This is a genomic window from Streptomyces sp. 130 (assembly GCF_007096885.1).
Lineage (GTDB): Bacteria > Actinomycetota > Actinomycetes > Streptomycetales > Streptomycetaceae > Streptomyces.
Genome location: NZ_VJNO01000002.1, coordinates 343,152 through 388,344, shown reverse-complemented (window position 1 = coordinate 388,344; position 45,193 = coordinate 343,152). Strand labels below are relative to the sequence as shown.

At 71.8% G+C, this 45,193-nt stretch carries 29 protein-coding genes, 1 rRNA gene and 1 pseudogene (1 of these 31 running past the window's edge); 19 read left to right on the top strand and 12 right to left on the bottom strand.

Annotated features, from left to right (window positions below; genetic code table 11):
* The first annotated feature begins 133 nt into the window (after positions 1–133).
* Positions 134–250, top strand: a 5S ribosomal RNA gene (rrf, locus tag FKN01_RS03925).
* Positions 251–442: 192 nt separating this feature from the next.
* Here rrf and FKN01_RS32420 read toward each other — a convergent pair.
* A pseudogene (locus FKN01_RS32420) lies at positions 443–577 on the bottom strand (AAA family ATPase); the annotation flags it as partial.
* A gap of 130 nt (positions 578–707) precedes the next feature.
* Positions 708–2,042, bottom strand: a complete 1,335-nt coding sequence (locus FKN01_RS03920) for a glycerophosphoryl diester phosphodiesterase membrane domain-containing protein (RefSeq protein WP_143616326.1) — start codon at positions 2,040–2,042, stop codon at positions 708–710.
* Between the two features lie 140 nt (positions 2,043–2,182).
* Between FKN01_RS03920 and mtnA the strand changes: the two genes are divergently transcribed.
* The 7 genes from mtnA (at position 2,183) to FKN01_RS03885 (ending at position 10,683) form a co-directional block, all read left to right on the top strand.
* A complete protein-coding gene (gene mtnA / locus FKN01_RS03915) occupies positions 2,183–3,328 on the top strand; it encodes an S-methyl-5-thioribose-1-phosphate isomerase (protein WP_143616324.1) in 1,146 nt (381 codons plus the stop codon).
* Between the two features lie 4 nt (positions 3,329–3,332).
* Complete coding sequence (mtrA, locus tag FKN01_RS03910) at positions 3,333–4,022, top strand: two-component system response regulator MtrA (RefSeq protein ID WP_005316841.1); 690 nt, start codon at positions 3,333–3,335, stop codon at positions 4,020–4,022.
* Between the two features lies 1 nt (position 4,023).
* The gene (mtrB, locus tag FKN01_RS03905) at positions 4,024–6,060 is read left to right on the top strand and encodes an MtrAB system histidine kinase MtrB (RefSeq protein WP_185992724.1); all 2,037 of its coding nucleotides are present in this window, start codon (positions 4,024–4,026) and stop codon (positions 6,058–6,060) included.
* 85 nt (positions 6,061–6,145) lie between these two features.
* The gene (locus tag FKN01_RS03900; RefSeq protein ID WP_260696757.1) at positions 6,146–7,915 is read left to right on the top strand and encodes an LpqB family beta-propeller domain-containing protein; all 1,770 of its coding nucleotides are present in this window, start codon (positions 6,146–6,148) and stop codon (positions 7,913–7,915) included.
* Between the two features lie 67 nt (positions 7,916–7,982).
* Positions 7,983–8,729, top strand: coding sequence for a ComF family protein (locus FKN01_RS03895; protein WP_143616322.1), 747 nt, complete (start codon positions 7,983–7,985; stop codon positions 8,727–8,729).
* Between the two features lie 322 nt (positions 8,730–9,051).
* Positions 9,052–9,741 carry a ribosome hibernation-promoting factor, HPF/YfiA family gene (gene hpf / locus FKN01_RS03890; protein ID WP_143616320.1) on the top strand — a complete coding sequence of 230 codons (690 nt, stop codon included), beginning with the start codon at positions 9,052–9,054 and terminating at the stop codon, positions 9,739–9,741.
* A gap of 186 nt (positions 9,742–9,927) precedes the next feature.
* Positions 9,928–10,683 carry a response regulator transcription factor gene (locus FKN01_RS03885; protein WP_143616318.1) on the top strand — a complete coding sequence of 252 codons (756 nt, stop codon included), beginning with the start codon at positions 9,928–9,930 and terminating at the stop codon, positions 10,681–10,683.
* 31 nt (positions 10,684–10,714) lie between these two features.
* Here FKN01_RS03885 and FKN01_RS03880 read toward each other — a convergent pair whose 3' ends face one another.
* Together FKN01_RS03880 and FKN01_RS03875 are read right to left on the bottom strand one after the other, a co-directional pair.
* Positions 10,715–11,890 (bottom strand): winged helix-turn-helix domain-containing protein, encoded by a 1,176-nt coding sequence (locus tag FKN01_RS03880; protein ID WP_143616316.1) that lies wholly within the window; start codon positions 11,888–11,890, stop codon positions 10,715–10,717.
* A gap of 10 nt (positions 11,891–11,900) precedes the next feature.
* The gene (locus tag FKN01_RS03875) at positions 11,901–12,500 is read right to left on the bottom strand and encodes a GNAT family N-acetyltransferase (RefSeq protein WP_143616314.1); all 600 of its coding nucleotides are present in this window, start codon (positions 12,498–12,500) and stop codon (positions 11,901–11,903) included.
* A 242-nt stretch (positions 12,501–12,742) separates the two neighbouring features.
* On the opposite strand from FKN01_RS03875, the gene secA reads away from it, so the two are divergent.
* Entirely contained in the window at positions 12,743–15,553 is a 2,811-nt protein-coding gene (secA, locus tag FKN01_RS03870; RefSeq protein WP_143616312.1) for a preprotein translocase subunit SecA, read from the top strand.
* Between the two features lie 111 nt (positions 15,554–15,664).
* Entirely contained in the window at positions 15,665–16,666 is a 1,002-nt protein-coding gene (locus FKN01_RS03865; protein ID WP_143616310.1) for a BtrH N-terminal domain-containing protein, read from the top strand.
* Between the two features lie 123 nt (positions 16,667–16,789).
* On the opposite strand, the gene FKN01_RS03860 is transcribed toward FKN01_RS03865, so the two are convergent.
* Entirely contained in the window at positions 16,790–17,209 is a 420-nt protein-coding gene (locus FKN01_RS03860; RefSeq protein WP_143616308.1) for an Rv3235 family protein, read from the bottom strand.
* Between the two features lie 284 nt (positions 17,210–17,493).
* On the opposite strand from FKN01_RS03860, the gene FKN01_RS03855 reads away from it, so the two are divergent.
* From FKN01_RS03855 to FKN01_RS03845, 3 genes are all read left to right on the top strand, one after another.
* Positions 17,494–18,000, top strand: a complete 507-nt coding sequence (locus tag FKN01_RS03855; RefSeq protein WP_143616306.1) for a DUF6912 family protein — start codon at positions 17,494–17,496, stop codon at positions 17,998–18,000.
* Positions 18,001–18,039: 39 nt separating this feature from the next.
* On the top strand, positions 18,040–18,714 hold the full coding sequence (locus FKN01_RS03850) for an HAD family hydrolase (protein WP_143616304.1): 675 nt from the start codon (positions 18,040–18,042) through the stop codon (positions 18,712–18,714).
* Between the two features lie 357 nt (positions 18,715–19,071).
* Positions 19,072–24,075 carry an NAD-glutamate dehydrogenase gene (locus tag FKN01_RS03845; RefSeq protein WP_143616302.1) on the top strand — a complete coding sequence of 1,668 codons (5,004 nt, stop codon included), beginning with the start codon at positions 19,072–19,074 and terminating at the stop codon, positions 24,073–24,075.
* A 176-nt stretch (positions 24,076–24,251) separates the two neighbouring features.
* On the opposite strand, the gene FKN01_RS03840 is transcribed toward FKN01_RS03845, so the two are convergent.
* Together FKN01_RS03840 and FKN01_RS03835 are read right to left on the bottom strand one after the other, a co-directional pair.
* Positions 24,252–25,022, bottom strand: coding sequence for an ABC transporter ATP-binding protein (locus FKN01_RS03840; protein ID WP_143616300.1), 771 nt, complete (start codon positions 25,020–25,022; stop codon positions 24,252–24,254).
* Positions 25,015–25,953: an ABC transporter permease gene (locus FKN01_RS03835; RefSeq protein ID WP_143616298.1), complete on the bottom strand. Its 939-nt coding sequence runs from the start codon at positions 25,951–25,953 to the stop codon at positions 25,015–25,017. The genes FKN01_RS03840 and FKN01_RS03835 overlap by 8 nt, the downstream gene beginning before the upstream one ends.
* Positions 25,954–26,112: 159 nt before the next feature.
* Here FKN01_RS03835 and FKN01_RS03830 point away from each other — a divergent pair, with 159 nt between their 5' ends.
* The 5 genes from FKN01_RS03830 (at position 26,113) to FKN01_RS03810 (ending at position 33,836) form a co-directional block, all read left to right on the top strand.
* Positions 26,113–26,736: a TetR/AcrR family transcriptional regulator gene (locus FKN01_RS03830; RefSeq protein WP_143616296.1), complete on the top strand. Its 624-nt coding sequence runs from the start codon at positions 26,113–26,115 to the stop codon at positions 26,734–26,736.
* 206 nt (positions 26,737–26,942) lie between these two features.
* Positions 26,943–30,476, top strand: a complete 3,534-nt coding sequence (locus FKN01_RS03825; RefSeq protein ID WP_143616294.1) for a bifunctional glycosyltransferase/CDP-glycerol:glycerophosphate glycerophosphotransferase — start codon at positions 26,943–26,945, stop codon at positions 30,474–30,476.
* 141 nt (positions 30,477–30,617) lie between these two features.
* Positions 30,618–31,835, top strand: a complete 1,218-nt coding sequence (locus tag FKN01_RS03820) for a glycosyltransferase family 39 protein (protein WP_143616384.1) — start codon at positions 30,618–30,620, stop codon at positions 31,833–31,835.
* 41 nt (positions 31,836–31,876) lie between these two features.
* Positions 31,877–33,391, top strand: a complete 1,515-nt coding sequence (locus tag FKN01_RS03815) for a bifunctional glycosyltransferase/class I SAM-dependent methyltransferase (protein WP_143616292.1) — start codon at positions 31,877–31,879, stop codon at positions 33,389–33,391.
* Positions 33,392–33,461: 70 nt separating this feature from the next.
* Positions 33,462–33,836, top strand: a complete 375-nt coding sequence (locus FKN01_RS03810) for an EamA family transporter (protein ID WP_242441999.1) — start codon at positions 33,462–33,464, stop codon at positions 33,834–33,836.
* 63 nt (positions 33,837–33,899) lie between these two features.
* Here the strand turns inward: FKN01_RS03810 and FKN01_RS03805 are convergent, their stop codons facing one another.
* The 5 genes from FKN01_RS03805 to FKN01_RS03785 all read right to left on the bottom strand — a co-directional run bounded on the left by FKN01_RS03805 (position 33,900) and on the right by FKN01_RS03785 (position 43,923).
* Positions 33,900–36,056 (bottom strand): bifunctional glycosyltransferase family 2 protein/CDP-glycerol:glycerophosphate glycerophosphotransferase, encoded by a 2,157-nt coding sequence (locus FKN01_RS03805; RefSeq protein WP_143616290.1) that lies wholly within the window; start codon positions 36,054–36,056, stop codon positions 33,900–33,902.
* 310 nt (positions 36,057–36,366) lie between these two features.
* Positions 36,367–37,266, bottom strand: a complete 900-nt coding sequence (locus FKN01_RS03800; protein WP_143616289.1) for a carbohydrate ABC transporter permease — start codon at positions 37,264–37,266, stop codon at positions 36,367–36,369.
* Complete coding sequence (locus FKN01_RS03795) at positions 37,263–38,684, bottom strand: carbohydrate ABC transporter permease (protein ID WP_143616288.1); 1,422 nt, start codon at positions 38,682–38,684, stop codon at positions 37,263–37,265. Before FKN01_RS03795 ends, FKN01_RS03800 begins: the two co-directional genes overlap by 4 nt.
* A gap of 4 nt (positions 38,685–38,688) precedes the next feature.
* Positions 38,689–40,059 carry an ABC transporter substrate-binding protein gene (locus FKN01_RS03790; RefSeq protein ID WP_185992723.1) on the bottom strand — a complete coding sequence of 457 codons (1,371 nt, stop codon included), beginning with the start codon at positions 40,057–40,059 and terminating at the stop codon, positions 38,689–38,691.
* A 285-nt stretch (positions 40,060–40,344) separates the two neighbouring features.
* Complete coding sequence (locus FKN01_RS03785; RefSeq protein ID WP_143616287.1) at positions 40,345–43,923, bottom strand: FHA domain-containing protein; 3,579 nt, start codon at positions 43,921–43,923, stop codon at positions 40,345–40,347.
* Between the two features lie 469 nt (positions 43,924–44,392).
* Here FKN01_RS03785 and FKN01_RS03780 point away from each other — a divergent pair, with 469 nt between their 5' ends.
* Positions 44,393–45,193, top strand: partial view of a serine/threonine-protein kinase gene (locus FKN01_RS03780; RefSeq protein WP_143616286.1) — the 5' portion only. Its footprint extends 849 nt past the window's final position; only the first 801 of its 1,650 coding nucleotides appear in the window; the start codon lies at positions 44,393–44,395; the stop codon falls past the right edge of the window.

Here is a 45,193-nt window from a genome sequence, read left to right as displayed (position 1 = left end):
GAAGCCCGGTAACGGGTGGAGCTGACTGGTACTAATAGGCCGAGGGCTTGTCCTCAGTTGCTCGCGTCCACTGTGTTAGTTCTGAAATAACGAACGGCTGTGTTGTTGTCCGGTGTTCGTAATTTCATAGTGTTTCGGTGGTCATTGCGTTAGGGAAACGCCCGGTTACATTCCGAACCCGGAAGCTAAGCCTTTCAGCGCCGATGGTACTGCAGGGGGGACCCTGTGGGAGAGTAGGACGCCGCCGAACTCCTTTTAGGAAGAGCCCCGTGCCCTTGTGGCACGGGGCTCTTTCGCGTTTTGGGCCAGAGCGGAACGGGGTATCGGCCGTGAGCCTTCCCGTGCAGCTCGGGGCCACGATGCGTACTGAGGGGCCCGTCCGGTGAGGGCTGCGGTGCATCGCCTCACCGGGCTACGGGGACTTGGGCGGGCACAGCGGCGGTTCGGGGCGCGGTTGGACGCGTGTTGGAGCGGTGGGAGAGCCTGGGTCTTCACACTGTCCCGGGGCCACGTAGTCGCGGCCGGTGAGCCAAGCCCAGGCGTGGGCTGTGGTTAGCGGGGCGGTGGCTCCACGGGGTCGTGGTCTGCGCTCCTGGACAGTGCACGTCTGGCCGCCTCCCGGGTGGGAGGCGGCCAGTGTCCACGGGGGCGCCGCCGGTCGCTCGGACCAGCAGCCGTGCTGCCGTGCCGGCCGCCCCCCGGCAGTGTCAGTTCCTGTTGTCGAAGCCGGGCAGACCCGCTGCTCTGGCCAGGTCGAGGTCGAGCGCTTCGCGGCGGATGCGCTGGTCCACGTAGAGGAGGGCCATGACTCCGGCGGAGAGCGGGTATGTGATGGTGGCGGCGACCACGTCACCGATGGCGGACACGATCAGGAACGGCCAGCCGAATTCGGTGGTTTCCCCGGAGAGGAACGAGCTCAGGCTGCCGTCGTCCACGCCTACCGCGACGGCACCGAAGGGGATGCCGATCACCAGCCCCACGATGAGCGTCAGCAGCCACGTCAGGGCGAGAATGCCGAACGTTCGCCACCAGGCGCCACGGACCAGCTTCGCGGAGCGCCGCATGGCGGTGGCCACCGGCTGCCGCTCCAGCATCAGAGCGGGGGCGGCCAGACTGAATCGGACCGACAGCCAGAGGAAGACGACTGTCGCGGCGAGCAGCCCGAGGAACGCGAGGCCGGCTCCCGCAGCGTCGCCGATCAGGAACGCGGGGAGGAAACCGGCGGTCATGATCGCTCCGCCCATGACGGCGAGCAGGAGAGTCAGGCCCAGCAGGGGAAACAATCTGGGGCGGGCCTCGGCCCAGGCTTCGGACAGGGTGACCTGGCGGCCCAGCACCGAGCGGCTGATCACCACGGTCATCACCGACGTGGTGAAGATCGTGGCCAGCATCGAGATGAGCAGGGGCGGGGCCAGCTCGAGGAGGCTGTAGCGGAGCGATTCGGTGGCCTGGCGCAGCGCCTCGGAGCCGGTGGCGTCGCTGTCGACCGCAGGAGGGTCGGGCAGCAGATAGTGCTGGATGAGAACGATCGCGGCCTGGGCGATCACGGAGACCGCGAGCGTGATGCCGAGGACCGTGCGCCAGTGGGCGCGCATGGTGGAGACGGCGCCGTCAAGGATTTCGCCGATGCCGAGCGGCCGGAGCGGGATGACGCCGGGCTTCGCCGCCGGAGGCGGGCCGCCCCAGCCGGATCCTTGCGGCGCGGTGTTCCAGCCGGGGCCGTGTGCCGGGGCGCCCCAGCCCGGGTGGGGCTGCGGGGCGGCGGGGCCGGTTCCGGTGGGGCTGGGAGGGGACCACTGGCCGGCGGGCGGTTGTCGGGCGGCCCAGGTGCCCGAGTGGGTGGCGTCGTCGGCCGGTTCGGAGGGGCGGGGGATGCCTGTGTCCAGGCGGTCCGTCGCCAGGTCGGCCGTCTCCTGCCCGTCGGTCTGCCGGCCGTCGGTCTGCTGGCTGTCCGGCTCCCGGGGGGCCGTTTCGCGGCCGTTCGATTGCTGGTCGTCGGAGGGGGCGGATCCGGGCGAGGCCCAGCCCGGAGTGTCGTTCATTGTCGCTCCTTCGCGGTCCTGCCCGCGCGTCGCGGCGTCAGGCTGGCAGCCATCGTGCCACGCGTCGGCGTTGGCCGGGCCCGGCCCTGTGACCGGCTCTCGCCTTCAAGTCGGGGCGGGGCACCGGGCAGACTGGGCGGATGGCTGATCAGGACGCGCAATCGCCGGTGGGTTACGAGCCCACCGGGCTGCCCTCAATTCGCTGGGACGAACCTCCGGAAGGCCCCATGCTGGTGCTCCTCGACCAGAGGCGGCTGCCCGCGGAGGAGACGGAGCTGGTGTGCACCGATGTGCCGGCTCTGGTGGACGCGATCAGGACGCTCGCGGTACGGGGCGCGCCCCTGCTGGGGATCGCCGGTGCCTACGGTGTGGCCCTGGCCGCGGCGCGGGGCTATGACGTGGCGGAGGCCACCGGGCTCCTGGAGCGGGCGCGGCCCACCGCCGTGAACCTGGGGTACGGCGTACGCCGGGCCGCTGCGGCGTACTGGACGGCGCTCGACAAGGGGGCCGGTCAGGAGCGGGCGGCGGCGGCCGCGCTGGCGGAGGCCAAGGCGCTGCACCGGGAGGACGCCGAGGCCAGCGTGCGGATGGCCGGGCACGGGCTCGCCCTGCTGGACGAGCTGGTTCCGGGCGGGGGCCACCGGCTGCTGACCCATTGCAACACGGGGGCGCTCGTCTCCGGGGGTGAGGGCACCGCCTTCGCGGTGGCGCTCGGGGCCCACCGGAAGGGCCGGCTGAGGCGGCTGTGGGTGGACGAGACCCGCCCGCTGTTGCAGGGTGCCCGGCTGACCGCGTACGAGGCGGCGCGCAACGGGATGCCGTACAGCCTGCTCACGGACAACGCGGCGGGGTCGCTGTTCGCCGCGGGGGAGGTGGACGCCGTGCTGATCGGGGCGGACCGCATCGCCGCGGACGGGTCGGTGGCCAACAAGGTGGGGAGTTACCCGCTGGCGGTGCTGGCCAAGTACCACCACGTACCGTTCATCGTCGTGGCGCCGACGACGACCGTGGACCTGCTCACCGCGGACGGGGCGTCGATCACCGTGGAGCAGCGTTCCGGTCGGGAAGTGACAGAGCTCACAGTCGGGCCGCGCGGAGTGGGGGACGAGGAGGCGGGCGGGGTGCTCGTCGCCCCGGTGGGGACTCAGTCCTACAACCCCGCCTTCGATGTCACGCCGCCGGAGCTGGTCACGGCGATCGTCACGGAAGAGGGCGTAATCTCGCCGGTCACGGGGGCCGGGCTGGCAGAGCTGTGTGCCAGATCATCGCAGGTAACGATTAGCTAATGGGATGATGTCGTTTATGAAGGGACGCGTCCTTGTCGTCGACGACGACACCGCACTGGCCGAGATGCTCGGGATTGTGCTGCGTGGTGAGGGTTTCGAGCCGTCGTTCGTAGCGGACGGCGACAAGGCACTTGCTGCATTTCGAGAGGCGAAGCCGGACCTGGTCCTGCTCGACCTCATGCTGCCCGGCAGGGACGGCATCGAGGTCTGCAGGCTGATCCGGGCCGAGTCGGGTGTGCCGATCGTCATGCTCACTGCCAAGAGCGACACGGTTGACGTGGTGGTGGGCCTGGAGTCCGGGGCCGACGACTACATCGTCAAGCCGTTCAAACCGAAGGAGTTGGTGGCCCGGATCAGGGCACGTCTGCGCAGGTCCGAAGAGCCGGCCCCGGAGCAGCTGACCATCGGGGACCTGGTCATAGACGTCGCCGGTCACTCGGTGAAGCGGGACGGGCAGTCCATCGCCCTGACGCCGCTGGAGTTCGACCTGCTGGTCGCGCTCGCGCGCAAGCCGTGGCAGGTCTTCACCCGGGAGGTGCTCCTGGAGCAGGTCTGGGGTTACCGGCACGCGGCGGACACCCGCCTGGTCAACGTGCATGTACAGCGGCTCCGCTCCAAGGTCGAGAAGGACCCGGAGCGTCCGGAGATCGTGGTGACCGTCCGGGGCGTCGGGTACAAGGCCGGACCGAGCTGACATGTCCCTGGGTAGCACTGCTCCGAAGCCCGGGGAGCCGGGAGTCCGTGCGGAGCGGGCTGCCGGTACGGGGCACTCCTCGTCCCCCGTCGGGCGCTTCCTGGAGGGCGGCCGGTTGTTCCAGGACCGGGCGCCCGGCGGGCCGGTGCCGCGCCTGCTGATGCGCTGGGTGCGGCGCCCGCTGCTGCCCGCCGTGCGGCTGTGGCGGCGCAATCTGCAGCTGCGGGTCGTCGCGGGCACGCTGCTGATGTCGCTCGGAGTGGTGCTGCTGCTCGGCCTCGTCGTGATCGGGCAGGTGCGCAACGGCCTGCTCGACGCGAAGGGCAAGGCGGCCCAGACACAGGCGGCGGGCGGGTTCGCCGCCGCCCAGGAGAAGGCCAACGCGCCGCTCACCCCCGTCGCCGGCCAGGGCGACGACGTGGCGGACGGCACGATCGAGAACAACTCCTGGCGCACCGAGCTCGTCGACCAGCTCGCCAGCGGCGGCAAGAACGCCTTCAACGTGATGGCGCTCAGTGCCGACGATGGGGCCCGTGCGCCCCGTGGTTCGGGGCACGTCAAGGCGGCGAGCATTCCGCAGAGCCTGCGGGACGCGGTGAACAAGGGGCCCGGCGCCTTCCAGACGTACTCGCTGATCCAGTACGAGAACGGGCAGGAGTCCCAGCCCGGTCTCATCGTCGGCAAGCGCCTCTACGACATCGACCGCGACCCGTACCAGCTGTACTACGTCTTCCCGCTCACGCAGGAGGAGAAGTCCCTGAACCTGGTCAAGGGCACGCTGGCGACCGCCGGCCTGTTCGTGGTGGTGCTGCTGGGCGCCATCGCCTGGTTCGTGGTGCGTCAGGTCGTCACCCCCGTACGCATGGCCGCGGGCATCGCCGAACGGCTCTCGGCCGGGCGGCTCCAGGAACGGATGAAGGTCACCGGCGAGGACGACATCGCCCGGCTCGGCGAGGCGTTCAACAAGATGGCGCAGAACCTCCAGCTGAAGATCCAGCAACTGGAGGAGCTGTCCCGGATGCAGCGGCGGTTCGTCTCGGACGTCTCGCACGAGCTGCGTACGCCCCTGACGACGGTACGGATGGCCGCCGACGTCATCCATGAGGCGCGGGCCGACTTCGACCCCATAACGGCCCGGTCCGCGGAGCTGCTGGGCGACCAGCTCGACCGCTTCGAGTCGCTGCTCTCCGACCTGCTGGAGATCAGCCGCTTCGACGCGGGCGCCGCCGCGCTGGAGGCGGAGCCGATAGACCTGCGGCAGGTGGTGCGCCGGGTGATCGGCGGCGCCGAGCCGCTCGCCGAACGCAAGGGCACCCGCATCCGGGTCGTCGGCGACGAGCAGCCGGTGATCGCCGAGGCCGACGCGCGGCGCGTCGAGCGGGTCCTGCGCAACCTCGTGGTCAACGCCGTGGAGCACGGCGAAGGGCGCGATGTGGTCGTGCGCATGGGCGCGGCCGGCGGAGCGGTCGCCGTCGCCGTCCGGGACTACGGCGTGGGGCTGAAGCCCGGCGAGGCGACCCGGGTCTTCAACCGTTTCTGGCGGGCCGACCCGGCCCGGGCCCGCACCACCGGCGGCACCGGCCTGGGCCTCTCCATCGCGGTGGAGGACGCCCGGCTGCACGGCGGCTGGCTCCAGGCGTGGGGCGAGCCCGGTGGCGGCTCCCAGTTCCGGCTGACGCTGCCGCGTACGGCGGACGAGCCGCTGCGGGGCTCGCCGATACCGCTGGAGCCGGAGGACTCGCGGCGCAACCGGGAGAGCCGGGAGCGGGCCGAGGGCGCCTCCGCCACGGACACCTCCGCCACGGGGCACCGGCTGCTGGCCGTGCCCTCGCAGCACGCCGGTACGGGCCGCGCCCCGCTGCCGGTCCCCGGCCGGTCCGCGGTGCCGGCCAGGACCGCACCCGCATCGGTGCATCCAGCGGCCCTGCCGGGCAACGGGGCGCGGGTGGTGCCGCGTCCTTCGGAGGAGCGGCAGGCCGGCCACAACGACTCTCCGGGGCGTGCACCGGGGCGGGAGGACACGATCCGTGAGGACTGACCGTCGTCAGGGCGTCCGTGGGCGGGTGGCGGGAGCCACCGTGCTGGCCGGGTGCGGCGCGCTCGTGCTGTCGGCGTGCGGCTCGATGCCCGTGTCCGGGGACATCAAGGCCGTCGACGCCTCGCAGCCCGGCGACTCCCAGGTGCAGGTGTACGCGGTCGCTCCACGGGACGGCGCCACCCCCAACGAGGTGGTGGACGGCTTCCTGGAGTCGATGACCAGCGATGACTCCGACTTCCGGATGACGCGCAAGTACCTCACCAAGGAGGCGTCGCGGCGGTGGAAGCCGAGTGCGGAGACCATCGTGCTGGCCAAGGCGCCCAACCGGAGCGACCGCCCGGTCCGCGACCACGACCGCAGCACGACGGAGGTCACCTTCACCCTGACCGGAGAGCAGGTCGCGACGGTCGACGCGCAGAACGCGTACCAGCCGCTCGTCCCGACGGACTACTCCGGCAGGGTCCACCTGGTGCGGGAGAAGACGCCGGAGGGCAAGGAATGGCGCATCGACTCCGTCTCGGACGGCCTGGTGCTCGGCCAGTCCGACTTCAAGCGGCTGTACCGCTCGGTCAATAAGTACTACTTCGCGACCGGGCGGTCCGACGCGGACGCCACCCTCGTCGCCGACCCCGTCTACCTCCGCAACCGGACCGACCCCGCGACGGGGATGGACACGGTGACGCAGGCGGTCCGCAGCCTTCTGCGGGGCCCGACCGACTGGCTGCGGCCGGTCGTCGCCTCGCGCTTCCCCAAGGGGACGGACCTCAGGAAGGGGGTCGCCTCGCTGACGCCGGACGACCGCAACGTCCTGAAGGTCCCGCTCAACAAGAACGCGGACGGGACCGGGCAGCGGGTCTGCCGGATGATGGCCTCGCAGGTCCTCTTCACCCTGAGGGACCTGACGTCCGCGCGGGTCGAGCAGGTGGAGTTGCAGCGCTCCGACGGTTCGCCGCTGTGCGTGCTCGACGCGGACCAGGCCGAGGAGTACGCCCCCGACGGCTCCTCGGGCGGACCGGACAGCCAGTACTTCGTCGATGCCAAGGGCCGGGTGGAGCGCATCCCGGGCAGCACCAGGGGCAGCGGCGAGCCCGAGGCGGTGGCCGGCCCCTTCGGCGACGGCTCGCTGAAGGTGAGCGCGGTCGGTGTGGCCCGGGACGAGCAGTCGGCGGCGGCGCTCTCCCAGCACAACGGGTCGCTCTACGTGGCGTCCATCGCCGTGGACGGGGAGCTCCCGGTACCGGCCGTGACGAGCAAGGCGGCCGACCCCGAGGACCGGCTGACGGCGCCCAGCTGGGACGGCCGGGGTGATCTCTGGGTCGCCGACCGGGACCCGGACGACCCCCGGCTGCTGAGGCTGCCGCACGGCACGGACAAGCCGCAGGAAGTGGCCGTACCCAGCCTGGGCGGCAGCCGTATCGCCGGGCTGCGGCTCTCCTCGGACGGGGTGCGCATAGCGCTGCTGCTGACGAAGGACGGCCACACGACGCTCAAGATCGGCCGGATCGAACGGCTCGGTCCGCAGGACGACGCCCGGGTGTCCGTGGTCGACCTGCGCCAGGCCGCCCCGCAGTTCGCGGATGTGACGGCGGTGTCCTGGTCCGGGCGCAGCCGCCTCGTGGTCGTCGGCAAGGAGCAGGGCGGCGTGCAGCAGGTCCGCTATGTGCAGGCGGACGGCTCGACCCCCTCCTCGGGCGTCCTGCCCGGGGTGAACCAGGTGCTGGCCATCGCCGCCGCCGACGACGAACAGCTGCCGCTCATGGCGGACACCTTCGGCGACGGGATAGTGAAGCTGCTTCCCGGGGACAACTGGCAGACCGTCCTCAAGGAGGGCTCGGCGCTGGTCTACCCGGGCTGACACCACCCGCCCGGCCGGGTTTTCCACAGGGGTGGCCCGCCGGCCCCGCGAGGGGCACAGTTGAGGTGTGCGGGGGTGGTGGCGGGAGATCAGCGGGCTCGTTCTTCCGGTGTCCTGCGGTGGCTGCGGCAGGGCGCGGACGGAGCTGTGCGAGGCGTGCGGAACGCAGCTGCACGGCGGGGCGCCGCGCCGGGTGCGGCCGTCGCCGGAGCCGCCCGGGCTGCCCGTGGTGCATGCCGCCGCAGGGTACGAGGGCGCGGCGCGGGCGGTGCTGCTGGCCCACAAGGAGCGCGGCGTGCTGGCGATGGCGCGCCCCCTCGGCCGGGCCCTGGCGGGTGCGGTACGGGCCGGAGCGGGGCGGGAAGCGGACGGGCGGCCGCTGCTGCTCGTACCGGTGCCTTCCGCGCGCCGGGCCGTCGCGGCGCGCGGGCATGATCCGGCGCTCCGGATCGCGCTGGCGGCGGCCGGCTGGCTGCGGCGGACGGGCGTCCCGGCGACCGTCGCCGCGGTGCTGCGCCAGCGGCGGGCGGTGGCCGACCAGTCGGGGCTGACCGCGGCGGAGCGGCGGGCCAACCTGGCCGGTGCGCTGGTGGTGGCGGCCGGGGGCGGGCGGCTGCTCACCGCCGGTCGGGTGGTGCTGGTGGACGACCTGCTCACCACGGGGGCCACGCTGGCGGAGGCGGCCCGGGCGCTCGACGCCGCGCGCGGGCCCGGGCAGCCCGGCGTGCGCGACGCGGCCGTGGTCGCGGCGTCCCCGCCGGCCTTCGACGCAGCATGTCCCGTTGGCCGGAAAATAAACCGGAACTGGAAATGAACTTGCATCGTTGCAGGTAGTGAGTGGGTAAAGAGACCTGAACGGAGGTACGTGCGAGTAGCGGGTGCCGACATCCGTCCGGGCAGGCTATGTTCGGTTGTGAGGAATGGTGAATGCCGGCCCTCGACGAATGCACCATCAGGTTTCGGGCAGGCGACCCGCCAGTGGTTCGGAAACCGGGAATCCGGTGGGGTGGAAACCTTGCCGGCTGGGGAGGAGGAGGTGGAAGTCACCGAGTCCGCGGTCCCGGCCATCACCGGGGCCTGGTGCAAAAGGGAGATGCTCCGCCGCCGAGCGGAGCGATCCGGGAACGGAGTTCTGCGTGGACATCGTCGTCAAGGGCCGCAAGACCGAGGTGCCCGAGCGGTTCCGCAAGCACGTGGCCGAGAAGCTGAAGCTGGACAAGATCCAGAAGTTCGACGGCAAAGTGATCAGCCTCGACGTGGAGGTGTCCAAGGAGCCGAACCCTCGTCAGGCAGACCGCTCCGACCGGGTGGAGATCACCCTCCGCTCGCGTGGACCGGTCATCAGGGCAGAAGCGGCCGCAGGCGACCCGTACGCAGCGCTGGACCTGGCCACCGGCAAGCTGGAGGCCCGGCTGCGCAAGCAGCACGACAAGCGCTACAGCCGCCGGGGCACGGGGCGCATCCCCGCTGCCGAGGTCGGCGAAATGGTGCCGGACGCGGCATCCTTCAACGGTGACGGCGAGCTGATCCCCGACGAGACGGCACAGTCCGTCCCCACCACCAGGGTCGGTTCGCTGGAGGTGCAGGGCGAAGGACCGCTGGTGATGCGCGAGAAGACGCACGTCGCGGCGCCCATGTCGCTCGACCAGGCCCTCTACGAGATGGAACTGGTCGGACACGACTTCTATCTGTTCGTGGACAACGAGACGAAGGAACCCAGTGTCGTCTACCGGCGGCACGCCTACGACTACGGTGTCATTCATCTGAGGACCGACCCGCTGGCCGCCGACGAGGCGGGCGGCGCGGGCGGCGCGCTCGGCGGCTGACGCCGTCCTCGAGTGGTGCCCCTGGGGCGTCCGCGCGCCCCCAGGGGCACCCGTCTGTCACCAAGTCATCACCGCACTGACGTCCCGGCATGGAATCATGGCGGCGCAAGCCAATCGGTGCTCTGTGAACTGCCGTTGGCGGACCGTTCGTGAATCTCAGGCCGTGGCCTTCAGGGGGAGGAAACGATGGCGGACACCTTCGGGCCCGTGCGCGACGCGAGTGATGCCGACGACGCCGTACGCGGCCTCGGCGGTGCGGACCGGGACGGTGGCTACCGCAAGGAGCCCATCCGGGTCCTGGTGGTCGACGACCACGCGCTCTTCCGCAGAGGTCTGGAGATCGTCCTCGCGCACGAGGAGGACATCGAGGTCGTGGGCGAGGCCGGGGACGGCGCCGAAGCGGTCGACAAGGCGGCCGACCTGCTCCCCGACATCGTGCTGATGGATGTCCGGATGCCCCGGCGCGGCGGGATCGAGGCCTGCACGTCCATCAAGGAAGTGGCCCCCAGCGCGAAGATCATCATGCTGACGATCAGCGACGAGGAGGCCGATCTCTACGAAGCGATCAAGGCCGGGGCGACGGGATATCTCCTCAAGGAGATCTCCACGGACGAGGTGTCCACCGCGATTCGCGCGGTCGCCGACGGGCAGTCCCAGATCAGCCCGTCCATGGCGTCGAAACTGCTCACCGAGTTCAAGTCGATGATCCAGCGCACCGACGAACGCCGGCTGGTACCGGCACCCCGGCTCACCGAACGGGAACTGGAAGTCCTCAAACTGGTCGCGACCGGCATGAACAATCGCGATATCGCGAAGGAACTGTTCATTTCCGAGAACACCGTGAAGAACCACGTGCGCAACATTCTGGAGAAGCTGCAGCTCCACTCCCGGATGGAAGCGGTCGTCTACGCCATGCGCGAGAAGATCCTGGAGATCCGCTGACCCGGCGCGACGCCGGACGCACCGGGCGGGGTCAGGCGAGGAGGCGGCCGATTTCCGCCGCGAGCGGACCGCGCAGTTCCGGCGCGTCCACCCGTTCCAGCCGGACATCGGTGCAGCCGACCCAGGAGGCCGCCTCCACCAGTGCCTGGGCCATCGGTGCCACGGTCTTGGCGCCCGCCAGGGACACCTGCCGGGCGATCAGTGTCGTCCCCTCGCGCGCGGGGTCGACCCGGCCCTGAAGCCGCCCGCCGGCCAGCAGCGGCATCGCGAAGTAGCCGTGGACCCGCTTCTGCTTGGGCACGTACGCCTCGAGGCGGTGGGCGAAACCGAAGATCCGCTCGGTCCGCGCCCGTTCCCAGACCAGCGAGTCGAACGGCGAGAGCAGCGTCGTCCGGTGCCGGCCGCGGGGCTCGGAGGCGAGCGCCGCCGGGTCCGCCCAGGCCGGCTTCGACCAGCCCTCCACGGCCACCGGCACCAGCCCGGAATCCGCCACCACGGCGTCGAACTGCTCGCCCTTGAGACGGTGGTAGTCGGCGATGTCCGCCCTGGTGCCGACGCCCAGCGACTGCCCGGCGAGCGCCACGAGCCGGCGCAGGCACTCCGCGTCGTCCAGGTCGTCGTGCAGCACGGTGTCGGGCAGGGCGCGCTCCGCGAGGTCGTAGACCCGCTTCCAGCCGCGCCGCTCGGTGCACACCACCTCGCCGTACATCAGGGCCCGTTCGACGGCGACCTTGGAGGCGGACCAGTCCCACCACTCGCCGCCGTTCTTCGCGCCGCCCAGCTCCGTCGCCGTCAGCGGGCCCTCGGCGGTCAACTGCTTGATGACGGTGTCGTACGCGCCTGCCGGCAGGTCGTGGGACCACTGCGGCCGGGACCGGTAGGCCCGCCGCCGGAACGCGAAGTGCGGCCACTCCTCGACGGGCAGGATGCACGCCGCGTGCGACCAGTACTCGAAGGCGCGTCCGCCCGACCAGTACGCCTCTTCGACCGTGCGCCGCCCGACCGCGCCCAGGCGCGCGTACGGGATCAGCTCGTGCGAGCGGGCCAGCACCGAGATCGTGTCCAGCTGGACGGCCCCGAGGTGGCGCAGCACCCCGGGCACCCCCGACCGGCGGTCCGGGGCGCCCAGGAAGCCCTGGGCACGCAGGGCGATCCTGCGGGCCTGGTCGGCGGAGAGTTCGACTGCGGGGGGCTGCACAGACGTCATGCTCCGCACTCTAGGGGGCGGCACTGACACCGTTCGCCGGAACGTAGGCGGCGGTGCCCGGCAGGCCGAGGTCCGCGGGGAGCAGCGCGCCCACCCATGCATCGCGGCGCACGCCCTTGTTGACCAGCCCCGAGCGCTGCTCGCCCTCCATGCGGAAGCCCGCACGCAGGGCGACGGCCCGCGACGGGACGTTGCCCGTCTCGGCCTTCCACTCCAGCCGGTCGCAGCCGAGCGCGGTGAAGGACCAGTGGGCGGCGCACCGGACGGCCTCGGTCATGAAGCCGCGGCCGCGCTGCTCCTTGGCGGTCCAGAAGCCGACCTCGTACAGGCCCGGGTCGGTCCGGCGGCTGATGCCGAGCGCGCCTATCAGGGGTGCGCCCTCGCGGGGCACCACGGCGAAGTTGTACATCGAGCCGTCCCGCCAGCCGTCGGGCGAGAGGCGTGCGGTGAAGAACTCCGCGTCGGAGCGCGCGTACGGCGAGGGGACGACCGTCCAGCGCTGGATGTCGGGGTCCTGGCACGCCTCGTACACCGCGTCGGTGTCGTCGGGGGTGAAGGGACGCAGCAGCAGGCGGTCGGTGGTGAGGGTGATCGGTGTGTGCGGTTCCATGAAGGGATTCTGGTGAGGCGCGGGTGAGGACGCGAGTACTTTTCGTGGTTCCCCGGCACCTTCGGTGCCCTTCGTCCGTTGACTCTGAAGGGCACCGCGGGGACAACGCGGTGGCAGCCCTCCCGGCGCGGCGGGGTCCTCGCTTACGATGACCGTTGCGGTGGGGCCCACCTGCCGTGCCCGTGCCAGAGTCCATCACACGACCCAGTGCCCAGGCCCGACCGGCAAGGAGACCAGCCTCAGTGTCCGTCTTCAACAAGCTCATGCGTGCAGGCGAAGGCAAGATCCTGCGCAAACTGCACCGCATCGCGGACCAGGTCAGCTCCATCGAAGAGGACTTCGTCAACCTCTCCGACGCCGAGCTGCGGGCGCTCACCGACGAGTACAAGGAACGGTACGCGGACGGCGAGAGCCTGGACGACCTGCTCCCCGAGGCGTTCGCCACCGTCCGTGAGGCGGCCAAGCGCGTTCTCGGCCAGCGCCACTACGACGTCCAGATCATGGGCGGCGCCGCGCTGCACCTCGGCTATGTGGCCGAGATGAAGACCGGTGAGGGCAAGACGCTCGTCGGCACGCTGCCCGCGTATCTGAACGCCCTGTCCGGCGACGGCGTCCACCTGATCACGGTGAACGACTACCTGGCCTCGCGCGACTCCGAGATGATGGGCCGGGTCCACAAGTTCCTCGGTCTCACCGTCGGCTGCATCATCGCGAACATGACGCCGGCGCAGCGCCGCGAGCAGTACGCCTGCGACATCACGTACGGCACGAACAACGAGTTCGGCTTCGACTACCTCCGCGACAACATGGCGTGGTCGAAGGACGAGCTGGTCCAGCGCGGCCACAACTTCGCGATCGTGGACGAGGTCGACTCGATCCTGGTGGACGAGGCCCGTACGCCGCTGATCATCTCCGGCCCCGCCGACCAGGCCACCAAGTGGTACGGCGACTTCGCCAAGCTGGTCACGCGCCTCACCAAGGGCGAGGCGGGCAACCCGCTCAAGGGCATCGAGGAGACCGGCGACTACGAGGTCGACGAGAAGAAGCGGACCGTGGCGATCCACGAGTCCGGCGTCTCCAAGGTGGAGGACTGGCTCGGGATCGACAATCTGTACGAGTCGGTGAACACCCCCCTCGTCGGGTACCTCAACAACGCCATCAAGGCCAAGGAACTCTTCAAGAAGGACAAGGACTACGTCGTCATCGACGGCGAAGTCATGATCGTCGACGAGCACACCGGCCGTATCCTCGCCGGCCGCCGCTACAACGAGGGCATGCACCAGGCGATCGAGGCGAAGGAAGGGGTGGACATCAAGGACGAGAACCAGACGCTCGCCACGATCACCCTGCAGAACTTCTTCCGCCTGTACAACAAGCTCTCCGGCATGACCGGTACGGCGATGACCGAGGCCGCCGAGTTCCACCAGATCTACAAGCTGGGCGTCGTGCCGATCCCGACGAACCGGCCGATGCAGCGCGTCGACCAGTCGGACCTGATCTACCGCACCGAGGTCGCGAAGTTCGCCGCCGTCGTCGACGACATCGCCGAGAAGCACGAGAAGGGGCAGCCGATCCTCGTCGGCACCACCTCGGTCGAGAAGTCGGAGTACCTCTCGCAGCAGCTCTCCAAGCGCGGTGTCCAGCACGAGGTGCTCAACGCCAAGCAGCACGACCGGGAGGCGACGATCGTCGCCCAGGCCGGCCGCAAGGGCGCGGTGACCGTCGCGACGAACATGGCCGGACGAGGCACCGACATCAAGCTCGGCGGCAATCCGGACGACCTCGCCGAGGCGGAGCTCCGCCAGCGCGGTCTCGACCCCGTCGAGCACGTCGAGGAGTGGGCCGCCGCCCTTCCCGCCGCGCTGGAGAAGGCCGAGGAGTCCGTGCGGGCGGAGTTCGAGGAGGTCAAGGAGCTCGGCGGGCTGTACGTCCTGGGCACCGAGCGCCACGAGTCACGGCGCATCGACAACCAGCTGCGCGGTCGTTCCGGCCGTCAGGGCGACCCGGGCGAGTCCCGCTTCTACCTGTCGCTCGGCGACGACCTGATGCGGCTGTTCAAGGCGCAGATGGTCGAGCGCGTCATGTCGATGGCCAACGTGCCGGACGACGTGCCGATCGAGAACAAGATGGTCACGCGGGCCATCGCGTCCGCGCAGTCGCAGGTCGAGCAGCAGAACTTCGAGACGCGTAAGAACGTCCTGAAGTATGACGAGGTGCTCAACCGGCAGCGTGAGGTCATCTACGGCGAGCGGCGCCGGGTCCTGGAGGGCGAGGACCTCCAGGAGCAGATCCGCCACTTCATGGACGACACGATCGACGACTACATCCGCCAGGAGACGGCGGAGGGCTTCGCCGAGGAATGGGACCTCGACCGGCTGTGGGGCGCGTTCAAGCAGCTCTACCCGGTGAAGGTCACCGTCGCCGAGCTGGAGGAGACCGCGGGGGACCTGGCCGGGGTCACCGCCGAGTTCATCGCCGAGTCGGTCAAGGAAGACATCCACGAGCAGTACGACGAGCGTGAGAAGACGCTCGGCTCCGAGATCATGCGTGAGCTGGAGCGACGTGTGGTGCTGTCCGTCCTGGACCGCAAGTGGCGTGAACACCTCTACGAGATGGACTACCTCCAGGAGGGCATCGGCCTGCGGGCCATGGCGCAGAAGGACCCGCTGGTCGAGTACCAGCGCGAGGGCTTCGACATGTTCAACGCCATGATGGAGGGCATCAAGGAGGAGTCCGTCGGCTACCTGTTCAACCTGGAGGTCCAGGTCGAGCAGCAGGTCGAGGAGGTGCCGGTGGAGGACGCGGCGACCTCGCTATCCAAGGAGGACGCGGTGCCGGCCTCGCGGCCGGAGATCCGGGCCAAGGGGCTGGACGCTCCGCAGCGGCCGGACCGGCTGCACTTCTCCGCCCCCACGGTCGACGGGGAGGGCGGGGTCGTCGAGGGCGACTTCGCGAATGTGGACAGTGGGGCCGGGGGTGCGTCCGACGGGCTCACTCGGGCGGAGCGGCGCAAGGCGCAGAAGTCTTCCGGCGGGCGGCGGCGTAAGAAGTAGCGTGCGCTGACGTTGTGGGTTGTGGCTGGGCCGGGCACCGGGTGGTGTCCGGCCCGGTTGTGTTGAAGAACTGATGACCCGGCTGATCACCCCCGTCCAGGAGGGCACGGCATGACTACGGTGACAGACATCGACGCCCGCGGCACCCAGCACTGCGAGACGACGGCCCTGGGGGTGCTGCTGCGGCACCAAGGACTTGATCTGTCCGAGCCCATGCTGTTCGGCCTCGGCTCCGGCCTGTCGTTCATCTACTGGGACGGCAAGAACATGGACTTCCCCTTCCTCGGGGGACGGGTCAAGCCTTTCGCCCTCACCGGCAGCCTGGCCACCACACTCGGGCTGGAACTCCTGACCCGGGAGACCACCTCACCGCGCAAAGCATGGGACAACGTGGCGGCCTCCATCGATGCCGGCCACCCCGTCGGACTCCAGCTCGACAGCTACTACCTGGACTACTTCGGCTCGAAGATCCACTTCGGTGGCCACGTCGTTGCCATGTACGGCTACGACGACGACAACGCCTACCTGGTGGACACCGACCAGCAAGGCGGAGCCGTCTCCACCAGCCTTACCAGCCTCGCCCAGGCCAGGGCCGCGCGCGGCCCGATGACCGCCAAGCACCGGTCGTTCACCCTCACCGCTCCGGGAGACCTGCCCGCCCCACACGGACGCATCGTCCCCGCCATCACCGCCTGCGCCGACGCCTTCCTCAACCCACCCATCGCCAACCTCGGCCACCGCGGTATCGAGAAGGCCGGCAAGTTGGTACGCACCTGGCTCCAGCGCACCGACAACCCGCAGCGAGACCTGCCACAGACCGCCCTGTTGATGGAGAAGGCCGGCACCGGTGGCGCCCTGTTCCGCAACTTCTACCGCGACTTCCTCGCCGAATGCACCGATCTGCTCGACAGCAGCCACCTACGCACCGGCCACACGCTGTACGCCGAAGCCGCCACCCTGTGGCCGGAGGTGGCAGCACTGATCAGGGAGGCTGGTGAATCGGGCGATGCGCAGTGCCTCGTCCAGGCCGGCTCAATCCTCGGCGATCTCTCCCGTATGGAACGCGAGGCCATGCAAGCACTGAGCCGCCTGGGGAACGAGACCCGAGCATGATCCGGCCCTGACAGCCTTCAAGGAACCTCAGTTCCCGATCCTCCGGCCCTTTCGGGCCCCCCGGGCCCCCGGGCTCCCGGGCCCCGCCGCCCGGTGGGGCCCGGGAGCGGTTCTCATGGGGCCTCACCGGGTCCGCATCGGGGTGTTGCCCAGTTCCACCGCCGCGCAGCGCCAGCGGAGGTCCGGGCCCTGTTCCAGGCGGAAGGCCATGGCCCGGATCTCCTCGCCCGCGGCGATGCTCGCGCAGGCCTCCACCACGCCGGGGGCCGGCTGGGCGCCCCGGCACATGCGGATGACCGGGCGGGTGCCCCGGGTGCGCAAGGGGGTCGTGGGGGCGAGTTCGGCCAGTTGGTCGTAGGCGTCGCCGATGGTGTGGCCCAGCATCCAGTGGACCGGGCGCTGGCCGCTCAGGACCGCCAGCAGGCGTTCCGCGAACCAGTGGTGGGGACGCATGCGCCTCGGGACGCGGTGGCGCTGGGCGGGTACGGCTTCGGGCCTGCGGGTGTCCTGGCGTCCTGCGGGCCGGGTCCTGTGCGTGGTCATCTGTCGCCCCCGTGCTCCAGAGGCCCGGCTCTACCGGGCGGTAACTTCTGTTGGGGATCTTCTACGGGGGAGTCGGATTTGTCGCAAGTGTCGGGGAGGGGGAGCGGGGCGCGGGGGGATTCACCTGTCCGGGTGGTCGGAGGGCAAGGGGGCCGGGCGCGGTGCGGGGCGCGGGGGTGAGGGGGGCGTCGCCGGGTGGACGGGGGCCGGGGCGTACGCGTAACCCCAAAGGGGGACGTCGCACGTATCCTGAGGGCGTCTCCGACTACGAAAGCGGCCGAGCCATGCGCGTATACGTACCCCTGACCCTCGCCGGGCTCGCCGCCGCGCACCGGGCCGGTGAGCTGGGGCCCGGTCCGCTCACCGCCTACGCCGTCACGCCGGCGCTGCGCGAGTGGTACGTCTCCGACGACATCGAGGAGCTGGAGTACGCGGCGCTCAACCGGGCCGCCTCCGCCTCGCTGCGCCTCATCGCCGGGGACCCGAAGGCGGCCAGGCGCCGCGTCGTCGTCGCGGTCGACGTGGCCGACGGGGACGCGGTCGCCGACCCGGACCACATCCTGGACGCCTCCTCGCTCGGCGAGGTCACGATCGCCTCCGCCGTCCCGCTGGCCAAGGCCGCCGCGGTGCACGTCGACTCCGACGACGCGGACGCGGACGTCACCGCCGCGGCGGCCGCGCTCGGGGCGGCGGACCTCGGGGACGACGACGCGCAGTTCACCGTCGACGGCGCCGAGGACCACGAACTTCTGTGGTTCGGGGTGCAGGAGATCCCCGGCCTGATCGGGTAGGCGGGGGCGTTGTCAGTGGGGGCGAGTACCGTTTCCGGCATGGGGATCGCACCGGGGGAACACCGCACACATCTGGTCTGGGACTGGAACGGCACGCTGCTCGACGACAACACCGCCGTCGTCGGCGCGACCAACGCCGCCTTCGGCGAGGTCGGCCTGGCGCCGATCACCTTGGAGCAGTACCGGGAGATGTACTGCATCCCGATACCCCGGTTCTACGAGCGGCTGATGGGCCGGCTCCCCACCGACGCCGAGTGGGAGCGGATGGACGGCGTGTTCCACCGCCACTACACCGAGCAGCGTGACGCCTGCGGGCTGACCGCCGGGGCCGCCGACCTGCTGGCCCGGTGGCAGCTGACCGGCGGCAGCCAGTCGATCATGAGCATGTACCGGCACGAGGAGCTGGTCCCCGTCGTGCGCGGATTCGGCATCGAGCGGCACTTCGTACGTGTGGACGGGCGCACCGGTCCGTCCGGCGGCAGCAAGTCCGCGTACATGGAGCGGCATCTCGCCGCCATGGACGGGATATCCCCGCAGCGCACGGTCGTCATAGGTGACGCGGTGGACGACGCCGTGGCCGCCGCGCACGCCGGGGCCAAGGCCGTCCTCTACACAGGTGGTTCGCACAGCCGTGCCAGCCTGGAGAAGGCCGGGGTGCCCGTCGTGGACACGCTGACCGAGGCCATCACGCTGGCCGAGCAGCTGACCCGGTAGCGGGAGAGGGCTTCGTCCGGCACGTCCGCGCTGTCCAGAGTGTCAAATTTCGCGGCGTTCTTTTGTACACATCCGGATCGTGACGGTCACCGGTGCGGGCGAGATAGCCTGGTCCCGTGATCAGCGCGATATGCCTCGGGGGCAGCGAAGCCCCCGGCCCGCGCCCGGAGCGCCACCGCGCCCGGGCTGCCTCGGCTGATCCCTCCCGCCCGGACCGGCCGCTGGAAATGGCCGATACGGTCCCGGCGGTCTCTCATCGCGGCATAGCGTCGACCCCGACCGGAAACCCCGCGTCGTGGCGTTACGCCGACCTTTTCACCTACGTCACGCAACGGCGCGCGACAGGAGCCAGAGGACATGCAGACCAAGCTGGACGAAGCCAAGGCCGAGCTGCTCGTACGGGCCGCCAAGGTAGCTGACAACAGCCCGGGCGGTGGTGTCGGCGGGCCGGGCGGTGCCCCCCGGGTACACGTCGCGGCCGCCGGGGCCGACGGCTCGGGGGCCGGGCAGGAGCACTCCCGCCAGGACGTCCTGCTCTCCTACCTCCAGCGCTACTACCTGCACACCGCCCCCGAGGACATCGTGGGCCGGGACCCGATCGACGTCTTCGGTGCCGCCTCCTCCCACTACCGGCTGGCCGAGGAGCGCCCCCAGGGCAAGGCGAACGTCCGGGTGCACACCCCGACCGTCGAGGAGAACGGCTGGACCTGCAGCCACTCCGTGGTCGAGGTCGTCACCGACGACATGCCGTTCCTGGTCGACTCCGTCACCAACGAGCTCTCCCGCCAGGGCCGCGGCATCCACGTCGTGATCCACCCGCAGGTCGCCGTCCGCCGCGATGTGACCGGCAAGCTGGTCGAGGTCCTGACCGACGGCACCCGCCGGAAGGGCGGCAAGGGGCCCAAGGACGCCAAGGCGGGGCTGCCGCACGACGCGCTGATCGAGTCCTGGATCCACGTCGAGATCGACCGCGAGACCGACCGCGCGGACCTCAAGCAGATCCAGGCGGACCTGCTGCGCGTCCTGTCCGACGTGAGGGAGACCGTCGAGGACTGGGAGAAGATGCGGAGCGCAGCGCTCCGCATCGCCGACGACCTGCCCGGCGAGCCGCTGGACGACCTCGCCGACGACGAGGTCAACGAAGCCCGGGAGCTGCTGCGCTGGCTCGCCGCCGACCACTTCACGTTCCTCGGCTACCGCGAGTACGAGCTGAAGGACTCCGACGCGCTGGCCGCCGTCCCCGGCACCGGGCTCGGCATCCTGCGCTCCGACCCGCACCACACCGAGGACGAGGCGCACCCCGTCAGCCCGTCGTTCGACCGGCTGCCCGCCGACGCCCGGGCCAAGGCCCGCGAGCACAAGCTCCTCGTCCTGACCAAGGCCAACAGCCGGGCGACCGTGCACCGCCCCAGCTACCTCGACTACGTCGGCGTGAAGAAGTTCGACGCCGAGGGCAACGTCATCGGTGAGCGCCGCTTCCTCGGCCTCTTCTCGTCCGCCGCCTACACCGAGTCCGTGCGCCGGGTCCCCGTCATCCGCCGCAAGGTCGCCGAGGTGCTGGAGGGCGCCGGGTTCACCCCCAACAGCCACGACGGCCGCGACCTGCTCCAGATCCTGGAGACCTACCCCCGCGACGAGCTGTTCCAGACCCCCGTCGACCAGCTGCGCTCGATCGTCACCTCGGTGCTCTACCTCCAGGAGCGGCGCCGGCTGCGCCTCTACCTGCGCCAGGACGAGTACGGCCGCTACTACTCCGCGATCGTCTACCTGCCGCGCGACCGCTACACCACCGGTGTGCGGCTGCGGCTGATCGACATCCTCAAGGAGGAACTGAACGGCACCAGCGTCGACTTCACGGCCTGGAACACCGAGTCGATCCTCTCCCGGCTCCACTTCGTCGTCCGCGTCGCGCCCGGCAGCGAGCTGCCCAGCCTCACCGACGCCGAGGCCGACCGCATCGAGGCCCGCCTCGTCGAGGCCGCCCGCTCCTGGGCCGACGGCTTCCAGGAGGCGCTGAACGCCGAGTGCGGCGAGGAGCGCGCCGCCGAACTGCTCCGCCAGTACGGGCACTCCTTCCCCGAGGGCTACAAGGCCGATCACTCGGCGCGCGCCGCCGTCGCCGACCTCGTCCACCTCGAAGCGCTGAAGGAGAACGAGCGGAGCTTCTCCCTCAGCCTGTACGAGCCCGTCGGCGCCGCCCCCGGCGAGCGCCGCTTCAAGATCTACCGCACCGGTGAGCAGGTCTCGCTGTCCGCCGTGCTGCCCGCCCTCCAGCGGCTCGGCGTCGAGGTCGTGGACGAGCGCCCGTACGAGCTGCGCTGCGCCGACCGTACGCACGCCTGGATCTACGACTTCGGGCTGCGGATGCCCCGGACCACCGCCAACGACGGCTATCTGGCCGACGGCGCGCGCGAGCGGTTCCAGGACGCCTTCGCCGCCGTGTGGACCGGCGAGGCGGAGAACGACGGCTTCAACGCGCTGGTGCTGAGCGCGGGGCTCGACTGGCGCCAGGCCATGGTGCTGCGCGCCTACGCGAAGTACCTGCGCCAGGCCGGTTCCACGTTCAGCCAGGACTACATGGAGTCCACCCTCCAGAACAACGTCCACACCACCCGGCTGCTCGTCTCGCTCTTCGAGGCCCGGATGTCGCCCGGCCGCCAGAACGCGGGCACGGAGCTGACGGACGGGCTCCTCGAAGAGCTCGACGGGGCCCTCGACCAGGTCGCCTCGCTCGACGAGGACCGCATCCTGCGCTCCTTCCTCACCGTCATCAAGGCCACCCTGCGCACCAACTTCTTCCAGCACGCGGACAACGGCGAGCCGCACGCGTACGTCTCGATGAAGTTCGACCCGCAGTCCATCCCGGACCTGCCCGCGCCGCGCCCGGCGTTCGAGATCTGGGTCTACTCGCCCCGGGTGGAGGGCGTCCACCTGCGCTTCGGCAAGGTCGCCCGCGGTGGCCTGCGCTGGTCGGACCGGCGCGAGGACTTCCGTACGGAGATCCTGGGCCTGGTCAAGGCGCAGATGGTGAAGAACACCGTCATCGTGCCGGTCGGCGCGAAGGGCGGCTTCGTCGCCAAGCAGCTGCCCGACCCGTCCGACCGGGACGCCTGGATGGCCGAGGGCATCGCCGCGTACCGCACCTTCATCTCGGCGCTCCTCGACATCACCGACAACATGGTGGCCGGCGAGGTCGTCCCGCCGAAGGACGTCGTCCGGCACGACGAGGACGACACCTACCTCGTCGTCGCCGCCGACAAGGGCACCGCGAAGTTCTCCGACATCGCCAACGAGGTCGCCGTCGCGTACGGCTTCTGGCTCGGGGACGCCTTCGCCTCCGGCGGCTCGGCCGGTTACGACCACAAGGGCATGGGCATCACCGCCCGGGGCGCCTGGGAGTCCGTCAAGCGGCACTTCCGCGAGCTCGGCCACGACACCCAGACCGAGGACTTCACCGTCGTCGGCGTCGGCGACATGTCCGGTGACGTGTTCGGCAACGGCATGCTGCTCTCCGAACACATCCGGCTCGTCGCCGCGTTCGACCACCGGCACATCTTCATCGACCCGAACCCGGACGCCGCCACCTCCTACGCCGAGCGGCGCCGCCTCTTCGACCTGCCGCGCAGCTCCTGGGCCGACTACGACAAGGCCCTGATCTCCGCGGGCGGCGGCGTCCACCCGCGCAGCGCCAAGTCCATCCCGGTCAACGCCCACATGCGCGAGGCGCTGGGCATCGAGGCGGGGGTCAGCAAGATGACGCCGGCCGAGCTGATGCAGGCCGTCCTCAAGGCCCCCGTCGACCTCCTCTGGAACGGCGGCATCGGCACGTACATCAAGTCCACCGCCGAGTCGAACACGGACGTCGGCGACAAGGGCAACGACGCGATCCGCGTCAACGGCGCCGACCTGCGCGCCAAGGTCGTCGGTGAGGGCGGCAACCTCGGTGCGACCCAGCTCGGCCGGATCGAGTTCGCCCGGGACGGCGGCCGGATCAACACCGACGCGATCGACAACAGCGCCGGGGTGGACACCTCCGACCACGAGGTCAACATCAAGATCCTGCTCAACGGCCTGGTGCGGGACGGCGACATGACCGTCAAGCAGCGCAACAAGCTGCTCGCCGAGATGACCGACGAGATCGGGCGCCTGGTGCTGCGCAACAACTACGCGCAGAACACGGCCCTGGCCAACTCCGTGGCCCAGGCGCCCTCCCTGCTCCACGCCCAGCAGCGCTTCATGCGGCGGCTCGGGCGCGACGGCCACCTCGACCGGGCGCTGGAGTTCCTGCCCAACGACCGGCAGATCCGCGAGCTGCTGAACGCCGGCAAGGGGCTGACGCAGCCCGAGCTGGCCGTGCTGCTCGCCTACACGAAGATCACGGCGGCGCAGGAGCTGATCGGGACCAGCCTGCCGGACGACCCGCACCTGCAGAAGCTGCTGCACGCCTACTTCCCGGAGCAGCTGCGCGCGCGCTACCCCGAGGCGGTCGACGGGCACGCCCTGCGGCGCGAGATCATCACCACGGTGCTGGTCAACGACACGGTCAACAGCGGTGGTTCGACCTTCCTGCACCGGCTGCGGGAGGAGACCGGGGCCTCCATCGAGGAGATCGTGCGGGCGCAGTTCGCGGCCCGCGAGATCTTCGGGCTCGGTGAGGTCTGGGACGCGGTGGAAGCCCTCGACAACGAGGTCGCCGCCGATGTCCAGACCCGGGTGCGGCTGCACTCGCGGCGGCTGGTCGAGCGCGGCTCGCGCTGGCTGCTGGGCAACCGGCCGCAGCCGCTGGCGATCTCCGAGACGGTCGACTTCTTCCGCGAGGGCGTCGAGCAGGTCTGGGCGGCGCTGCCGAAGATGCTGAGGGGCGCCGACCAGGAGTGGTACCAGGGCATCCTGGACGAGCTGACCGGGGCGGGCGTCCCCGACGAGCTGGCGCAGCGCGTCGCCGGCTTCTCCTCCGTGTTCCCCGCGCTCGACATCGTGGCGATCGCGGACCGAACGGGCAAGGAGCCGCTGGCCGTCGCCGAGGTGTACTACGACCTCGCGGACCGGCTGGGGATCACGCAGCTGATGGACCGGATCATCGAGCTGCCGCGGGCGGACCGGTGGCAGTCGATGGCGCGGGCGTCCATCCGCGAGGACCTGTACGCGGCGCATGCGGCGCTGACGGCCGACGTGCTGAGCGTGGGCGACGGGGCGTCGTCGCCGCAGGAGCGGTTCGGGGCGTGGGAGGAGAAGAACGCGGCGATCCTGGCCCGGTCGCGGTCGACGCTGGAGGAGATCCAGGGGTCGGACGCGTTCGATCTGGCCAATCTCTCGGTGGCCATGCGGACGATGCGGACGCTGTTGCGTACGCACGTCTAGGCGGCGCCGCGGTGGGGTGGGCGGCTGCGGGTTCGTGGCCGCCCGGCCCTTGTCCTCAAGCGCCGGACGGGCTGAAAGGGATGCCCCCGGTCGCCGGGGCGGGCTCCGTGGAGTCCGCCCCGGCGACCGGGGGCTGCCGCCCCGGCGACCGGGGGCTGCCGCCCGGCGACCGGGGGCTACCGCTTCTTCGTGAACCGTTCGTACTCCGCCATGACTTCCTTCGCCGGGCCGTCCATGCGGAGGGTCCCGGACTCCAGCCACAGCGCCCGGTCGCAGGTCTCCGTGATCGACTTGTTGTGGTGGCTGACCAGGAACACCGTGCCGGCCTGTTCGCGCAGTTCGAGGATGCGGGCCTTGCTGCGTTGCTGGAAGCGGGCGTCGCCGGTGGAGAGGGCCTCGTCGATCAGCAGGACGTCGTGGTTCTTCGCGGCGGCGATCGAGAAGCGGAGGCGGGCGCCCATGCCGGAGGAGTACGTGCGCATCGGCAGGGTGATGAAGTCGCCCTTCTCGTTGATGCCGGAGAAGTCCACGATGTCGTCGTAGCGCTCGCGGATCTCCGCGCGCGTCATGCCCATCGCGAGACCGCCGAGCACCACGTTGCGCTCGCCGGTCAGGTCGCTCATCAGGGCGGCGTTGACGCCGAGCAGCGAGGGCTGGCCGTGGGTGTGGACGCGGCCCTTCGCGGTGGGGAGCAGGCCCGCGATCGCCTTCAGCAGGGTGGACTTGCCCGAGCCGTTGGAGCCGATCAGCCCGATCGCCTCCCCCTTGTACGCGGCGAAGCTGACGCCCCTGACGGCGTGCACCTCGCGCACGCCCGGGGCCTGCCGGCGCGAGGCGATCCGGCTCAGCGCGGAGGTGGCGCTGCCCCGGCCGGTGCGGGCGCCGTTGACCTTGTACGTGATGTGGACGTCGTCCACGACGACGGTGGGCGTCCGGGAATCAGCCACGTCCGTAACTCTCCTCGGCCTTCCAGAAGTAGATGAAGCCGCCCGCGCCGCACACCAGCGCCCAGCCGGCGGCGACCGCCCAGGCGTGCGGGGGCAGCTGGTTCGCGCCGAAGCTGTCGATGAGCGCGAAGCGCACCAGGTCGATGAAGACGGCCGCCGGGTTCAGTTCGAGCGCCAGCTTCACCCAGTCCGGCACCCGGTCGCCGCGCAGCATCGTCTCCATGCTCCACATCACGCCCGAGGCGTACATCCAGGTGCGCAGCACGAACGGGGTGAGCTGGGCGATGTCCGGGGTGCGCGCGGCGAGGCGGGCCATGGCCATCGAGATCCCCGTGTTGAAGACGGCCTGCAGGGCCAGGGCCGGCACCGCGAGCAGCCAGGACGGCTGCGGGTACTGCCCGAAGGCCAGCAGGATCAGGACGAGCGCGCCCAGCGAGAACAGCAACTGCTGGAGCTGTTGCAAAGCGAGCGCGATCGGCAGCGAGGCGCGCGGGAAGTGCAGGGCCCGCACGAGGCCGATGTTGCCGCTGATCGCGCGGGTGCCGGCGGTGATCGAGGAGCTGGTGAAGGTCCAGATGAAGACGCCCGTGACCAGGAACGGCACGAAGTCCGGCACACCGTGCTTGGTCTTCATCAGGATGCCGAAGATGAAGTAGTAGACCGTCGCGTTGAGCAGCGGGGTCATGATCTGCCAGATCTGGCCGAGCTTCGCCTGGCTGTACTGGGCGGTGAGCTTCGCCGTGGCGAAGGCCGTGATGAAGTGGCGCCGCCCCCACAGCTGCCGTACGTACGCGGGCAGCGAGGGCCGCGCCCCGCTCACGGTCAGTCCGTGGCGCGCGGCGAGCGCGGCGAGCTCGCCGGGGCCGTACACGGGCGGGGAGAGGGGCGGCGGGCTGTCCGCCGGGGCCGGGGCTGTTGTCTGGCTCACCACGATCGCTTTCCACGGGAGGCGGGCAGGCGGGGGGCACGGCGTGCGGGCGGAGAAAGACGCGCCCGGCGACGGGACGGGACCGTATCGTCGCAACGCCGAGGGTAGGACGTACTTACGCCGGAACGCAACCGTTTCGTCGTCGCGGACTATGATTCGGCCATGACCACCGACCCCGGAAGCCGCCGCCGAGCCCCGGCGGGAGCCGCCGTCCTGCGCGAGGACGTGACCGACGCCATCCGCAGCGCGGTGTTCGCGGAGCTCGCCGCGGTCGGGTTCGCCCGGATGTCCATCGAGGGCATCGCCCGCCGGGCCGGCGTCGGCAAGACCGCCGTCTACCGGCGCTGGAAGTCCAAGCTGCACCTGGTCCTGGACCTGGTCTCGGCCGTCGCCGCCCAGGGCATGCCCGCCCCCGCCACCGGCTCCCTGTACGGGGATGTGCGCGCCGTCCTCGAACTGGCCGCGTACGCCCTGCGCCACCCGCTGGCCTCCCAGGTCATCCCGGACCTGCTGGTCGAGGCGGCCAGGAACCCGGAGATCTCCGACGCCATCAAGGCCGCCCTGCTCGACCCGCAGCAGGGCGTCGCCGCCGTGGTCGTCCGGGACGCCGTCGCACGCGGCGAGCTGCCGCCCGGCAGCGACCCCGACCGCGCCCTCGACCTGATCGTCGGCCCGCTCTACTGGCGGCTCGCGGTGGTCCGGGGCGAGGTGCCCCCCGGGTATCTGGACGACCTCGCGGCGTCCGCCGTGGCGGCGCTCACACACGCCCCGGACCCCGCCGGATGACGGCCCGCGGGGGTGTGCCAGCGTGCTTGTAGGGGTCACCCTTCGATCGGTTAATCTGGTGGGCGGGCCGCCCACCGGGCCTTCCGGAGCATGTGCACGGGGCGAGCACGGTGCAGGCGCAGTCACTCGTTCGGGACCGTAACCGGTGACCCCCGACCGCCCCTGCGGTTGAGCCCTACGGATAGCCAGGCCCTTGATGAACGGACGTGCTCAACATGCCGCCACGGCTCAGTGTCGTTGTCCCCGTCTACAACGTGGAACTCTTCCTGACGGACTGTCTGAAGTCCCTCGCGGAGCAGACCATGACCGACCTCGAGGTGGTGATGGTCGACGACGGGTCCACCGACGGCAGCGCCGCGCTGGCCGCCGAGTTCGCCGCGAGCGACGACCGCTTCAAGCTGGTCAGGCAGGAGAACGGCGGACTGGGGCACGCCCGTAACACCGGCTTCCGCAACGCCCACCCGGAGAGCCGTTACCTGGCCTTCTGCGACAGCGACGACATCATCCCGCCGAACGCCTACCAGATGCTGGTCGAGTCGCTGGAGGAGACCGGCTCGGACCTGGCGTCCGGCAACGTCCTGCGGCTGCGCGCCGGCGGCAAGCTGGTGCAGTCGCCGATGTTCCGCAAGCCCATGGCCACCACCCGCAAGCGCACCCACGTCTCGCGCGACCTGGAACTCCTCGGCGACCGCATCGCCTGCAACAAGGTCTTCCGCCGCTCCTTCTGGGACAAGCACGAGTTCGCCTTCCCGGTCGGCGCGCTGTACGAGGACATCCCCGTCGTACTGCCCGCCCACTTCCTGGCCGGCTCGGTCGACATCGTCAAGGACCCCGTCTACTACTGGCGCGACCGCCCCGGCTCCATCACCACCAGCCGGGCCGTCGTCCGCGGCATCCACGACCGCGTCGCGCACGTCCAGGGCGTCTCGGAGTTCCTGGCCGAGAAGCGGACCCCCGCCGACAAGAACCACTACGAGGCCCACGCCCTGGCCAACGACCTCTGGTACTTCATGGAGGTCCTGCCGGACGGCGACCAGGAGTACCGGGACGCGTTCCTGAAGTACACCAACAAGTTCATCGACCAGGTCGACCCCTCGGTGCTCGACGGGCTGCCGCTGCGCCTGCGCGTGATGTGGTACCTGGTGCGCGAGCACCGCATGGACGAGCTGCTGGCGCTGCTCCTCCAGGAGAAGCGGGAGCCCGGCGCCTTCGAGGTCAGCGGCATGCGCCGGCGCGTGGCCCACTACCCCGTGCTCACCCGGCCCGTGCCCGCGCCCGTGGCTCGCGTCGCCGACCGCGACCTGCCGCTCGCCGCCCGGCTGCGCGACGCCCGCTGGCACGACGGCAAGCTGCACCTCAGCGGCTACGCGTACATCCGCAACCTGCCGGCCTCCTCCGGGGCCAGTGAGTTCCGCGTCGGCTGGCTGCGCGCCGGCCGGCGCCACGTCGTCCCGCTCCGGCTGCGCCGCACCGACGAGCCCGAGGCCACCGCCCGCTCGCGGCAGAGCCTGCACGACTACCACCGCGCCGGCTTCGAGACCTCCGTCGACGCCTCCAAGCTCCGCGTCCAGGCGGACAGCGGCCCCAAGCAGCTCACCTTCCAGTTCCAGGTCGGCATCGCCCGGGGCGGGCTGCTGCGCCGCGCCTTCCCCTCGGTCCGCGAGGCATCCGTCGCGCCGCCCGTCCACCGCCCCGACGGCGACCACCGCATCGTCTCCGCCTTCGAGGGCGACAAGCTGGTGCTGCACTCCGAGCGCGTCGACGCCCGCTTCGAGACCCACGGCCCGGGCGAGCAGCCCGGCACCGTCAAGGTGACCGGCGTGGTCCGCGCCCGCCTCGTCAAGGGCGAGCTGAAGCTGGTCCTGACGCACGGCGCCACCAAGACCACCGTCGAGGTCCCCGTCACCGTGGGCTCCGGCTCCGGTGCCGGCTGGAACCGCTTCACCGCCGAGCTGCCGCTCACGCGGGTCGAGGAGAACCGTCCCGCCGGCGAGGAGACCCCGAAGAGCGTCGCGTACAGCGTCCATCTCGTCGGCAAGGGCCTGAAGGCGTCGCTCGACGCGCCCGGCTCGGTCCACCCCGGCCGCTACCCGCTCGCCGAAGGGCCGGACGGCGGCCGCCGCGAGCTGGCCCTCGTCGCCAGCACGCGCGGCAACCTGGTGATCAGCGACCGGCCCGTGCAGCCCGCCGTCGAGCTGGCCAGCTGGACCGACGACGGCCGGCTCTTCCTGGAGGGCACCTTCCCCGAGGACCCGGAACACCCGGTCGAGCTGGTCGTGCAGAACAGCGCCCACCGCGAGGAGCAGCTCTTCCCGGTCGACTTCACCGGACCCGAGGGCGCCCGCCGCTTCCGCGCCGAGCTGCGGCCGGACGCCGTGGAGGGACCGGGCGGCGCCCTGCCGCTCGGCGAGGGCAACTGGTACTTCTTCTTCCGGGACCGGGGCGCCGCCGACGAGAGCGGCGACCGCGCGCTGCGGCTCCCCGCCTCCGCCTTCCACACCCTGCCCGCCACCCGCAGGCTCGGTGGCCGCGACTACACCCTGGAGCGCCGCTTCGGGGACCAGCTCCTCGTGGTCTCCGGCTCCGTGCTCAGCGCCGCCGAGCGCGGCCCGCGCGCCAAGCGCCTGCTGAGCGAGGCGTACGCGGCACAGCGCTCCGAGCCGCTGCGCGCCGCCGCGTTCTACAGCACCTTCGACGGCCGCCAGTACTCGGACTCGCCGCGCGCCGTCTACGAGGAGCTGGTGCGCCGGGGCACCGAGGTGGAGCACATCTGGGTGGTCCGCGACCAGCAGGCGATCGTCCCCGAGGGCGCCACCGCCGTCGAGCACGGCTCGGCCGCCTGGCACGAGGCGCTGGCCCGCAGCCGCTACATCGTCACCAACACGCAGCTGCCCGAGTGGTTCGTGCGCCGCGAGGACCAGACCGTCGTCCAGACCTGGCACGGCACCCCGCTCAAGCGCATCGGCCTCGAACTCGCGGGCACCGCCCAGGCGAACGCCGGGTACATCGCGACCCTCGCCGAGCGGGCCAAGCAGTGGAACTTCCTGGTCTCGCCGAACACGTACTCCACGCCCGTCCTGCGCCGCTCCTTCGGCTTCGAGGGCGAGGTGCTGGAGTGCGGCTACCCGCGCAACGACATCTTCCACGCCCCGGACCGCGCCAAGGTCGCCGCCGGGGTACGGGAGAAGCTGGGCATCCCGGCCGGCAAGCGTGTCGTCCTGTACGCACCGACGTGGCGCGAGGACCAGCGCCTCGGCGGCGGGCGCTACTCGCTCGGCCTCCAGCTCGACCTGGCCGCCGCCGAACGCGAACTCGGCGAGGACACCGTGCTCCTGGTGCGCCGGCACTACATGGTCACCGACCGGCTCCCGGACAGCGGTACGGGCTTCGTCAAGGACGTCTCGCGCTACCCGGACGTCGGCGAACTCATGCTCATCAGCGACGCCCTGGTCACCGACTACTCCTCGCTGATGTTCGACTTCGCCCAGACCGGGCGGCCGATGCTCTTCCACACGTACGACCTGGAGCACTACCGCGACACGCTGCGCGGGTTCAGCTTCGACTTCGAGAAGCGGGCGCCCGGGCCCCTGATCCCGGACTCCGACGACCTGATCGCCGCGCTGAAGGACCCCGAGCAGGCGATCGCCGGACACGCCAAGGCGTACGAGCAGTTCCGGCACGACTTCTGCGACCTCGACGACGGCCGGGCCACCGCCCGCGTGGTCGACCGCATGCTGTAACCGTCACTGAGCACCGATGCCCGGCCGGTCCGCACCGGCCGGGCACCGGCGTTTCCGGGGCCGCTGTTTACGCCACAGTGACGATTCGCTGCGTCGCATCGCGTCGCCGCCTTGCTACGTTCTGCTCTCATGGGTATCCGAATGTGGGGCGAAACGGACGTACGGCGGGCCAGGGCCGCCGTACTCGTCGCGGCGACCGCGGGCCTCCTCACCCGCCTGATCATCGCGGCCAACTCGCCCGGCCCCGCCGATGTGCGGATCTTCGCGGGGTTCGCCAAGGCCATCACCGGGTACGGCCCCGTCCGCGTCTACGCGCACCCGCTGCCCGGGCTCCCCGTCTACAACCACCCGCCGCTGGCCGGGTGGATGCTGCTGGGCCTGGACCGCCTCACCGAACTCGGCCTCTCCTTCGCCACGCTGATCCGCGTCCCCGCGTCGGCCGCGGACTTCGCCTGCGCGCTCCTGGTGTTCGAGATCGTCCGCCGCCGCGCCACCCCGCGCACCGCGATGCTCTGCGGGACCGGGGTCGCCGTCAGCCCGGTGCTCATCGCGACCTCCGGCTATCACGGCAACACCGACGCCGTCGCCGTCGCCTTCGCGCTGGCCGCCGCCCACCTCCTGGCCGACCGGAAGGCGCCGCTCGCGGCCGGTGTCGCGGCGGCGCTCTCGATCAGCGTCAAGTTCATCCCGGTCGTGGTGATCCCGGCCCTCCTCGTGGCCGCGCTGCGCGGCGGGCGGCCGGTCCTGGTCCGCTTCGCCGCCGGGTTCGCCGGTGTCACCGCGCTCGTGTGGGGGCCGGCGCTGCTGACCGTGCCCATGGACCTGGTGCACAACGTCCTGGAGTACGCGGGCGGCAGCTACCGGCTGTGGGGGCTGGTGCGCTTCGCGGTCGTCCTCGGACTGCCCGAGCCGGTCATCGCCTTCATGCAGGGCGGCGGCCACTTCCTCTTCGTCCTCGTGTGCGTGGCCGCGGGCGCCCGGCTCGCCTGGCTGCGGCCGGCCCAGGCCCCCGGGGTCGTCGCCGCCACGCTGGGGCTGCTGCTGCTCCTGTCCACCGCGTCCGGACTCCAGTACCTGACCTGGGCCGCCGCCGGGATGTTCGTGCTCGGCCCGGCCGAAGGGTTCGCCTACAGCGCCGTCGCCGGCCTGGTCGCCGTCCTCGGCTACAGCGGGCGGTCCGCCGTGCGCTGGAGCGAGCCCGTGCTGTACCTGGGCGCCGCCGGCTGGCTCGTCCTGGCGGCGGGCCTGTTCACCGGCGTACGCCGCATCCTCGCCGCGCCCCCGGACGCCCTCCCCACCGAGCGGGCACCGATCACCGCACCCCGTACGGAATTCCGTTCCTGCTCGACCGTCGACTGATCCCGCACCCCCCGTCCCCGAGCGCAACTGGAGAACGCCCCGTGAAGGAAAGCCCGAGCCCCAGGATCGGCATCCTGGTGGTCGCGTACAACGCGGAGACAACGCTGGAGAAGACCCTCGACCGGATTCCGGAGGACTTCCGGTCGCGGATCGACGAGATCCTCATCCTCGACGACGCGAGTCACGACGCCACCTTCACGGCGGGCTGCCGCTGGTCGCAGGCCGAGGGCATGCCCCGCACCGTCGTGATGCGGCACACCAAGAACCTCGGCTACGGCGGCAACCAGAAGGCCGGATACGCGCTGGCCGCCGAGCACGGACTCGACATCATCGTGCTGCTGCACGGCGACGGGCAGTACGCCCCCGAGCTGCTCCCCGAGATGGTCGCGCCCATCGAACGCGGTGAGTGCGAAGCCGTGTTCGGGTCCCGGATGATGACGTCCGGCAGCGCGCTCAAGGGCGGCATGCCGATGTACAAGTGGCTCGGCAACCGCATCCTCACCCGGCTGGAGAACGGCCTCCTGGGCTCGGACCTCACCGAATTCCACTCCGGCTACCGGGCGTACAGCGTCGCGGCCCTCAAGCGGCTGCCCATCGACCGCAACACCGACGCCTTCGACTTCGACACCCAGATCATCGTGCAGCTGCTGCACGCGGGCATGCGGATCAAGGAGATCCCCGTCCCCACCTACTACGGCGACGAGATCTGCTACGTCAACGGCATGAAGTACGCCAGGGACGTCGTCAAGGACGTCCTCGAATACCGGCTGGCCGTCAAAGGGTTCGGGACCTGCCGGTGGATTCCCAAGCCCGTCGAGTACGCCTTCAAGGAGGGCGACGGCTCCTCGCACGCGGTCATCCTGGAGAAGATGCGCGCCCTGCCCCCCGGCCGCGTCCTGGACCTCGGCTGTTCCGGCGGGCTGTTCGCCGAGCGGCTGGAGTCCCTGGGCCACGAGGTGACCGGCGTCGACCACGTCGAGGTGCCCGGCGTCCGCGACCGGTGCAGCCACTTCCACCTCGCCAACCTGGAGCAGGGGCTGCCCGCCGCGGCCGGGACCGGCTTCGACTACGTGGTCGCCGGTGACGTCATCGAGCACCTGTCCCGGCCCGAACGCGTCCTCGCCGAGGCGGCGTCCGTGCTGCGGCCGGGCGGACGGATGCTGCTGTCCGTGCCCAACTTCAGCCACTGGTACTCCCGGCTGCGGGTCGCCGTCGGCGCCTTCGACTACGACCGCCGGGGCATCCTCGACGAAACGCATCTGCGCTTCTTCACCCGGGCCAGCCTGCGCCGGACCGTGCGCGCCGCCGGCTACGACGTCCTCGAACTCTCCTCCACCGGCGCGCCGTTCTGGTCGCTGCTCGGCCGGGGGCCGCTCGCCGCCGTGCTCGGCGGGGCGTCGAGGCTGCTGACCCGCGTCCGGCCGACGCTGTTCGGCTATCAGCACGTCGCCCTGCTCACCCCGCACGCGGCCGAGACGATCATCGCTGGAGAGCACGTCGATGTACAGGACATCCTCAACCGACAGTACGTCCCCGCCGACCGGGTCGGTGTCTGAGGCGCCCCGCCCCGGACCCCCGCCCGCCCGGACACCCGAGCCGTCCGCCCCCGCAGTCAGGAGCAAGTCCTTGACCCTCCCCAGTGTGCTGCTCCTGCTGTTCGCCGTGTTCTCGTCGGCGGGCGGCCAGATCATGCTCAAGCACGGGATGAAGGGCGCCGCGGCAGCCGCCGGGCGCGACGGCGGTTCCGTCGCCCTGCGGGCCGCGGGCAGCCCCTGGGTCGTGTTCGGGCTGCTGGTGTTCGCGGTGTCCGCGCTCGCCTGGATGACGACGCTGGCCAAGGTGCCGCTCTCCGTCGCGTACCCCTTCAACGCGCTCGGCTACCTGCTGATCGTGCTGGCCGGGGCGACCGTGCTGCACGAGCGGACCTCGCTGTGGACCTGGGGCGGCTCGCTGCTCGTGGTGGTCGGCCTGATCACGGTCATGGCCGGCCAGCAACGCTAGGGGCGGCACGCCGAGGGGCCCGCACCGGAACACTCCGGCGCGGGCCCCTCGGCGTCGTACGGGCTAGGACTCCTCGCCCAGCAGCACGCGGCGCACCACGCGCTCGGCGGCGCGGCCGTCGTCGTACGGGCAGAACCGCTCCTTGAACGCCTTCAGCAGCGCCTCGTTCTCCGGGCTGTTCCAGCTGCCGTCGGTGAAGATCGCCGCCAGCTCGTCCGTGTTCGTGGCCACCGCGCCCGGCGTCTCGCCCGGCTGCCCGGACAGCAGGTCGAAGACGACACCGCGGACCGTGCGGTACGTCTCCCAGTCCGGGGCGAGGATCACGATCGGGCGGTTCAGGTGGGCGTAGTCGAACATCACCGAGGAGTAGTCGGTGACCAGCGCGTCCGCCGCCAGGCACAGGTCCTCGACGCGCGGGTACGTGGAGACGTCGATGACCGACGCGTTCTCCGGGAGGCCCGAGCCGCCGTAGAAGTAGTGCGCGCGCATGAGGACCACGGTGTCCGGGCCGACGGCCGCGCAGAACCGGTCGAGGTCCAGGCGGTTGGTGAAGCCCGACTCGTAGTCGCGGTGCGTCGGCGCGTAGAGCACGGCGCGCTGGCCGGGGCGGATGCCCAGGTCCTCGCGGATCTTGGCGATCTGCTCCTCGGTGGCCGTCGCGAAGACGTCGTTGCGCGGGTAGCCCGTCTCCAGCGGGCGGGCCGCGCTCGGGTAGGCGCGGGCCCACACCTCGGTGGAGTGCGGATTGGCGGAGACGCTCCAGTCCCAGCGGTCCACGCGCTTGAGCAGCCGGTCGAAGTTGAGCCCCTGGGCGGCGGCCGGGTAGTTCTGCTGGTCCATGCCCATGATCTTCAGCGGGGTGCCGTGGTGGGTCATGACATGGATCTGGCCGGGGCGCTTGACCAGGTGGTCCGGGAAGTTCACGTTGTTGAAGAAGTACGTGGCACGGGCCAGCACCGACCAGTAGCGGCGGGTCCCGGGCACCACGTAGTCGATGCCCTTGGGCACCGAGTCCACGTTCTTCTTCGACACCACCCAGACACCGTGGATGTCGGGTGCCAGCTCCTTCGCCTTGCGGTAGATCGCCTCGGGGTTGCAGCTCACGCCGCGGTTCCAGTAGGCGGCGTACACGGCCAGCTTGGGATCGAGCGGCAGCTTGCGCTGCGCCTTGTAGTACCGCTTGGTGAACTGCTTCTTCGCCTTCGCGCGGGCCGTGCTGGGCGCGGCGCGCAGGCTGCGGCGGGTGGCGAGCGCGGTGTCCAGGGCGCCGAGCGCCGTGTACTTGCCGCCGCCCATCAGCTGCGGGCGCAGCCCCTTGGTCCCGCCGGGGAACTTGAAGCCCTCGGGGCGGTGCGCGCCGTGGAACGCGCCGACCGCGCCCACGTACTGCCGGCGGCGCTTGGTCACCGTCGGGTACGCGGCCAGCAGCTCCTGCACGGCGCGGTCGAAGAGGAGGCCGCGTACGTCCTTCAGGGCCGGGCGCGCCTCCACGAAGGTCATGAGCGCGTCGTACGCCTCGACCAGCTCCAGCGGGGTCGAGCCGGTCCGGGGCTCCACGTCGTCCACGAGCCCGGGCAGGTAGCGCTGCTGGCGGTGCTCGACGCAGGCGGTGCCCAGCGTGGCCACCGAGGCGGCGACGGCGACGGTCGCCAGCGCGTACATCCGCTCGCCGTGCGGACCCGGGCCGAAGGTCACGGTCTCGCGCTCCAGGAGCGCGCGGCGCACCGCGCGGTTCCAGGAGACCGGGGCGATGTCCAGGAGGTCCGGACGCTTCGCCAGGGTGAACGGGCCCTCGGGCATGCCGTCCAGCTTCTGCAGGGACCGCGTCGGGCGGACCTTGCCGCGGAAGGGGCGCTTCTGGTGGCCGAACAGCAGCACGTCCGGGTCGCCGGTGGCGTCCAGCCGGTCCGCGACGGCCTGGAGCGCGCCGGGCAGGAAGACGTAGTAGCCCTCCAGGAAGAGGACGTACTCCCCGGCGGCCTCCTCGATCCCGGCGTTGCGCCGGCCGTGCGCCCCGGCGCCCGGCTCCAGGTGCACGGCCCGGACGCGGCTGTCGCGCGCGGCGAACTCGTCCAGGACCAGGCCCGAGCCGTCCGGCGCGCCGTCGTCGACCCCGATGACCTCGATGTCCGTGAACGACTGGGAGAGCACCGACTCCAGGCACTCGCGCAGACTTCCTCGGGCGCGGCGGACGGGGATGATGACACTCAGCCGGGGCATACGGACTCTTTCTCGGACTGTGCGTACTGGGAGACCACACAGCGTACTGGGGCGGGCTCCACAGGACGGGTCAGGGGGCGGGCGGGCGTACGAAGGCCGAAGAGACGGGCGCGTCGGGCCCGTGAGCGGTCGACCGCGCGGCTGATGAAGGCCCCACTTATCATACTACCCAGGACAGTAAGTGAACCTTGGGCGATACGTGGCGTGCGGCCCCATGACGGACGCCCCCGGGGCCCGTGATTCCGGGCGCCGCACGGCCGCGGGGCGCCCCCGCCGGCCGGCCGGAGCGCCCCGCTCTGTCACGTATCCGCTACTTGACCGCCCCCGCCATCACGCCGGAGACGAACTGGCGCTGGAAGGCGAAGAACACCGCGAGCGGGATCACCATCGAGACGAAGGCGCCGGGCGCCAGCACGTCGATGTTGTTGCCGAACTGGCGCACCTGCTGCTGGAGCGCCACCGTGATCGGCGGCGACCCGGAGTCCGCGAAGATCAGCGCGACCAGCATGTCGTTCCAGACCCACAGGAACTGGAAGATCCCGAGCGAGGCGATCGCCGGGCCGCCCAGCGGCATCACGACCCGGGTGAAGAGGCGTATCTCACCCGCCCCGTCCAGCCGCGCCGCCTCCAGGAGCTCCCGGGGGATCTCCGCGAAGAAGTTGCGCAGCAGGAAGATCGCGAACGGGAGCCCGAACGCGGTGTGGAAGAGGACCACACCGAGCGTCGTCTCGAAGATGCCGATCTCGCCGAACAGCTTCGACACCGGGATCAGCGCCACCTGTACGGGGACCACCAGCAGCCCCACGACCAGCAGGAACCACCAGTCGCGGCCGGGGAATTCCATCCAGGCGAACGCGTATCCCGCGAACGAGCCGATCACCACGACCAGGACCGTGGACGGCACGGTGATCATGACCGTGGAGAGCAGTGAGTCCGTGATCGCCGAATTGTCGAGCAGCCGGGAGTAGTTGTCCACGGTCAGCTCGGAGGGGGCGGTGAAGACCTGCCACCAGCCGGTGGACGCGATCTTGTCCGGGCTGCGCAGCGAGGACAGCAGCAGCCCGACCGTCGGCATCAGCCAGAACAGGGCCACCAGGACCAGGAAGACCCGCATCGCGCCGCCGGCGGCCCGCGCCGCGATCCGCGCGCCGAGCGGCCGGGTCGCCTTCACCGTGCTGTCCGGGGCGGTGGTGGCCGGGGGTGTCGTCATCGGCGCCCCTCCTTCCGTATCCGCCTGATGTTGAAGAGCATCACCGGGACCACCAGCAGCAGCAGGAGTACGGCGATGGCGCTGCCGACCCCGAGGTCCGCGTCCGTGCCGAACGAGGACCGGTACAGCTGGAACGCCAGCACGTTGGCGTCGTCCTGGGTCGAGCCGGGCGCGATGATGAACACCAGGTCGAAGATCTTCAGCACGTTGATCATCAGCGTGACCAGCACCACCGCGAGGACCGGGGCGAGCATCGGCACGGTGATCCGGCGGAACACCTGCCACTCGTTGGCCCCGTCCACCCGGGCCGCTTCGAGGAGTTCACGCGGCAGCCCGGCCAGGCCGGCCGCGATCAGCACCATCGCGAAGCCCGCCCACATCCACACGTAGCTCCCGATGATCCCGGGCGTCACGAGCGTCGGGCCGAGCCAGTTCACGCCGTTGTACGGCTCCCGGAAGTTGGTGGCCGGGAGCCGCAGTTCGGCGCCGTCCGCGGAGGCGGGCAGCGTGAACGTGCCGTCCGCACCCGCCTTGGCGGTCGCGACCACCTCGCCGTTCCTGACGGCCTCCACCTTCAGGCCCTTGAGCCCGAGCTCCTCGGCGTCGATCACATTGGGTTTGCCGCCGCCGCCCTTGGTGAAGTCGAGCCACGCGGTGCCGGTGATCCCGCCGTCCCCGGCCGCCGCCGGGGCCTTCGCCGGTTTCGCGTCGCCCGGCATCTTCGCCGGGAGTACCCCGACCAGGGGGAGCCGGACCGGCTGCCCGGCGTGCACGGCCGTCTTCGTCACGAAGGCCCCGCCGCCCGCCGCCTTCAGCGGGGCCGCGGGCAGCGGGTGCGCCTTCGGGAAGCCCGAGGACTCGGCGAACGTGTCGTGCACGCCCACCCACACCGCGTTGGCGACCCCGCGCTCCGGCGCCGCGTCGTACACCAGCCGGAAGATGATGCCCGCCGCCAGCATGGAGATCGCCATCGGCATGAAGACGACCAGCTTGAAGGCCGTGCCCCAGCGGATGCGCTCGGTCAGCACCGCGAAGATCAGCCCGAGCGCGGTGGAGATCGTCGGCGCGAAGACGACCCAGATCGCGTTGTTCTTCACCGCCGTACGGATGGTGTCGTCCGTGAACAGCGTCTTGTAGTTGTCGATGCCGGCGAAGCCGGTACCCGCCTGGTCGAAGAACGACCGGTAGACGGAGTACACGATCGGGTAGACCACCAGTGCCCCGAGCAGCACCAGCGCCGGCAGCAGGAAGAGCGCCGCGATCGCCTTGCGGGTGCCGGTCACGCTCCGGCCGCCGCCGGGAGCGCCGGGGGAGCCCGCCGGGGCGGCCTTCCTGGGGGCGGGCACGCGGGGCCCGCCGGACCGTTGCCTGTCGGCGGGGAGCGCCTCGTCGGCGCCCCCCGCTGCCGCTGTCGTCATGCCGTCAGCTCTTGTACGCCTTGGCCGCTTCGGACTCCAGCTTCGCTTGAGTCCCCGCGATGTCCTTCGGGTTCTTCAGGAAGTCCTGGAGGATCTTCCACTCGCCCTTGCCGGGCGTCCCGCCGAACGACTGCGGCGCCTGGTCGGACATGTCGAACCGGACGGCGTCACCGGCCGCGATCAGCGCCTTCGCCATCGTGCGCTGCACCTCGTTCGGGTACGCGGCGGTGTCCAGGCCCTTGTTCGGCGAGATGAACCCGCCCTGCGAGGCCGCGATCTTCGCCGCGTCCGTGGAGGCGAGCCAGGTCAGCAGCGCCTGCGCGCCCTTGCCGTCCTTCAGGGCGATCGCCGCGTCGCCACCGGTGACCACGGGCGACTCGGCGCCGACCGCGGGGAACGGGAAGACCTTGGCGTCCGTGCCGATCTTCGCCTTCGTCTGCGCGATGTTGACGCCGACGAAGTCGCCCTCGTAGACCATGGCGGCCTTCGGCTGGTCGCCACCGGTGAAGGTCTGCGTGACCGACGCGGGGAACTCGGTCTGGAGCGCGCCGTCCGCGCCGCCCGCGATCAGGGAGGGCTTGCCGAACAGCTGGGCCAGCGTGGTCAGCGCGTCCTTGACGGACGGGTCCGTCCACTTGATCTTGTGCTGGGCGAGCTGGTCGTACTTCTCCGGGCCCGCCTGCGACAGGTAGACGTTCTCGAACCAGTCGGTCAGCGTCCAGCCGTCCGCGCCGCCGACCGAGACCGGGGTGACACCCGAGGCGGACACCGTCTCGGCGGTCGACATGAAGTCCTGCCAGGTCTTCGGCTCACTCGCGCCGGCGTTCTCGAACGCCTTGGTGTTGTACCAGACCAGCGACTTGTTGGCGGCCTTGAAATACACCCCGTACTGGGTGCCGTCCACCGCGCCGAGGTCCTGCCAGACCTGCGCGTAGTTCTTGCTCAGCTGCGCCTTGGCCTCGGCGCCGACCGGCTTGGCCCACTTCTTCGCCACGGCCTGCTGGACCGCCCCCACCTGCGGGATCATCGCGACGTCCGGCGGCTGCCCGCCCGCGATCTTCGTACCGAGGAAGTTGACGATCGGGTCCTGCGCCGGGACGAACGTCACCGTCGCGCCGGTCCGCTTCTCGAACTCCTTGAGGACCTTGACGAAGTTGGCCTGTTCCGGACCCGTCCAGACCGCGGCGACAGAGAGCTTCTCACCGTCCAGTTTCGGTAAGGCGACACTCGGCGTGGAGTTCTTGCCCGTCGTGGAGCCGCCTTCGTCCGTCTTCTTGTCCCCGCCGTCACCGTCGCCGCCGCAGCCGGTGAGGGCCAGTGCGCCGATGGCGGTGAACACCACGGCCGCCCTGCGAATCCGTAGGGTTGTGCGCATCCCTGCCCCGTCTCTCTGTCCGCGTGCGCCCACCGGGCGCCGGGTCTAGGAAGCCAGCGCTGCCGGTCGAGCGTCACGTCGTCGTGTGCGCACAGTCCTATGCCCGGCGTCCCGGGGCCGCAATACCGTCCTCGGCCCCAAACCCTTGATCGTGATGGCCTCGTGACGTGAGGTCAGTACCGGTATCCGGCCATTGGGGGACGATCGGGCCGCCCCGTTCCGGCCCCGGGCGGGGGGTGGTTCGAGGGCGGCTCCGGCGTGATTCGGGCGGGACCGGCCGGGCTCTCAGGTGGACAGGGGCGCGAGGGGTTGCGCGTTCACCGAACGCGCCGCCCGTTCCAGGGCGCTGGCGAGCAGCGCGAGGTCCGTCGGCCCGTTGCCCAGCTCGCGGACCGGGCGGCGGGTGGGCGGGTCGCCCATCCGCTCCCACTCCAGCGGGACGACCGTCGGCCGCAGCGTCGCCGTACGCGGGATGCGGCCGGTCACCCGGCCGCCCTGGAACGGCGTCACCCGCCCGTCCGGGTGCCCCAGCCGCCCCCGGCCCGGCGCCGGTTCGTCCGGCGAGGGCGGGACCGCGGGCGGATCGAGCACGATGCGCAGCCGCGCGCCGCGGGCCAGCTCCGTGTCCTCGGTGCGGTCGGGGCGGGCCGAGGCGGCGACCAGGTGGATGCCCAGCCGGCCGCCGTCCCGGGCCACCGCCTCCAGCGCCCGCACCACCGAACCGGCCGCCGGCCGGCCCGGGCTGCCGAGCGCCGGGGCTATGAGCGCGTCGTAGTCGTCCACGAGCACCACCAGCCGGGGCAGCGGCGAGGGTCCCGGGTCCACGGGGCGGCCCGCCCCCGGGCGCAGGCGCAGGGTGCCGCTGAGGGGGGCCTCCACGTCGCCGCGCTGCTCGGGGACCGGCACGGTCGCGGGCCCGTCCTCGTGACGGCTGTGCCACTCGGCGAAGTCGAGCTCGCCGAGCAGTTCGGCCCGCCGCTTCACCTCGCCGCCCAGCGCCTGGGCGAACTCCCGCATCCGGACCGGGTCCGAGGCCACCAGGTGCGTGAACGCGTGCGGCAGCTCCGTGCAGGGCCGCAGCGACTCGCCGCGTTCGCCGCCGGCCCCGTCGACCAGCACGATGCCCAGCCGGTCCGGCCGGGCCGCCGCCGCCAGCGACGCCGCGACGGCCCGCAGCAGCTCGGTCCGCCCGCTGCCGCCGGGCCCCTCGATGAGCAGGTGCGGCCCCTCGTCCGCGAGATCGACGCTCACCGGCCCGTGCGGCCCGGCCCCGAGCACGACGACGGGCCGCCCGGCGCGGACGCCCGGCCGCACGGCGGTCCGCGTCCCCCCGGCCGTGCCGGCACCACGCGCGGCGACCTGAGGCCCCCCGGCCTGCCGGGGCCCGCCGACCCGGGCAGCGCGGCCGGAGCCCGTCGCGGTGGCGTCGGGGTACGGGGTGCGGCCGGAGCCGCCGGTGCCGGCGCGGGGGTACGGGACGCGGCCGGAGCCTGACGTGGTGGTGTCGGGGTACGGGGTGCGGCCCGAGCCGCCCGTGCCGCCGGGGTATGCCGTGCGTCCCGGGTCCGGCGCCTGAGCCGCCGTGCGGCCCGAGTCGCCCGTGTCGGTGCGGGGGTACGGGGTGCGGCCTGAGCCCGTCGTGGTGGTGTCGGGGTACGGGGTGCGGCCCGAGCCGTCCGTGCCGCCCCCGGGGTACGCGGTGCGTCCCGGGTCCGGCGCCTGCGCCGCCGTGCGGCCCGAGTCGCCCGTGTTGGTGCGGGGGTATGGGATGCGGCCGGAGCCCGTCGCGGTGGTGTCGGGGTACGCCGTGCGCCCCGAGTCGCCCGTCCCCGGGTACGCCGTGCGGCCCGAGTCCGGCGCCTGCGCCGCCGCCGCGTGGCCCGGGGCGTCCGTCCCCGGGCACGCCCCGGGTCCGGCGCCCGTGCGGGGCGTCGGGTGGTCGTCCGCCGTCGAGGCCCAGCGGGCCATCAGGGAGGCCGGGGTGGCCCGGGCCAGGCCCAGTTCGTCCAGGAGGCGGGCGGACGGGGGGAGGGCCACCGGCACCTGGCGGCCCGGGAGCGCGGCCGAGCCCTCCGCGCGGAGGGGGGCCAGCGCGCGGGCGAACCGCTCGGCCCAGTGCGCCGACACCGCGTCCACCGAGGCCACCGTGCCGTGGCCCGCCGCCCGGCCGCCCGCCGTGCGCAGCAGCCGCAGGGCCGTCGCCACATCACCGCTGAGCATCCCGACCGCCCCGCACTCGCGGAAGGCGATCGACGCGTGGCACGCGGCCTCGTACGTCGCGGCGACCGGTGAGGTGGGCGTCGCGGCCGGCGTCTCGGCCAGGCAGATCAGATGGACGCCCGCCGCCGCACCGGCCGCGGCCAGCCGGGCGGTGTTCTCACGGAGGACCGCCGCGCCGGGGTCGCCGTCGAGGATCACCACCGTGAACGGGCCTTCGTGGCCGCGGGCGGCCTCGGTGACCGTCGCCGGGTCCTGGCTCGCCCAGCCGGGGCCGAGCGGTCCGTCGTCCAGCCGGCGGACCAGCTCGGCGGTGCGGGCGAGCGCCTGGTCGCGGTCGTACGCGAGGAGCAGCCGGCAGTCCTGGCCGTGCATCGGGCGCAAATGGGGCAGCCAGCCCAGCCAGGCCCACTCGCGCCGCCGCTCCTCCGCGGACCGCGCCCGGTCCGTGCTGATCAGCACGATCTCCAGGTCGGCGGGGGAGTGCAGCGCGGCCAGCTGGGCCACGGCGGACCGGGCGAGCCCGGACAGCCGCTCCCGGGGACCGGCGAGCCCCAGCGAACCGGCCTCCCGCAGGCTCACGGTCACCGGCACGGCGGGCAGGTCGGCCCGGTCGGTGGTGCCCAGCCGGACCACCAGCGCCTCCGGGTGCGCGGGGTCGCGCTCCCACAGCCGGGGGCCCGGGCCGAGCGCGGTCAGCAGCACGGCGGCCGGATCGGGCCAGGTGCCCTCGGGGGCGGCGGGCGGCGAGGCGAAGGCGCCCGGGTCGGCGGGGGCCGGCTCGGCGGGGGCGCTCGGGGGCACCGTCTCGGTGCGGGCGCCCTTGAGCCGGCGGGCCCAGGCCCCTATGCCGCCGCGCCGGGGCGCCTCCTGCTCCGGGAAGCGGCCCGGGTGCCCGGCGGAGGACCCGGGCCGGGCCCCGGCCTCCGGCTCGTCGGGCGCGGGCCGGGCGTGGTCCGGCCGGGCGGCCTCGGGCGCGGGGGCGGCCGGCGGGGCCGGGACCCGGGCCACCCGGAGATGGCCCTCGCCGTCCGGCGTCGTCGGCAGCACCGGCGGACGCGTGCCGGAGGCGAGCCGGAGCGTCGACTCGCCGAGCCGCAGCAGCGCCCCCGGGGCGAGCCGGACCGGACGGTCGCGGACCTCGGCCCCGTCCAGCGAGGTGCCGTTGGTGGAGCCCAGGTCGGCCACGGAGACCCGGCCGTCCTCGGACACCGTCACCTCGCAGTGCAGCCGGGAGACGTCGGGGTCGTCCAGCGGCACGTCGGCCTCGGCCGAGCGGCCGACGCGGACCGAGCCGCCGTGCAGCAGATGGACCCCGCCCGCGTCGGGGCCGGCGACCACCTGGAGCTGGGCGGGGACCGCTTCGTCCGCGGTCTCGTCCTCGCCCGGGACCTGGAGCGACAGCACCGCGCCGTCGATCAGGGGCGGCTCGCCGAGGGCGCAGCGCTGCGCGTCCAGCCGCTCCCGGCCCGCGAAGAGGACCACCGCCCCGCTGCCCAGGGAGCCGTCGGGGCCGGCGACGGACATGGCCAGGCCCGACGCGACGGAGGCCAGCGCCGTCCCCGCGGGGGCGGTGACCAGCACATCGCAGGCGCGCGCCGGGGTCTGGCCGCTGGGCGGCGCGAGGACGGTCAGCCGGATCTGCATCGCCGTCAGCGGTCCCTTCTGCGCGCGGCACCGGCCGGGGAAACGCCCTGTGATTCCCCCCACCCGGCACGGACGCGTCGTCCGGTACAGGATCGTCACGCACCGCGAGGCTCCCGACCGCGCAGGCGTGCTCCAGGCATCCTCGCACCTGCCACTGACAACACGCCCGGCGGTCATCAGTAAGTGATCTTGAAACGTCTGCAGTGGCCCCAAAAGTGCGGCATGACCGGTTTCCCGGTCTGCGGCCGCGGCAACCATCAGGCCCGGGCGGACGTCTTCCCCCGGGACCCTTCCGTACGGGAGCGGAGCGCGCCCGCCCGCGAGCGGCGAGCGCGCGTCTGGGGCCCACGGACCGGTGAAGTCACCTCGCGGACCCGGCCGGTCTCCCCCGTACAGCCTCTAGAGTGGGCCGGAAACTCCGGGGGTGCCCGGGGGATCGACCCACCACGACCAGCAGGGAGCGCATGACGTGCGGCCGGTAGGCAGCAAGTACCTGCTCGAGGAGCCGCTGGGGCGCGGCGCCACGGGCACCGTCTGGCGCGCCAGCCAGCGAGAGACGGCGGGCGCCGAGGCGGCCGTGGCCGGCCGGCCCGGCGAGACCGTGGCGATCAAGGTCCTCAAGGAGGAGCTGGCCAACGACGCGGACGTGGTGATGCGGTTCCTGCGGGAACGCTCCGTCCTGCTGCGGCTGACCCACCCCAACATCGTGCGGACCCGCGACCTCGTGGTCGAGGGCGACCTCCTCGCCCTCGTCATGGACCTGATCGACGGCCCCGACCTGCACCACTACCTGCGCGACAACGGCCCGCTCACCCCGGTCGCCGCCGCGCTGCTCACCGCGCAGATCGCCGACGCGCTCGCCGCCAGCCACGCCGACGGCGTCGTGCACCGCGACCTCAAGCCCGCCAACGTGCTGCTCGCCGACCCCGACGGCGCGATGCGCCCGATGCTCACCGACTTCGGGATCGCGCGCCTCGCCGACTCGCCGGGCCTGACCCGGACCCACGAGTTCGTCGGCACCCCCGCCTACGTGGCGCCGGAGTCCGCCGAGGGCCGCCCGCAGACCTCCGCCGTCGACATCTACGGCGCCGGCATCCTGCTCTACGAGCTGGTCACCGGCCGCCCGCCGTTCGCCGGCGGCACCGCGCTCGAAGTCCTGCACCGGCACCTCAGCGAGGAGCCCCGCCGCCCCAGCACCGTGCCCGAGCCCCTGTGGACGGTCATCGAGCGCTGCCTGAGCAAGGACCCGGACCGCAGGCCGAGCGCCGAG

Coding starts and splice junctions, on each gene's coding strand:
- FKN01_RS03820 (WP_143616384.1), top strand. CDS start 30,618: ATGTGGGGCGAAACGGACGTACGGCGGGCCAGGGCCGCCGTACTCGTC.
- FKN01_RS03855 (WP_143616306.1), top strand. CDS start 17,494: ATGCGCGTATACGTACCCCTGACCCTCGCCGGGCTCGCCGCCGCGCAC.
- FKN01_RS03865 (WP_143616310.1), top strand. CDS start 15,665: ATGACTACGGTGACAGACATCGACGCCCGCGGCACCCAGCACTGCGAG.
- FKN01_RS03805 (WP_143616290.1), bottom strand. CDS start 36,056: ATGCCCCGGCTGAGTGTCATCATCCCCGTCCGCCGCGCCCGAGGAAGT.
- FKN01_RS03875 (WP_143616314.1), bottom strand. CDS start 12,500: ATGGAACCGCACACACCGATCACCCTCACCACCGACCGCCTGCTGCTG.
- FKN01_RS03790 (WP_185992723.1), bottom strand. CDS start 40,059: ATGCGCACAACCCTACGGATTCGCAGGGCGGCCGTGGTGTTCACCGCC.
- mtnA (WP_143616324.1), top strand. CDS start 2,183: ATGGCTGATCAGGACGCGCAATCGCCGGTGGGTTACGAGCCCACCGGG.
- FKN01_RS03885 (WP_143616318.1), top strand. CDS start 9,928: ATGGCGGACACCTTCGGGCCCGTGCGCGACGCGAGTGATGCCGACGAC.
- mtrB (WP_185992724.1), top strand. CDS start 4,024: ATGTCCCTGGGTAGCACTGCTCCGAAGCCCGGGGAGCCGGGAGTCCGT.
- FKN01_RS03920 (WP_143616326.1), bottom strand. CDS start 2,042: ATGAACGACACTCCGGGCTGGGCCTCGCCCGGATCCGCCCCCTCCGAC.
- FKN01_RS03800 (WP_143616289.1), bottom strand. CDS start 37,266: ATGACGACACCCCCGGCCACCACCGCCCCGGACAGCACGGTGAAGGCG.
- FKN01_RS03860 (WP_143616308.1), bottom strand. CDS start 17,209: ATGACCACGCACAGGACCCGGCCCGCAGGACGCCAGGACACCCGCAGG.
- FKN01_RS03850 (WP_143616304.1), top strand. CDS start 18,040: ATGGGGATCGCACCGGGGGAACACCGCACACATCTGGTCTGGGACTGG.
- FKN01_RS03785 (WP_143616287.1), bottom strand. CDS start 43,923: ATGCAGATCCGGCTGACCGTCCTCGCGCCGCCCAGCGGCCAGACCCCG.
- FKN01_RS03900 (WP_260696757.1), top strand. CDS start 6,146: ATGCCCGTGTCCGGGGACATCAAGGCCGTCGACGCCTCGCAGCCCGGC.
- mtrA (WP_005316841.1), top strand. CDS start 3,333: ATGATGTCGTTTATGAAGGGACGCGTCCTTGTCGTCGACGACGACACC.
- FKN01_RS03880 (WP_143616316.1), bottom strand. CDS start 11,890: ATGACGTCTGTGCAGCCCCCCGCAGTCGAACTCTCCGCCGACCAGGCC.
- FKN01_RS03830 (WP_143616296.1), top strand. CDS start 26,113: ATGACCACCGACCCCGGAAGCCGCCGCCGAGCCCCGGCGGGAGCCGCC.
- FKN01_RS03845 (WP_143616302.1), top strand. CDS start 19,072: ATGCAGACCAAGCTGGACGAAGCCAAGGCCGAGCTGCTCGTACGGGCC.
- FKN01_RS03795 (WP_143616288.1), bottom strand. CDS start 38,684: ATGACGACAGCGGCAGCGGGGGGCGCCGACGAGGCGCTCCCCGCCGAC.